Annotated in this window: 48 protein-coding genes and 1 tRNA gene (2 of these 49 running past the window's edge); 31 read left to right on the forward strand and 18 right to left on the reverse strand. The window is 54.0% G+C overall.

The genetic code is table 11. The annotated features are described in order from the left end of the window. Positions 1 to 28: the end of a glycerol-3-phosphate 1-O-acyltransferase PlsY gene (gene plsY, locus LBW88_RS19930; RefSeq protein WP_034828352.1), read on the forward strand. 572 nt of this gene lie to the left of the window's left edge; the window shows 28 of its 600 coding nt (coding positions 573-600); the start codon falls outside the window, past its left edge; its stop codon occupies positions 26 to 28. A gap of 30 nt (positions 29 to 58) precedes the next feature. Here the strand turns inward: plsY and tsaD are convergent, their stop codons facing one another. Beyond that, positions 59 to 1,072, reverse strand: a complete 1,014-nt coding sequence (gene tsaD, locus LBW88_RS19935; protein WP_224933916.1) for a tRNA (adenosine(37)-N6)-threonylcarbamoyltransferase complex transferase subunit TsaD — start codon at positions 1,070 to 1,072, stop codon at positions 59 to 61. A 278-nt stretch (positions 1,073 to 1,350) separates the two neighbouring features. Here tsaD and rpsU point away from each other — a divergent pair, with 278 nt between their 5' ends. The 3 genes from rpsU to rpoD all read left to right on the forward strand — a co-directional run bounded on the left by rpsU (position 1,351) and on the right by rpoD (position 5,631). Beyond that, a complete protein-coding gene (rpsU, locus tag LBW88_RS19940) occupies positions 1,351 to 1,566 on the forward strand; it encodes a 30S ribosomal protein S21 (RefSeq protein ID WP_001144069.1) in 216 nt (71 codons plus the stop codon). A 118-nt stretch (positions 1,567 to 1,684) separates the two neighbouring features. Next, complete coding sequence (gene dnaG / locus LBW88_RS19945; RefSeq protein WP_224933917.1) at positions 1,685 to 3,430, forward strand: DNA primase; 1,746 nt, start codon at positions 1,685 to 1,687, stop codon at positions 3,428 to 3,430. 356 nt (positions 3,431 to 3,786) lie between these two features. After that, the gene (rpoD, locus tag LBW88_RS19950) at positions 3,787 to 5,631 is read left to right on the forward strand and encodes an RNA polymerase sigma factor RpoD (protein WP_224933918.1); all 1,845 of its coding nucleotides are present in this window, start codon (positions 3,787 to 3,789) and stop codon (positions 5,629 to 5,631) included. A 50-nt stretch (positions 5,632 to 5,681) separates the two neighbouring features. Here rpoD and LBW88_RS19955 read toward each other — a convergent pair whose 3' ends face one another. From LBW88_RS19955 to LBW88_RS19965, 3 genes are all read right to left on the reverse strand, one after another. Next, a complete protein-coding gene (locus tag LBW88_RS19955) occupies positions 5,682 to 6,440 on the reverse strand; it encodes a substrate-binding domain-containing protein (protein ID WP_224933919.1) in 759 nt (252 codons plus the stop codon). A gap of 88 nt (positions 6,441 to 6,528) precedes the next feature. Beyond that, complete coding sequence (mug, locus tag LBW88_RS19960) at positions 6,529 to 7,044, reverse strand: G/U mismatch-specific DNA glycosylase (protein ID WP_224933920.1); 516 nt, start codon at positions 7,042 to 7,044, stop codon at positions 6,529 to 6,531. Continuing rightward, positions 7,041 to 7,628: a TetR/AcrR family transcriptional regulator gene (locus LBW88_RS19965; RefSeq protein ID WP_224933921.1), complete on the reverse strand. Its 588-nt coding sequence runs from the start codon at positions 7,626 to 7,628 to the stop codon at positions 7,041 to 7,043. The genes mug and LBW88_RS19965 overlap by 4 nt, the downstream gene beginning before the upstream one ends. A gap of 136 nt (positions 7,629 to 7,764) precedes the next feature. On the opposite strand from LBW88_RS19965, the gene LBW88_RS19970 reads away from it, so the two are divergent. Together LBW88_RS19970 and LBW88_RS19975 are read left to right on the forward strand one after the other, a co-directional pair. Then, on the forward strand, positions 7,765 to 8,547 hold the full coding sequence (locus tag LBW88_RS19970; protein WP_224933922.1) for an SDR family NAD(P)-dependent oxidoreductase: 783 nt from the start codon (positions 7,765 to 7,767) through the stop codon (positions 8,545 to 8,547). Between the two features lie 202 nt (positions 8,548 to 8,749). Continuing rightward, positions 8,750 to 8,825, forward strand: a tRNA-Ile gene (locus tag LBW88_RS19975). A gap of 910 nt (positions 8,826 to 9,735) precedes the next feature. On the opposite strand, the gene LBW88_RS19980 is transcribed toward LBW88_RS19975, so the two are convergent. Beyond that, positions 9,736 to 10,440, reverse strand: a complete 705-nt coding sequence (locus LBW88_RS19980; protein ID WP_034828565.1) for an MgtC/SapB family protein — start codon at positions 10,438 to 10,440, stop codon at positions 9,736 to 9,738. Positions 10,441 to 11,299: 859 nt separating this feature from the next. On the opposite strand from LBW88_RS19980, the gene LBW88_RS19985 reads away from it, so the two are divergent. The 13 genes from LBW88_RS19985 to ddlA all read left to right on the forward strand — a co-directional run bounded on the left by LBW88_RS19985 (position 11,300) and on the right by ddlA (position 29,313). Next, the gene (locus LBW88_RS19985) at positions 11,300 to 12,040 is read left to right on the forward strand and encodes a hypothetical protein (RefSeq protein WP_224933923.1); all 741 of its coding nucleotides are present in this window, start codon (positions 11,300 to 11,302) and stop codon (positions 12,038 to 12,040) included. A 91-nt stretch (positions 12,041 to 12,131) separates the two neighbouring features. Continuing rightward, entirely contained in the window at positions 12,132 to 12,614 is a 483-nt protein-coding gene (locus tag LBW88_RS19990) for a hypothetical protein (protein ID WP_224933924.1), read from the forward strand. Positions 12,615 to 12,634: 20 nt separating this feature from the next. Then, a complete protein-coding gene (locus tag LBW88_RS19995) occupies positions 12,635 to 13,837 on the forward strand; it encodes a tellurite resistance domain protein (protein WP_224933925.1) in 1,203 nt (400 codons plus the stop codon). Positions 13,838 to 13,886: 49 nt separating this feature from the next. Beyond that, positions 13,887 to 15,395 (forward strand): SrfA family protein, encoded by a 1,509-nt coding sequence (locus LBW88_RS20000; RefSeq protein ID WP_224933926.1) that lies wholly within the window; start codon positions 13,887 to 13,889, stop codon positions 15,393 to 15,395. 17 nt (positions 15,396 to 15,412) lie between these two features. Beyond that, positions 15,413 to 18,481: a virulence factor SrfB gene (locus tag LBW88_RS20005; RefSeq protein WP_224933927.1), complete on the forward strand. Its 3,069-nt coding sequence runs from the start codon at positions 15,413 to 15,415 to the stop codon at positions 18,479 to 18,481. Further along, a complete protein-coding gene (locus LBW88_RS20010; protein ID WP_224933928.1) occupies positions 18,481 to 21,174 on the forward strand; it encodes a putative virulence factor in 2,694 nt (897 codons plus the stop codon). Before LBW88_RS20005 ends, LBW88_RS20010 begins: the two co-directional genes overlap by 1 nt. Next, on the forward strand, positions 21,168 to 22,157 hold the full coding sequence (locus tag LBW88_RS20015; protein WP_224933929.1) for a hypothetical protein: 990 nt from the start codon (positions 21,168 to 21,170) through the stop codon (positions 22,155 to 22,157). The genes LBW88_RS20010 and LBW88_RS20015 overlap by 7 nt, the downstream gene beginning before the upstream one ends. Next, positions 22,154 to 24,115, forward strand: coding sequence for a vWA domain-containing protein (locus LBW88_RS20020; RefSeq protein ID WP_224933930.1), 1,962 nt, complete (start codon positions 22,154 to 22,156; stop codon positions 24,113 to 24,115). Before LBW88_RS20015 ends, LBW88_RS20020 begins: the two co-directional genes overlap by 4 nt. Continuing rightward, a complete protein-coding gene (locus tag LBW88_RS20025; RefSeq protein ID WP_224933931.1) occupies positions 24,115 to 24,843 on the forward strand; it encodes an ABC transporter ATP-binding protein in 729 nt (242 codons plus the stop codon). Before LBW88_RS20020 ends, LBW88_RS20025 begins: the two co-directional genes overlap by 1 nt. Beyond that, complete coding sequence (locus LBW88_RS20030) at positions 24,833 to 26,047, forward strand: ABC transporter permease (protein WP_224933932.1); 1,215 nt, start codon at positions 24,833 to 24,835, stop codon at positions 26,045 to 26,047. Before LBW88_RS20025 ends, LBW88_RS20030 begins: the two co-directional genes overlap by 11 nt. 35 nt (positions 26,048 to 26,082) lie before the next feature. After that, the gene (locus LBW88_RS20035) at positions 26,083 to 27,669 is read left to right on the forward strand and encodes an SUMF1/EgtB/PvdO family nonheme iron enzyme (protein WP_224933933.1); all 1,587 of its coding nucleotides are present in this window, start codon (positions 26,083 to 26,085) and stop codon (positions 27,667 to 27,669) included. Positions 27,670 to 27,677: 8 nt separating this feature from the next. After that, positions 27,678 to 28,121, forward strand: coding sequence for an IrmA family protein (locus LBW88_RS20040; protein ID WP_224933934.1), 444 nt, complete (start codon positions 27,678 to 27,680; stop codon positions 28,119 to 28,121). Between the two features lie 97 nt (positions 28,122 to 28,218). Further along, positions 28,219 to 29,313, forward strand: a complete 1,095-nt coding sequence (gene ddlA, locus LBW88_RS20045) for a D-alanine--D-alanine ligase (protein ID WP_224933935.1) — start codon at positions 28,219 to 28,221, stop codon at positions 29,311 to 29,313. A gap of 84 nt (positions 29,314 to 29,397) precedes the next feature. On the opposite strand, the gene LBW88_RS20050 is transcribed toward ddlA, so the two are convergent. From LBW88_RS20050 to LBW88_RS20070, 5 genes are all read right to left on the reverse strand, one after another. Then, entirely contained in the window at positions 29,398 to 29,550 is a 153-nt protein-coding gene (locus tag LBW88_RS20050; RefSeq protein ID WP_224933936.1) for a hypothetical protein, read from the reverse strand. After that, positions 29,537 to 30,961, reverse strand: a complete 1,425-nt coding sequence (locus tag LBW88_RS20055) for a GGDEF domain-containing protein (protein WP_224933937.1) — start codon at positions 30,959 to 30,961, stop codon at positions 29,537 to 29,539. Before LBW88_RS20055 ends, LBW88_RS20050 begins: the two co-directional genes overlap by 14 nt. 294 nt (positions 30,962 to 31,255) lie before the next feature. Further along, positions 31,256 to 32,731 (reverse strand): SulP family inorganic anion transporter, encoded by a 1,476-nt coding sequence (locus LBW88_RS20060; RefSeq protein ID WP_224933938.1) that lies wholly within the window; start codon positions 32,729 to 32,731, stop codon positions 31,256 to 31,258. Further along, a complete protein-coding gene (locus LBW88_RS20065; protein ID WP_224934023.1) occupies positions 32,728 to 33,366 on the reverse strand; it encodes a carbonic anhydrase in 639 nt (212 codons plus the stop codon). The genes LBW88_RS20060 and LBW88_RS20065 overlap by 4 nt, the downstream gene beginning before the upstream one ends. Before the next feature lie 580 nt (positions 33,367 to 33,946). Next, positions 33,947 to 34,756, reverse strand: coding sequence for a 5'-nucleotidase, lipoprotein e(P4) family (locus tag LBW88_RS20070; protein ID WP_224933939.1), 810 nt, complete (start codon positions 34,754 to 34,756; stop codon positions 33,947 to 33,949). Positions 34,757 to 34,865: 109 nt separating this feature from the next. Here LBW88_RS20070 and LBW88_RS20075 point away from each other — a divergent pair, with 109 nt between their 5' ends. Continuing rightward, complete coding sequence (locus LBW88_RS20075) at positions 34,866 to 35,576, forward strand: polyphenol oxidase family protein (protein WP_224933940.1); 711 nt, start codon at positions 34,866 to 34,868, stop codon at positions 35,574 to 35,576. 31 nt (positions 35,577 to 35,607) lie between these two features. On the opposite strand, the gene LBW88_RS20080 is transcribed toward LBW88_RS20075, so the two are convergent. The 3 genes from LBW88_RS20080 to idnD form a co-directional block, all read right to left on the reverse strand. Beyond that, entirely contained in the window at positions 35,608 to 36,927 is a 1,320-nt protein-coding gene (locus LBW88_RS20080; protein ID WP_045831845.1) for a gluconate:H+ symporter, read from the reverse strand. Between the two features lie 79 nt (positions 36,928 to 37,006). Further along, positions 37,007 to 37,771 carry a gluconate 5-dehydrogenase gene (gene idnO, locus LBW88_RS20085; RefSeq protein ID WP_038644549.1) on the reverse strand — a complete coding sequence of 255 codons (765 nt, stop codon included), beginning with the start codon at positions 37,769 to 37,771 and terminating at the stop codon, positions 37,007 to 37,009. Positions 37,772 to 37,780: 9 nt separating this feature from the next. After that, entirely contained in the window at positions 37,781 to 38,812 is a 1,032-nt protein-coding gene (gene idnD, locus LBW88_RS20090; protein WP_200576757.1) for an L-idonate 5-dehydrogenase, read from the reverse strand. 461 nt (positions 38,813 to 39,273) lie between these two features. On the opposite strand from idnD, the gene LBW88_RS20095 reads away from it, so the two are divergent. Beyond that, complete coding sequence (locus LBW88_RS20095) at positions 39,274 to 41,277, forward strand: NADPH-dependent 2,4-dienoyl-CoA reductase (RefSeq protein WP_224933941.1); 2,004 nt, start codon at positions 39,274 to 39,276, stop codon at positions 41,275 to 41,277. Here LBW88_RS20095 and rlmG read toward each other — a convergent pair whose 3' ends face one another. Further along, positions 41,278 to 42,396, reverse strand: coding sequence for a 23S rRNA (guanine(1835)-N(2))-methyltransferase RlmG (gene rlmG, locus LBW88_RS20100; protein ID WP_224933942.1), 1,119 nt, complete (start codon positions 42,394 to 42,396; stop codon positions 41,278 to 41,280). It lies immediately after the preceding gene. Between the two features lie 81 nt (positions 42,397 to 42,477). Between rlmG and LBW88_RS20105 the strand changes: the two genes are divergently transcribed. Then, positions 42,478 to 42,978, forward strand: a complete 501-nt coding sequence (locus LBW88_RS20105; RefSeq protein ID WP_100703337.1) for a M48 family metallopeptidase — start codon at positions 42,478 to 42,480, stop codon at positions 42,976 to 42,978. Here LBW88_RS20105 and LBW88_RS20110 read toward each other — a convergent pair. Next, the gene (locus LBW88_RS20110) at positions 42,975 to 44,654 is read right to left on the reverse strand and encodes a chloride channel protein (protein WP_224933943.1); all 1,680 of its coding nucleotides are present in this window, start codon (positions 44,652 to 44,654) and stop codon (positions 42,975 to 42,977) included. The genes LBW88_RS20105 and LBW88_RS20110 overlap by 4 nt on opposite strands. A 139-nt stretch (positions 44,655 to 44,793) precedes the next feature. Between LBW88_RS20110 and LBW88_RS20115 the strand changes: the two genes are divergently transcribed. From LBW88_RS20115 to sstT, 3 genes are all read left to right on the forward strand, one after another. Further along, positions 44,794 to 45,780 (forward strand): Gfo/Idh/MocA family protein, encoded by a 987-nt coding sequence (locus LBW88_RS20115; protein ID WP_224933944.1) that lies wholly within the window; start codon positions 44,794 to 44,796, stop codon positions 45,778 to 45,780. A gap of 256 nt (positions 45,781 to 46,036) precedes the next feature. Continuing rightward, a complete protein-coding gene (locus LBW88_RS20120; RefSeq protein ID WP_224933945.1) occupies positions 46,037 to 47,008 on the forward strand; it encodes a TerC family protein in 972 nt (323 codons plus the stop codon). A gap of 228 nt (positions 47,009 to 47,236) precedes the next feature. Further along, positions 47,237 to 48,481: a serine/threonine transporter SstT gene (sstT, locus tag LBW88_RS20125; RefSeq protein WP_224933946.1), complete on the forward strand. Its 1,245-nt coding sequence runs from the start codon at positions 47,237 to 47,239 to the stop codon at positions 48,479 to 48,481. A 133-nt stretch (positions 48,482 to 48,614) separates the two neighbouring features. Here sstT and LBW88_RS20130 read toward each other — a convergent pair whose 3' ends face one another. Genes LBW88_RS20130 through uxaC form a run of 3 tightly spaced genes read right to left on the reverse strand, consistent with a single transcriptional unit; the run spans position 48,615 to position 52,976 of the window. Then, complete coding sequence (locus tag LBW88_RS20130; RefSeq protein WP_224933947.1) at positions 48,615 to 50,105, reverse strand: UxaA family hydrolase; 1,491 nt, start codon at positions 50,103 to 50,105, stop codon at positions 48,615 to 48,617. Positions 50,106 to 50,109: 4 nt separating this feature from the next. Further along, on the reverse strand, positions 50,110 to 51,558 hold the full coding sequence (locus LBW88_RS20135) for a tagaturonate reductase (protein ID WP_224934024.1): 1,449 nt from the start codon (positions 51,556 to 51,558) through the stop codon (positions 50,110 to 50,112). 2 nt (positions 51,559 to 51,560) lie between these two features. Further along, positions 51,561 to 52,976: a glucuronate isomerase gene (uxaC, locus tag LBW88_RS20140; protein WP_224933948.1), complete on the reverse strand. Its 1,416-nt coding sequence runs from the start codon at positions 52,974 to 52,976 to the stop codon at positions 51,561 to 51,563. A gap of 389 nt (positions 52,977 to 53,365) precedes the next feature. Here uxaC and LBW88_RS20145 point away from each other — a divergent pair, with 389 nt between their 5' ends. From LBW88_RS20145 to LBW88_RS20170, 6 genes are all read left to right on the forward strand, one after another. Beyond that, entirely contained in the window at positions 53,366 to 54,667 is a 1,302-nt protein-coding gene (locus tag LBW88_RS20145; protein ID WP_224934025.1) for an MFS transporter, read from the forward strand. Positions 54,668 to 54,757: 90 nt separating this feature from the next. Beyond that, complete coding sequence (gene exuR, locus LBW88_RS20150) at positions 54,758 to 55,531, forward strand: transcriptional regulator ExuR (protein ID WP_224933949.1); 774 nt, start codon at positions 54,758 to 54,760, stop codon at positions 55,529 to 55,531. 321 nt (positions 55,532 to 55,852) lie between these two features. Beyond that, complete coding sequence (locus LBW88_RS20155) at positions 55,853 to 56,530, forward strand: DedA family protein (protein ID WP_224933950.1); 678 nt, start codon at positions 55,853 to 55,855, stop codon at positions 56,528 to 56,530. Beyond that, on the forward strand, positions 56,527 to 56,895 hold the full coding sequence (gene mzrA / locus LBW88_RS20160) for an EnvZ/OmpR regulon moderator MzrA (RefSeq protein WP_200576725.1): 369 nt from the start codon (positions 56,527 to 56,529) through the stop codon (positions 56,893 to 56,895). Before LBW88_RS20155 ends, mzrA begins: the two co-directional genes overlap by 4 nt. Positions 56,896 to 57,068: 173 nt before the next feature. Continuing rightward, positions 57,069 to 57,440 carry a DUF1090 domain-containing protein gene (locus LBW88_RS20165; RefSeq protein ID WP_224933951.1) on the forward strand — a complete coding sequence of 124 codons (372 nt, stop codon included), beginning with the start codon at positions 57,069 to 57,071 and terminating at the stop codon, positions 57,438 to 57,440. Between the two features lie 34 nt (positions 57,441 to 57,474). Beyond that, on the forward strand, positions 57,475 to 57,671 hold the 5' portion of the coding sequence (locus LBW88_RS20170) for a DUF883 family protein (protein ID WP_224933952.1). Its footprint extends 109 nt past the window's final position; 197 of the gene's 306 nt are visible here — the first part of the coding sequence; its start codon is at positions 57,475 to 57,477; its stop codon lies beyond the right edge, outside the window.

A 57,671-nucleotide genomic window follows, 5' to 3' on the forward strand; every position in this document is an offset into this window, starting at 1 on the left:
AATCTGGAAGCGGAAAAAGAAGAAATAAAAAAACCGGCGCGATGCCGGTTTTTTCGTTTTAGATGGCGGGCAATTCGGCCAGTGGCCAACGTGGCCGGACGCTGACGCCCAATCCACCGCGCGTACCGCCTTTCAGCCGCACCATGCCAGCATAGGCAATCATCGCGCCGTTATCGGTGCAGAACTCCGGGCGAGCGTAAAACACTTCACCACCGCGCTTTTGCATCATCTCCGCCATGCGCTCACGCAACGTGCGGTTGGCGCTCACACCGCCGGCAATCACCAGGCGTTTAAAGCCCGTTTGCTCCAGCGCGCGCTTGCACTTGATCATCAGCGTATCCACCACTGCATCTTCAAACGCACGTGCGATATCGGCACGCGCCTGCTCATCGCCGTTATGCTCACGAATGGTGTTGGCGGCGAAGGTTTTCAGACCTGAGAAGCTGAAATCCAGCCCGGGGCGATCGGTCATCGGGCGCGGGAATCTGAAACGGCCCGGCGTGCCCTGCTGCGCCATGCGCGCCAGCATCGGCCCACCGGGATAATCCAGACCGAGCAGTTTGGCCGTTTTATCGAAAGCTTCGCCAGCCGCATCGTCAATCGATTCGCCCAGCAAGGTGTATTCACCAATGCCGGTAACGCTGATTAACTGCGTGTGACCGCCGGAAACTAGCAGCGCCACAAACGGAAATTCTGGCGGATTGTCTTCCAGCATCGGCGCCAGCAGATGGCCTTCCATATGATGAACCGGCACGGCAGGGACGTTCCACGCGAACGCCAGCGCACGGCCGATAGTGGCGCCCACTAATAGCGCACCGACCAAACCTGGACCCGCGGTATAAGCCACTGCATCAATTTCTTTTGCTTCCAGCCCGGCTTCTTTCAGCGCGGCCTGAATCAGCGGAACGGTTTTGCGCACGTGGTCACGTGAGGCCAGTTCGGGCACCACACCACCGTAATCGGCGTGCAGTTTGACCTGGCTATATAATTGATTCGCCAACAGACCGGACGCATCGTCATAAATCGCGATGCCGGTTTCATCGCAGGACGTTTCAATACCCAGTACTCGCATAGCTTTTATCACCCTCTTCTTGCGGCGCGCAGTGTAGCACAGGCGAATCACACGCTGGACGACTTTGCCAGGAAAAAGTGTTTTTCTGTCGCACAAAGAGTGCGCTATACTCCACGGCCTGAAAAAACCGGCAGCCGCGATGGCAAATGCCTCTGTTGGTTCTAAATTGTTCATGGTGCTTTACAAGTCAGCTACGGCTGGAGTAAAATGCTGCACCATTTTAAAAGTGCTGGCGCCGCAGTCAGCAGCAAAACCGAATTTATCGAGGTAAGAGTTACATGCCGGTAATTAAAGTACGTGAAAACGAGCCTTTCGACGTAGCACTGCGTCGCTTCAAGCGTTCTTGCGAGAAAGCAGGTGTTCTGGCGGAAGTTCGTCGTCGTGAGTTTTATGAAAAACCAACGACTGAGCGTAAGCGCGCTAAAGCGTCTGCAGTTAAGCGTCATGCCAAGAAACTGGCTCGCGAAAACGCACGCCGCACTCGTCTGTACTAATTTCTTTCGGAAGTTCGCTTCCGCCGCGTGTTAAACGCAGACAGAGTCAAGTAAGAGGCCGTGCTTTCCGAAAGGAAGCGCGGCTTGTTGCCGTTTATGAGCGGAAAAACCGGGGCTTATGGCTGGACGAATTCCACGCGTATTTATCAATGATTTACTTGCCCGCACGGATATCGTGGATCTTATCGATGCCCGCGTTAAGCTGAAAAAGCAGGGTAAGAACTATCACGCGTGCTGTCCTTTTCATAACGAGAAAACCCCCTCTTTCACCGTAAGCGGTGAGAAGCAGTTCTATTACTGCTTCGGCTGTGGCGCCAAAGGTAACGCCATCGATTTCCTGATGAATCACGATCGTCTGGATTTCGTGGAAAGCGTTGAGGAGTTGGCCACGCAACACGGCTTAGAAGTGCCGTATGAAGCGGGCAACGGCCCCAGCCCGATGGAACGTCATCAGCGTCAAAGTCTGTATCAGCTGCTGGAAGGCCTCGACGGTTTCTATCAGCAAAGCCTGCGTAACCCGCAAGCGACATCTGCACAACATTATCTCGCCACGCGCGGTCTCAGCCAGCAAGTGATCGATCACTTTGCGATTGGTTATGCACCAGCAGGTTGGGATAACGCACTGAAGCGTTTTGGTCAGCAGAAAGAAGACCGCGAATCCTTGATGGAAGCGGGCATGCTGGTCAGTAACGATTCCGGCCGCACTTATGATCGTTTCCGCGATCGCGTGATGTTCCCGATCCGCGATAAACGTGGACGCGTGATTGGCTTTGGTGGACGTGTACTGGGCAACGATACGCCGAAGTACCTGAACTCCCCGGAAACACCGATTTTCCATAAAGGCCGTCAGTTATATGGCCTGTATGAAGCGCAAAAGAATCATCCGCAGCCAGCGCGTTTACTGGTTGTAGAAGGCTATATGGACGTGGTGGCGCTGGCGCAATTTGGCATCGATTATGCCGTTGCCTCGCTGGGCACCTCGACCACTGCTGAACACATTCAGCTGCTGTTTCGTTCCACCGATACGGTGATTTGCTGTTACGACGGCGACCGAGCGGGACGCGAAGCCGGTTGGCGTGCACTTGAAACTGCATTGCCTTACATGAATGACGGTCGTCAGCTACGCTTTATGTTTTTGCCGGATGGAGAAGACCCGGACACGCTGGTTCGAAAAGAGGGTAAAGAAGCCTTCGAAGCGCGGATGGAGCAGGCTTTACCGCTCTCCACGTTTTTATTCGACAGCCTGATGCCGCAGGTCGATCTGAGCACACGCGACGGTAAAACCAAGCTGGCAACGCTAGCTTTACCGTTGATAAGCCAGATCCCAGGCGAAACGTTACGTATTTATATGCGTCAAACGTTGGGTAATAAACTCGGCATTCTTGACGATAACCAGTTAGACAAGCTGATGCCGAAGCTGGCAGAGAGCGGCGCAGCGCCAACGGCTCCTCCGTTGAAGCGCACCACCATGCGCGTGTTGATTGCGTTGCTGGTGCAGAATCCGCAATTTGCCGCCATCGTTCCTACGCTGGACGGGCTTGAGCAGTCAAAAATGGCGGGTTTGCCGCTGTTTGTGGAGATAGTCAGTCGTTGTACGGAGAATCCTGGCCTGACGACCGGACAGCTACTAGAGTTATATCGCGGGACAGAATTTAGCCAGCCCCTTGAAACGCTGGCAACCTGGAACCACATGATAGTGGATGAAGAAGCAGAAGCCGTGTTCCAGGATTCACTGGCGAGTCTTTATGACTCAGCCCTTGAACAGCGCCTTGAAGCGCTCATCGCACGCGATCGTACCGAAGGCCTGAGCGCCGCCGAACGCCGCGAATTCTGGGCTTTAAGCCAGGCATTAGCGAAAAAATAAGATTATTACCAGACCAGAACGTTGAAGGCTGTTAAAGCCGCCGTTTTGGTTTGATCGTTCGGTTCGGTTTTAAGCGCACCGTACGAGGGCCGTCGGCGTCGAAGCCAGTTTCGTTACCGCCAGCGCGCAGCAACCGGAGCGTACTGAAGTACGTGAGGATTGCGAGCACTGCCGGGGACGGAAATGGCGAGTAAGCCAGGCCCGAACAGAATTCAAGCGGCTTAAGTGCCGATATATGAAGGGCTGAAGCCCTGGCCGCGTTGAAGGCAGCGGCAAAAACACAACGCCTTCACTGTTATAGTTGGCTCGCTGCCGACCGACACCAATCTAATTAACAGAAGTGTGGATACCGTCTTATGGAGCAAAACCCGCAGTCACAGCTTAAGCTGCTTGTCACCCGTGGTAAGGAGCAGGGCTATCTGACCTATGCTGAGGTCAATGACCATCTGCCGGAAGATATCGTCGACTCCGATCAGATCGAAGACATCATCCAGATGATTAATGACATGGGTATTCAGGTTGTTGAAGAAGCACCTGATGCCGATGATCTGATGCTGAATGAAAACAGCAGTGATACTGACGAAGATGCCGCTGAAGCTGCCGCGCAGGTACTCTCCAGCGTTGAATCTGAAATTGGTCGTACTACTGACCCCGTGCGTATGTATATGCGCGAAATGGGTACCGTTGAGCTGCTGACGCGCGAAGGCGAAATCGACATCGCCAAGCGTATCGAAGACGGTATCAATCAGGTTCAGTGCTCTGTTGCCGAATACCCGGAAGCCATCACCTATCTGCTCGATCAGTACGATCGCGTGGAAGCGGGCGATTCTCGCCTGTCTGATCTGATCACCGGCTTTGTTGATCCGAACGCGGAAGCAGATGTTGCCCCTACCGCGACCCACGTCGGTTCTGAACTGTCTGAAGAAGACCGTAACGACGACGAAGAAGAAGACGAAGATGGCGATGACGACAGCTCTGACGATGATAATTCCATCGATCCAGAACTGGCGCGTGAGAAATTCAACGACCTTCGCACTCAGTACGAAACCACCCGTACGGTGATTAAAGCGAAAGGCCGCAGTCACGCTGATGCCGTTGCAGAGATCAACAACCTGTCTGAAGTGTTTAAACAGTTCCGCCTGGTACCGAAGCAATTCGATTACCTGGTGAACAGTATGCGAGTGATGATGGATCGTGTGCGCACGCAAGAGCGCCTGATCATGAAGCTGTGTATTGAAATCTGTAAAATGCCGAAGAAAAACTTCATCACTCTGTTTACCGGCAATGAAACCAATCCAAGCTGGTTCAAAGCTGCGCTGGCCATGAATAAACCCTGGTCAGAAAAACTGTTGGAAGTTGAAGACGACGTAACGCGTTCACTGCAGAAATTGCAGCAGATCGAAGAAGAAACCGGCCTGACCATCGAGCAGGTTAAAGACATCAACCGTCGCATGTCGATCGGCGAAGCCAAAGCGCGTCGTGCGAAGAAAGAGATGGTTGAAGCGAACTTGCGTCTGGTTATTTCTATCGCGAAGAAATACACCAACCGTGGTTTGCAGTTCCTTGATCTGATTCAGGAAGGTAACATCGGCCTGATGAAAGCGGTTGATAAGTTTGAATACCGTCGTGGTTATAAGTTCTCAACTTATGCGACCTGGTGGATTCGTCAGGCTATCACCCGTTCTATCGCTGACCAGGCGCGTACCATCCGTATTCCGGTGCATATGATTGAGACCATTAACAAGCTCAACCGTATTTCGCGCCAGATGCTGCAAGAGATGGGCCGTGAGCCGACGCCGGAAGAATTGGCTGAGCGTATGCTGATGCCAGAAGATAAAATTCGCAAAGTGCTGAAAATCGCTAAAGAGCCGATCTCAATGGAGACGCCGATTGGTGATGATGAAGATTCGCATCTGGGCGATTTTATCGAAGACACCACGCTGGAGCTGCCGCTGGATTCTGCCACCTCAGAAAGCCTGCGTTCAGCCACCCACGACGTGCTGGCGGGTCTGACTGCGCGTGAAGCGAAAGTCCTGCGTATGCGTTTCGGTATCGATATGAACACCGACCACACGCTGGAAGAGGTTGGCAAACAGTTTGACGTTACGCGTGAGCGTATTCGTCAGATTGAAGCCAAGGCGCTGCGTAAGTTGCGTCACCCAAGCCGCTCCGAAGTACTGCGTAGCTTCCTTGACGATTAATCCTCGTTAAGACGAAAAAAACCCCGGCTTGCCGGGGTTTTTTATTGCCTTCAAAACGGCGTCAGCCCTTTTTCCTGCATCATTTTGCGCGCTTTGTCGCTCTGCAAATACTTCACAAACTGCGCCGCCGCCTGCTTCTGCTGTGTGCTGCGCGTAATCACCGCGCCGTATAGCGTATCCTGCTGCACCGTTGGCGGAATCAGTCCGACGATGGTAATCCCCTTCACTGCCTGCAGTTCACTGTTCTGCTGGAAGCCCAGCTCCGCTTTGCCCTGCGCCACCGCTTCACCCACCGGCGTGGCAGGGATCACGGACACTTTGCTGGCGGTCTTCGGCCCCAACTTCAGCTTACTCAGCATCTTGCCTTGAATATATTTGCCGCTGGCGCTGTCTGATATCGCGATGCTGGATGCTTCCGTGAGGACCTGCTTGAATTTCGCCACGGTGCTGATATCCGGCGGCGTCATGCCCTGCTTCACCGCCATCGCGATATAGGAGTGCGCCAACACCTGATGACTGCTGCTATCAACAAATTTAGCCTGCTCCAGCGGTTTAATGGCGTAATCGACCATCACCAGCACATCGGCATTATCCTGACGTTTCAGACGATTAGGGATGGCCTGCGGCGTATCGCCCATCGATGGCGCCGCTTCCAGCTGCAGGGTATTGCCGGTTTGCTGCTGATAATCCTGCTTCAGGCTCTCAATTACCGGATACATGCCACCGGAGCTAAACACTTTCAGCGTCTCCGCCTGTGCCGTTTGTTGCGCCATCACCAGCAGCGCCGCTAACGCGAGTGTGCGTTTCATCTTCCCTCTCTTTATTTGCCATAAAGATTTGGGTTTAGTCAGAAACTGCAAATTGAACAACTTCAGGGCCGCGTTAAGCGGAGCACGCTCACGCGTTATTCTGTAACCAATCATGAAGTTGGCGATAAGCCGCCGCCATCTCCTCAATCGTCGCGCGGTTCAACCCGCTGGGATTCGGCAGCACCCACAAACGGGTTTCGCCCAACGTTTGCGGCTGCTCGCCCCACTCCACTTTGCGCTGTCGAAATGCTTTCTGGAACGCATCCTTGCCCAGCACCGCCAGTGCGCGCGGCTGATAACGTAAGATTTTGTCCTGCAATCGTGCCCCACCATCGCGCAACTCATCACCCGCCAACTCGTTAGCCTGAATAGTGGGACGCTCAACCAGCATGGTAATGCCACAACCGGTTTCCAGCAGTCGCTGCTCCTGTTCTGGTTTCAGCAATTCGCGAGTAAAACCGGCCTGATGGATCACTTTCCAGAAGCGATTGCCGGGATGGGCGAAGTGAAAGCCGGTGTGCGCCGAAGATTTGCCCGGATTGATGCCGCAAAACAGCACCTGCAAACCCGGTGCAATGATGTCCTGAATATCGTGTTCGCTCATGCGTTCTCCAATCCTGCGCGCTGTTTCACCGATTGACGGCTGATCGCCAGCATAGTGCGCGCTTCCTCATCATCCGGACAGGCACGCGCCAGCGCTACCACACCGACCATTTCGGCCAGTATGCTGGCGGCGACGTCATCAGCCTGAGGATGATGCATTTCGTTGAGTGCCTGTGCCAGTCGCTGACGCACCGCATCGCGACGTTGCGAAAACAGCGTGCGTGTCTCAATCGGCAGATGGGCAATTTCACTCACCAGCGCAGGCATCGGGCAGCCTTCTCCCGGCGTGTTGCGATGGTGCTCAGAGAGGTAGTTGTCGATCAGTTGCGTCAATCGCTCGGCTGGATCTTCGAGTTGGGTGATGGCGGCAAAGCGCTGCGCTGAATCGGCAAACATCTCGGCAATCACCGCTTCAACCAGCGCTTCCCGCGAATCAAAGTGGGCGTAGAAACCGCCGTGTGTTAAGCCCGCGCGCTTCATCAGCGCCGCCACGCCAATGCCTTCGGTGCCGCATTCGCGCATCACCACTGCTGCCTCATCCAGTATGCGCTGCCGCGTGCGCGCCTTGTGGCTCAGCTTTTCCATCTCTCACCATCCTACTCATCGTTTATGGCAATCAGTGTAATTATTACGATCATCATATTCCAGCTTGACGAAAAATATGATGATCGTCATATTAAATTCCATCAGATATGACAACCATCATTTACAGGAACCGACCATGACACAACAACTGGCTTTGATTACCGGCGCATCCAGCGGAATTGGCGCAACCTATGCAAAACAGCTGGCCGCGCGCGGCAGCAATTTGATTCTGGTGGCACGTGATGCGTCACGTCTTAACCAGCTGGCGCAATCGCTGCGTGACGCTCACGGCGTGGAAGTGAGTGTGCTGGCGGCGGATCTGACGCGCACTGAAGATTTGCAGCGTGTGGCGCAGACCCTTGCGGACAATGAGCAGATTACGATGCTGGTGAACAATGCCGGGATGGCAGTCGAAGGCGAGTTCGTCGCGGGTGATATCTCGCAAATCCAAACCATGCTGACGTTAAACATCGTGGCGCTGACGCAACTTGCACACGCTGCCGCACAGGCATTTAGCCGCCGTGGCGAAGGCACGATTGTGAATATCGCCTCGGTGCTGGCACTGGTGAATGAAATGGCGAATGGTGCGTATAACGCCAGTAAAGCCTTTGTGCTCTCGCTGACGCGCAATATGCAGCGTGAGCTGGCGGAGAGTGGCGTGCGTATTCAGGCTGTGCTGCCAGGTTTAACCCGCACCGAGATCTTCGAACGCTCAGGGAAATCGGTTGATGACCTTCCGGCTGAGAGCGTAATGGAAGTGGAGGATTTAGTCGCTGCGGCGCTGCACGGGCTGGATAGCGGCGAGCTGATCACTATCCCTTCGGTGGAAGATGAGGGGCTATGGCAGAGCATGGAGAGCGCCCGCTTTGCCATTCTGCCGTTTATCTCGTTAAATAAGCCGGCTTCACGGTATTTGTGAGTTATGAGCCAGGTTGAGGCGAGGGGGATTGGTTGCCTTGTCTCAAAAACCTGCGGAGGTTGGGGGCTGATTGAGCGATCTTAGGGGGTGGAAAGAGATTTTTTCTTGGAGATCAAGGAGTCAGAGATTGTTCTAAATTTCACCAACCGATTGGCGAACGCTGGATCACCCCTCCGAGATACTTTATAATCCCCGCTCCGCTGGCCCCTTAGCTCAGTGGTTAGAGCAGGCGACTCATAATCGCTTGGTCGCTGGTTCAAACCCAGCAGGGGCCACCAAATTCTCCATTCCAATCAATAGCTCATAATAATTTATAATCTTTCAATTGATATAGTTGCTTAGCGACGTCCTAATCCCGCTCTCATAATATTTAGCTAGTTTTATAATCACCCAGCTTGAAATGAAATCAGCAACTCACGGGCGGGCATGGAATGTTTAAGCCGGACTTAATTTTCTGGAATAAATCAGCAAAGCAGTGAATCAGAGAGCTTAACAATGCGTAAAATCCTCCACTCCGAATACACGTTCCGGCGGTCACACGAAGGTGTGGCTGCCCCGACGGTTTTTTCGGGGGTTACCCATGCAATCAAGAACTCGAGCGTTTCGCCGCCATCATATGAAAAGGCTCAAAGCTAAACGCAGTCATTATAATAATGCTGCTTACAACTGGCCTAAAGGCGCGACTATCGTCAATATCGGTAAGGCTTACCATACGCCATGCCCCTGTTCATGCTGGATGTGCGGACATCCGCGTACACATCACGGAATGAACATGCAGGAAATGAGAGCAAGAGCCAAACACCAAGACTAAGCTGCTGAGCCCATCTCAATGGTGGGCTAACTCCCGACAAGTACCTTCTGATAAACCACCTTAATTACGTATGCTTTATACAAGATTTCTAAAAAATGAAAAAAGCTCTTTTATGGTTAATTCAGTCATTTATCTACCTCATACCCATCGCAGCTGTTGTTGCAGGGATCTACATTTTTGCCTGCTTTATGCCAAATTACGCAGCCTTCCTCAGCATATCCTTGGTGATCGTGGTTTCCTTCATCTACATCAAATACAACAGATGGTATTGAATGTTTCCAACACCATCTGTCAGCACTCTCTTTTAACATCCAAACCAAGTCATCGATGTTAGAGTTTCCCAACATGTTGATGGGACGAAGTCGAAACCCAAACAATCACTCCCCTTCCAACCCGCAAACCTGCCACCGCACCGAACTCACGCCCTTCTCCAGGCTAATCCGTCCCACCAGACTCTCCAGCTGATCCGTCATGCTCGGTTTCCCCAGCACTTCCGCATTCACTTCCATGCGATGCGGCGGATTCATATCTTCGCTGTGCAGTGATTGCAGGCGTAATCCGCTGCCGCCGAGGCTGTGCAGCATCAGGCTGCGCACCTGCACTTCATCCTGCGCCAGACAGATGATCTGCACTTTATAGTGCTGCACCACTTCTTCCGCAGGCACCAGGCTCTGACGATTAATCCCCTGTGCCAAATCGCGCAGCAGAATATTGGCGCAAAGAATCACCATGCAGCCAATCGCCGCTTCCAGCAGCAATCCCATGCTACACAGCACACCCACGGCGGCGGTGCACCACAGGGTTGCGGCAGTATTCAGGCCACGCACGTTCAGGCCGTCGCGCATGATCACCCCGCCGCCGAGAAAACCGATGCCAGAAACCACATAGGCCGCTACGCGTGAGGCATCAGTGGCGATGCCGGGTACGCTTTGCGTCATCAAAACAAATAAACAGGCGCCAGTGCTGACCAGCGCATTTGTGCGCAAACCGGTCATACGTTGGCGAAGCTGGCGCTCGCTGCCAATCAGCGCGCCTAAAACCAGCGCGACAGTGACGCGCAGTAAAAAGATTTTCCAATCCATCATAAACCTCACTCCGCTGCTTCAGGCAGGCGGAACTTCAGGGGGGGTAATAAATGGATTACAGCCGGTGCCGCTACCGCTGAAACTCAGCAGCATCACGCAAAAAAACAGGGGGAGATTCTGGAAGGAAATCCACTGTCTTAACGCACGGTTAAGACAGCGTTGAAGGCTATCTTACCGCAGGGACCTTTTGTAATCGTTCGGGACAGGTGTCCAATGCAGTTATCCTCTTGGGGTAAAATTCGGCGCGATTGTAAACCTCGCGCCGGTTAATTGCTATCCAACTGCGCTTCTGTTTATTGAAGGTTTATGCAGCTGCGCACATCGCCAGCAAGGTTAAACGCGCTGGTATGGCTCTATTCTGGCGTCGCTAAAACAGTTGCAAGATAGCTCCCACTCCTTCCGAAGGGACAAAACCTCGCTCAAAGTTAAGCAATATTAATGGTTTTGTAATTTATTAATTAAGGTTAATCGGATAGCTTAAGGCGCGGAATAATGGATGTGGCACTCAACGCTTAAAAGAGTTCCACATTGAACTTAGGATTGCGTGATGAAAGACGGTCCTGTTGGGTGAATTTTCGTTCTATACCCATAAATTTTACTCTTCAGCACTAAATATTTGATTTGGTCTGCCGATGTCTATTAAGCGTCGTTAAGACCTGAGACTTTCACACCTGCTTTTAAGATTTAAAGGTAAGAACAGGTTCAACGATCTACTGCTATTTATAGTAGTAGTTTTTTAATAAGACTTATGCTGGGAAGCAATAACCAGTCAAACGTTAAATCAATAACAGCAATAGTGTCGATGGACAGCACACTTTTTTCGCTCTGATCCATTCGATATTTTAAGGATAAAATAATGGCGAATACGTTTAAACGCAGCACATCCTGTCTGCTTGTCTCTCTCACCCTGCTGCTTGGTGGCTGTGCTAATACCGGTAGCTCCCTTTTGTCAGGCACCAAACCTGATCCGCGTCTGACCAGTGGTGAACAATCCCAATTATTTAGCAGCTCAGCTGCGCAGGGTTGTGGTGTAGGGGCTCTGGCGGGTGCAGGCTTGGGTGCTTTGACCGGTGCTCTGGCTGGAAATGGTAAAAAAGCCCTCGTGGGCGCTGCTGTTGGCGGTGCTGCCGGATGTGCTGCCGGTGTAGCGGCAAACTACTACCTTGATAGTCTGAAAAAAGATTACGCCACCACTGCTGACCGCTTGCAAGCAATGGACAAAGACATCAACAAAGATACCGCAGATATAGCGAAAACAACCGCTGCAATGAAAGCGGTAATCCATGACAACAGTGCAACACTGACCAAAATTAGCGTGCAGAAAGACAAAGCTGGCTTTGATAAAGCCGGTGCCAAAAAAGAACTGGCCCAGATTGACGCAAACGTCAGCGTGATGAAAGACAAAATTAAAGTTATGAAAGAGAAGAGCGATGGTTATAAATTCGCTATCAGTGGCCAGACCACCAGCAATGCCAAAGACAAAGCCCAACTGACCAAACTTAAGACCGAGTATAACGAACTCAATAATCAGATTACCGTGCTGGAATCTGAGACGGATGGTTTATACAGCCAACGCCAGGCTATTTCACTGGGTTGATAATGACGGGCCGATACTATTATCGGCCCTGTTTAGCACTCTTCGCTGTGTACGACATTTTGTTCAGCTTTCTGAATACATGGACGCCTTCATGAGAATTTACGTTTTACTCGCTTCAATACTCCTTGCTGGATGTGCCACATCTCCTCAAGACTGTGATTTGCATGCTCAAGACCCGAGCTTTCTTACCAAATTGAGTTGCACCTCCTCGGGTGGTTACAGACAAAAAGTCGACGATCAAGAGCGCCATGTTCTGCAAAGCCAGCGTGACAATAAAATTGCACAACAAAACCTCGCTGATACCCAAACCAGGGAACAAGCATCCAGTCAGAAGCTGGCAGATGAGCAAACGCGATTAAAAGCAGCACGTTCTGATCTGGCACAGACATTGAAAAAGCTTAAATCCGGCAAATCCAATAGTCAGCAGCGCCAGCAAGAAATTAATGAACTGGTGAAGCTACAGCAACAGTCCCAACAGGCTAACAGTGCCAGCGACGTTGCCGACATCGAGCAGAAAATCGCTGCCGCCAAAAGCAGGATTAAAGTGCTAGAGCAGGCTAACTCAATTCAATAACCGTCACCTGAGTGGCGGGATTGTTTTCTCGCCCCATAGCCAATCGGCATTTACAGCTAATAAAACCAAAACGAATCTGGGCTATGCAACGACTAACTAGATCAGCGCCAATTGATGAGGCAACGCTCACCACCTACGAGGAAACGGTCGCCATTATCCACCGTTATCTTCCCCCTGCTCTCGCGCTGTTGTATGCAACAGCGCGTCGCAGCGCAGAAGGGAATCTGGAGTGGTGGACCGCGCGGCAGGGTCTCGCTACGCCGTTGTCAGCGCTGAGCGACGCTGAACAAGCCCAGATTCAGTCTAAGCGGCAGGAATACCAAGATACGGTTGCCAGCTTGATTGAACAGCTTACCGCGCGCGGAGAAACTCATCCGGCCCATGCACTGCAAACCTTGCTCACTCATTCTCAGGCTTTGGCGTGCTATGGCGTTGGGGGTGAACCGGTTTTAATCAACTGGGCCATTCCAGTTCAACAAACGCCAGCAGAGATAACACCTGCGCCACAAAGGCGAAAATTACTGCCATGGATGCTCTTGCTGCCCTTATTGCTGTTGCTGGCACTCGCGTGGTGGTGGTATCACAACCGTTCACCAGCCGCCCTCCCCGTGCAACGCGAAATGCCTGCTGCAGTGACCGATATCTCGCCGAAAAAGACCCAGTTAACGCCGGAAAATCCCAGCGTTAATCTTGCCAAAACCAAGGACTTTGGCCGAATCAAAGTCAATTTGACCTGGCAGCAGGGCCCAAATAAACAGCCAGTAGATCTGGATGTTGCCGCCTTCGTTCGATTGAAAAATGGCAAAAACGGTGGCGTGGAAGCACTCAGTAAATTCCTGGGTGACTACGACAAACCGCCTTTCATGCTATTGCAAAAAGATCTGCGCGACGGCGGAAATCAAGATGGCGAATGGCTCTTCATCAACGGCAGCCAATGGCAGGAGATTGATGAAGTGCTGATTTACAGCTTCATCTATGGTGGCGCGAATAACTGGCAGGGGCTTGATGCCACTATCACCCTCTCTGTTCCAAACCAGCCGCCGATCACCTCCACCTTAGTGAATGGGGATGAACGTCATGAAGTGGCAGCAATTGCACGTTTAAAGAACGTTGAGGGTGACCTCCATGTTGAGCGGCTCAACAGCTTCTTCCCCGATCGTGAGTCATTGGCTAAGCATTACGGCTGGAACTTTGAATGGACGCCGGGTGCCAGCAAAAATTAATCACCGCCATGTGACTTGCGTTAATTAGCAGCCCTAAAAGGTTTAGACAATGCGAAATTCGATTCAGGGACCACTGTTACGTACCGGGAACAACTCTTCATTCAAAGCGCTGGGTGAAACCGGCTACCCCGTATTTAAAATGGCTTTTCAATTGCGAGAGGCCATCTACCGCCTTGATGCTGGGCGCGATTTGGCCCGGCATCTTGCCGTTCCACAAAATGAGCAGGGCGGCGATCGCACTGACTGGTACAGCAGTTTTTCCGGTGATGTCATTCCCTGGAGTGGCGCCACGGAAAGCGAACGCGCTTCGGCGCGTCAGCAATTCACCGAATTCCAGATGGCAGTCCAGGCGTTAAGTGAAAAGATGTTGAATACCGAAAGCAGTCACGCGGGCGGCGACCGGCGGGTATTTGCGCAGTTATTAACATCGGCGGTTAGCTTTCCAGATGATGAGTTTCTTTATTTGGTGAATGGGACGTTGGTGATCACGTTCTGGGGATTTGTTCATCCCACTGGCGAGCAGCGCAACCCGATGCACTGGTTGCAGCCCGGCTCAGTGCCTGCGCCAGTGCAAACGCACATGGCTCCGGTCACACCATCCATCAACCAACCTTTAGCACAACCGCTGTCAACGGCGACCCACACCATTGAAACAGTGACACACACCCAACGCAGGAGATGGAGTTGGCGCTGGTTACTATGGCTGTTAGTCGCCCTGCTCTCTCTTGCGCTGATTCTGGGATTGTTGCGTGGCTGTGTTCCCTCACTTTCACTACCCGGTTTGCCCAAATTATCTGGTGATAGGCATCACAGCCTTCCTGTTAGCGATACAGGGAATAGAGGAGTTGAGGCCAATCCTTATAACGACTCATCCGTTGATATCCCTGTGAAAAGTGTTCAAGCCAACGCGACCAACAAGGCGCCCATAACAGGTTCTGCTGAGGCACCTCCGGCTCTGGATGGTACAGGCTCGCAGATTGAAAAAGAGCCAACGGCGAATGAAACCGCGACGCCAGCGGAAGCCGCCAAAACGCAGCCAGAAGCGCCAGCCAACCCTGAGATGCCTGCAACTGAACCCGCAGCGGACACCACGGCAGCAAGCGTGCCAGAGGCACCCAATAGTGAATCGAAAAACCCTGCGGTAACCACTGATCCCCTCCCACCGGTCAAGGCCGCACAGGGCGATCCGCTGACACTGCCCACCGCGTTACCTGATGGCCCAGCGCAGTTTCTTAATGGGAAATGGCGGGTCAACGGCGGCATCCAGGACAAATTCACCGGCAAGCCTCTGCAGTTGCAATACAACTTTGATCAGGGCAAAGGGACCGTCAGTGTTCGCCAGTCCAATGGCGTAGTCTGCACCGGTCCGGCTTCAGGGAGAGTGCAAAAAGGCGCGCTCAGCATTACCAATCCTGAGCAGATGAAATGTAGCGATGACTCAAACTTTATCGGCCCGACCATAGCGTGCAAATCCCCCGCTTCTGGTCACACCGACTGTGTCGGTAGCAATGATGGGGATAAGACCTTCCCTATTCGTATGCTGCAACCTCATTCTTAAACAGGGACGAATAACTTATGTTACCTGAGATTATTTCTTTTGATCGCCAGATCACGCTGGTCGGCGACTCCGGAATTCAGTTTATGGATTTCGGTCTAAGCCCTAAACGTCAGCCTGCTGGGGAATTTGTTAAACTCGCCAATGGCGTTCTCACGCGTTTGATTTATAACGAGCCGCGCGATTACTACTTCTATCAGCCGACGCCTGACAACATTGAGAAGGCTAAAAGCCAATACGATATTCCCGTTGAGCAGAGCCTTAAAATGCTGGACAGCGTTTGGTTGCCGCTCCCGCTGTTCCGTTTCAGCCTGCCCAATATTTATCAGGAAGGCCCTCTGAATTGGGCGCGTTTTCGCATCGTTAAGCTGCCAGAGCCTGATATGGATGGCCATAGCCACCGTATGACAGTAGCGATTGATACCCGCATCATGGCCAAACAACAGTCAGCCGCTGACCTCAGCCCCAATCAAGAGGATGTGAATGCTGGCGCGACCTTTGCGGTGGCCACCGCCACTTACGCACTCAACTGGTATTTAACCCAGGATTGGGTCAAAGATTGGCTGGTTGATGTGTTTAAAGAAGCCAGCAAGGGCAGAGATATTGACGAACGTGAGGATGAAATTGCCCAGCAATATCCGCTGGCGCACTATCTTAACCTGCTGTCCTTGATGGCCGTTCCGCTGGAAGGTTTGCAGACCGAAACCGAACCTGTCATTGCCATACCGCAGATAAAGGTGATTGCCAATCGGGAGGTGAACGCCATCAAACCTATCCCTGTCGATCTGATCCTTGATGTAGGTAATTCACGTACCTGCGGCATCTTGATTGAAGATCACGGCCAATCAGGATCGGGCCTGATGCACAACTATGTGCTTAAACTTCGCGATCTCAGCACGCCTGAACATATTTATACCGAACCCTTTGAAAGTAAGGTCGAATTTGCGCAGGCGTTTTTTGGCAAAGATCTCTACTCGGTGCGTAGCGGCCGTCATGACGCGTTTCAGTGGCCGACCATCGCCCGTGTTGGCGGAGAAGCCAACCGTTTAGCCTCACGCCGTCGTGGAAGTGAGGGCTCTACCGGCTTGTCCAGCCCAAAACGTTATCTGTGGGACGAGAAGTTTTATGGGCAGGGCTGGCGTTTTAATAACAGCTCTGCGCAGGAGAGCAACCCGCTTGCCACTGCCGCTCCGTTTGCGAATCTGATTGATGAGAAAGGCGAGGCGCTCCACACCATTGAAGATGAGATGGATCGCATTCCAGTCTTTACTCCACGCTACTCACGCAGTTCTCTGATGACTTTCATGTTAGCGGAGGTGCTGACTCAGGCCATCAGCCAGATCAACAGCCCCGAGCAGCGTATTCGTGAAGGCCATGCCGGTCTTCCTCGTCAGCTTCGTCATATCATTCTGACGGTTCCACCAGGTATGCCGATGGCAGAACGCTGCATTCTTGATAGCAGAATGCGACAGGCGGTGGGCTTAGTGTGGAAATCTCTGCGCTGGCACACGGGTGAGAATGATCCTTATGAAGATGAGCAAGTTGAGCAAAACAAAAGCAACATCAAGATCCCGCTGCCTAAAATCCGCGTTGAGTGGGATGAAGCGTCCTGCGCTCAGCTGGTTTATCTCTACACGGAGATCAATCAGAACTTCGCCGGCCATCCTGAGGTGTTTTTCAATACGCTAGGACGTCCAGATCGTCAGGATCGCGAGACACTCACCATTGCGTCGATTGATATTGGTGGCGGCACAACCGATCTGGTCATCACCGATTATCGTTTGGATCGTAATGGCGTGTCCGGCGGTGGCGCAAACGTGCATATCATTCCTCAGCAGCGTTTCCGCGACAGCTTCAAAATCGCTGGGGATGACATTCTGCTTGATGTCATTCAGTCTTACGTACTCCCGGCTTTTGAGCTGTCGCTGCGTGAAACCGGTGTTCGCTCGGTCGAAACATTGATGTCTCAGCTATGCGGTTCACAAAATATCAGTGCCGCGGAATCCGTGTTGCGCCAGCAACTGAGTCTGCAGCTGTTTGTGCCGTTAGCACTACACATACTGGCTCGCTATGAGCAATACGATCCTCAGAATGAAAACACCCATCTGCTGATCAATCAGCGTGTCAGTGAGTTACTGCCAGCAGGCAGTATCAGTGACGAAGTTGAAAACTTTGTGGTGCGTGAAGTCAAAAAGGCGGGAGGCTCAGAGGGCTTCAAGCTGGCTGACATCAGCCTCAACATTGCGCTGGCGAAAATGCACAACGATGTGTGCTCAGGTAAGTTCAACATCGATAAAGTGCTGACCGCACTATGCGAAGTTTTATCCTGCTATCACTGCGATCTCCTGCTGCTCACGGGACGTCCGTCGCAGCTACCGGGCATCCAGGCCATTATTCGCCGCAATCTGCCGTTACCGCCGGGACGCATTCTGGCGCTGCATGGCTACCAGACCGGAACCTGGTATCCATTCCACAAAAACGGCCATATTCACGATCCCAAAAGTACCGCATCGGTTGGCGCGATGCTGTCACAGCTGTGCGCAAACCATAGCATTCCTAATTTCCATTTCCGCATCGCTGCATTGAAGCCTTATTCCACCATCCGCCATATCGGCACCATTGATATGGATAGCCTGATTCACGATGCGGACATTATCTATCGCCATATCAAATCGGAAGAGGGGCAGATCATCCTGCCGGTGTTAATTAATGAGGATGGAGACGCCACAACCGCTAGCATCGTGATGCGTGGTGACCTGCGCCTGGGTTACCGCCAACTGGATGCGGAGCGTTGGTCTGCTTCACCTCTTTACACGCTGCGTTTCAGTGAGTCAGGACGTGAGAAATTCTCAAAAGCGACCTCCTCAGACAGCGGTTCCCCGTACCTCAAGGTCCGGCTGACCATTGATAAAGGTAAAGCGGCGCGCAAATTGGGGCTCATTAGCGATCGTCTGACCATCGCTGAGGTGAGCAGCAATACCGATAAATCCTTTGGTAAGAATGATGTAGAGCTGGAGCTCAATACCATGCCCGACACGGGTCTGATTGATAGCCGTCATTGGCTCGATAGCGGGAGTGTAAAAAAATAATGAACAACGAACAAACGACACTGCAACAAGGTTGGGCGGCTATCGCTCAGGGCAGCCTGGATGCGCTGGGTTGGGTGAAAGATGTGCGCAGCGGTTCTCGCCGCCTGGATAACGAGGCCGACCAGCTTAACCTGAGTCTGCTGCGCACCCGTAATTTGGCAAACAGTCTTTCTCAGGTCTCAACCACGCCAATGACCGTGGGCTTCTTTGGCATCTCGCAAGCAGGTAAGTCCTACCTTATCTCGGCGTTAGCGGCGGGCAGCAATGGCGAGCTGGAAGCACGTTATGGCACCCGAGTGGTGGATTTTATTAAGGAGGTTAACCCGGTCGGCGGCGGTAAAGAGGCGACCGGTCTGGTGACGCGCTTTACCCGACATGCGCCCGAAGCGCCACAGGGTTTTCCAATTCCTTTACGCCTGTTCAGTGAAATTGATCTGGCAAAGATCCTCGCTAACACCTGGTTTAATGACTTTAACCATGAGCATCTCAATTATCAGCTCGATGAAAACCGCATTGAAGCATCGCTGCGTCCTTTCTTGCAGCGTGCTGTCCAGTCTGATGTCAACAATGGCGTCAGCAGTGAGGACGTGGTTGCGCTGTGGGATTATCTCAATGCATCCTTCAAAAAGTCGGTAGAAAAGCTTGAACACGCCTGGTGGCCGCAGGTGCTGAAGATTGCACCTGCGCTCAACCCGCACGAGCGTGCAGACCTCTTTTCTCTACTGTGGGGGGAGCAGCCAGAGCTGACGGAGACATACCGTTCATTGGCCCATGTGCTGACAAAACTCAACCACGCAAAAATGGTGTTCGCTCCGTTAGAAACGCTGATTGATCACAGCAACGGCAGCATTATGAATGTCGACAGTTTGAATCGTCTTGGTTCAAGCCAGGATCGCCAGGTTGAAATACGTTTCTGGAACGAAAGTAAACAAACCGGCAGCGCGCATTTGTCACAAGCAGAACTCGCAGCACTGACTTCTGAACTCATCTTCCCACTGGCGGAAGTCACCCCAAACAGCGTGATGGAGCAGGTCGATTTACTCGACTTCCCCGGCTATCGCGGCCGTCTCAAACTTCTCGCCTTAAAAGATGCGGCTCAGGCTGGTCAGAATCCGGTATCGCAACTTTTGCTGCGTGGCAAAGTCGCCTATCTCTTTGAGCGTTACACCGACAACCAGGAGATGAATGCACTGGTGGTGTGCGCCAGCTCGTTTAAACAGAGTGACGTGTCCGATGTCGGTCCGGTTCTCACGCGTTGGGTAGAGAAGACACAGGGCAAAACCGCCGAAGAGCGTGGCAAGAGCAAAACCGGCCTCTTCTGGGCGATTACCATGTGTGATATGCGCATCAATGACAATCTTAAGAAAACAGAGAGCCAGTTAAACGAAGCCTGGGAAGGCATGATGCATATGACGCTGCTGGAGCGTTTTGCTCAATATGACTGGTTAAAAGAGTGGTCGCCTGGCAAGCCCTTTGATAACTGTTTCCTGGTGCGTAAACCCGGCATGGATACGCCGTTCCTGATGCTCGACACTGTGCCTGGACAAGAAACTCTTAAAGAAGTGGCGATCACTGAGCGTTATCGTGATGTGATCGATACCATGGGCCGTGCCTTTGTCACCCGTAATAATGTGCATCTTCACGTTGCCGCGCCTAACGAAGCATGGCAAGAGATGCTTAAGCTCAATGATGGCGGAATCTCTCGTTTGACCGGAGCGCTACGTGGCGTGGCCCATCTTGAGTTCAAACTGGAACGCCTGCGTGAGCAGTTAAAGCAGTGTCGCATCGAAACGGCGGAAAAACGCCTCGGTCGCTGGTACCAGCATGATGGCGACGGCCAGCTCAGTAAAAAACAAGCCATTGCCAAAGATCTGTGGCAAGGCCTATCCGCCAGCCCTCAGAATTTAGGAGAGCTGGTTAGCCGTTTAGATCTGCCGTCCCATGAACTTCATAATATCTATCTGAGTATTCGCGATCAGGAACAAGAGCCGCAAACAGGGGCTGAATCACGCCCGCAGAATGCTTTTTCGAACAATCCTTTTGGCAGCAATCCCTTTGCCAGTAATCCCTTTGGTGATGCCACGATTGAGGAGTCGCCCGCCGCCGTTGCGCCTGTAGCGGAACGCATTGGTCGGGACGACGAATTCGCCCATGAGGCATTTAAAGCCTGGGTAGCCCATCTGAGGGAGTTATCACAGCAAACTGCTTACTGGCAACAACTGGCGATCAACCCTGAGACAATCAATCAGTTGTGTGAAGAATTAGTGACCGCTGCCACGCGTCTGGATCTGGAAGGCAAGCTCAAACGCGCACTGGCCGGTCAGGAGCAGGCGGGAACGCTCCGCCAGCAGCTACTGGCGCGCCAAACACAGCGTGCACAACTGACGATACGTGACTTTATTGCCTGGTTTGGCTACCTCGCACTGCCTGAAGCGCAAATCCCCAATAGCTATGTCGGCGAGAAGAAAAAAGTCTTTGCCCGCCAGGTCTCTCTTGCCAGCGATGAACTGCCGCAACTGGCGGCTGTTGCCCCGCAGCCGGGTGTTGCCTATATGGGTGACTGGCTATCGGCACTGATGAGTATCACCCTGGATAATGCCGGCCACAGTGCCACTCGCGATATCTCCATTGAACAAAACCAGCAACTTGGCCAGATCATCGGTCAAATGAAACAAGAGAATTTGCCATGCTAGCTAAAATTTTCCCCTGCGACCCTGCGGAACCGGGCTACGCGCAATTGATGGTTCGCCTGCGTGGTCAGGATGCCCTGCTGCCAACTCTCAACTTTACGCTGTGCAACAACGAGCAGAACTATTTGCAGCCCAACGGCAGCTGGAGCCCAGCACCGCACATGTTTACCGTCACGGGTGGTTATCCATTCGAAAAGGGCAGCGCTTTCCGTATTGGCCCGGACTTACTTGATCCCTTATTGGCCAGCGCCAGTCAGGTACAAATTCAGGGCCAGTTAGCCTCCGGTGAATCCCGTAGCACCACCCTGCAACTGGTGCGCGATGCACTATTTTCATCTGATGCACGCGGCCAGACTGCCCATTACGGCGGTAGCAGTGTGGTGGACGCCCCGACTGCTACACCTGAACCTGCTGTGGTTACTGAACCTGAACCCGCGCCCCCAGAACCGATTCATGCCCCCACCACATCGCGTCCCAAACGCAACAACTCTTTAGTACCGATCATCGTTGCCATCCTTTTGGTGCTACTGATCGCCGCCGGTGCGCTCTGGTGGTTTATGGGCCGAGGCAATGCCACCCCGCCAGCCGCTGAGAAGCAGCCAGAACCTCAGGCAACGACGGCGAATGCCCAGACCAGTGCCAGCGAGTGTTCGCCTGCAAACCTGGCGAGCCAGAATGAGCTCGATTTTGTGCAGAACTGCGTGCAACAGAAACTCGATAGTGACAAGTTGCTGACCATCATTCAGGCGGCCAAAGACGCGAAGAAATGCGGCGTGGCTCAACGCCTTTACGCGCACAGTGCTCAGGCCGGTGATACCAAAATCGCTCTCGCTTATGCCGGCGAATATGATCCACAGGATTACAAATCCAGCGAGTGCTTCAAAACCCCAGACGCAGATACCGCCGCTTACTGGTACGACACCGTGCTGCAAACCGATCCCGAAAACCAGAAAGCGAAACAACGCCTGGCGGAGTTGAGAAAATGATGACAAAGCATCTGCTTCGGCTCTTATTACCGCTATGTAGTCTGCTCTTGGCCAGTCAGGCTCTTGCTGCGGAGGGAGATAAGCCCCTGTTGCAAGAAGGGAAGAAAACGTTATTCCAACGCGTGTTGACTACACCAGGCTGCCAACTGGGCACCGAAGCGGGCGATGATAAAGGTCCCTTGCAACCCGCCTTTAGCAGCTTTTATGTTTATCAAAAAGCGGATGTGAATGGGAAAAGCTGGGTCAAAGTAGGACCGGATAGCTATGGCAAAACCATTGGCTGGCTCCCGCAGTCCTGCACCGTTGACTGGAAGATGCAGCTGACACTGGCGTTTACCAACCCGGCGAACCGTGACCGATTAGTGTTCTTCAAAGACAAAAAAAGCCTTGATGATATTCTTAACGCACCCGACCCGGTCTCGGTCGTTGCACCGCTGCGCGCTCACCTAAAACGCGATGGCCATGCAGATGGCGTGCTGGCACAAGAACCGGAATATTTTGTCGATCTTCAAAAGCAGTTCTATCTGTTGCCGATCCTCAGCGGTGAAGAGGTGATGACGGAGAGCGGCTTTTATACTCGCTTACTGAACGTCGCATCGGTGAGCAAGGCGGATCCTAATGAGAAATCGGCCGATGATGTTAAGCAGCTGAAAGGCTTCAATGCTTCGGTGGTTTTTGTTATCGACTCGACCATTTCAATGGGCCCGTATATCGATCGCACCAAAGAGGCGGTCAACAAAATTTATGACAAGATTAAGCAGGAACATCTGCAAGACCAGGTGAAATTTGGTCTGGTTTCCTTCCGATCCAGTACCAAAGCGGTGCCGGGTCTGGAGTTCACCTCGAAAATCTTCGCCGATCCTAACCAGGTTAAGGATGGAGAGGATTTCCTCAAGAAAGTTGCGGGTCTGAAAGAGGCCAAAGTCTCTAGCTCGTTATACGACGAAGATGCTTACTCCGGTGTCATGTCAGCGATTGATAATATCGACTGGAGTCCATTCGGTGCGCGTTACATCGTCTTAATTACCGATGCCGGCGCCATTGATGGCAGCAACAAACTTTCTGCCACGGGGCTTGATGCCAAACAGCTGCGACTGGAGGCAGGTAACAAAGGGATTGCGATTTATACCCTGCATCTCAAAACGCCTTCGGGCAAAGAGGATCATGCGAAAGCAGAAGGCCAGTACCGGGATCTCTCCAATTTCGACAGTACGCAGTCCAATCTTTACCAGTCCGTTGATGCCGGTAACTTGAAAACCTTTGGGCAACAGGTGGATACGCTGGCAGGCGCGATAACCGAACAGGTCAAAGCGGCCTACATGGGTGATGCGGCTATCGGCAGCGCACTCTATTCGAAAGATGAGGGTAAGAAGCCAACGCCAGAAGATAAATTGCTGGAAGATACCGCGCTAATTGGCCACGCCATGCAGTTGGCCTGGCTGGGTAAAAAGAATGACACTCAGGCACCACTGGTGTTCACGGCCTGGATCAGCGACCGCGATCTCATTAAGCAAAATATCCCGACCACCGACGTGCGTGTGCTGCTGACCAAAAGGCAATTGAGCGATTTAAGCGATGTCGTCAGCCAGATCCTGCAAGCGGCCAACGAAGGTATGATCTCACCCAACAAGATGTTTGAACGCCTGCGCACCGTTGCCGCCACCATGGGGGCCGACCCTAACCAGCTGAAGCAACAGGACAACGCCAAAATCAACGATCTTGGTGTATTAGGGGAGTATCTTGCTGATCTCCCGTACAAAAGCGACGTCCTGAATCTCGATGAAGAGACATGGAAAAGCTGGGATGGTTTGTCACAAGAGAAATTCATTCGCACGTTGTCGACCAAGCTGCGTTATTACCAGAAATACAATGCGGACGTCGATCGCTGGGTTGAGCTCGCCAAAGGGAGCGATCCGCGCGATCGTGTCTACCCGGTGCCACTGGAAATGATGCCCTGATGTTAGACATAGACGACTTGTGTGTTGTCCGTGGCGAGGGCGAGAGCGCTCATCCTGTTTACCTGCCGCAGCTGAGCCTGCGGCCAGGCCAGGTGGTGGCGGTAACCGGTGAAAGTGGTTGCGGCAAAAGCACGCTGCTTGAAGCAATTGGCTTAGTGCTTCGCCCTGCCAGCGTGGGACGCTTTACGCTGCAAGGTGAAACGTTGCTGGATGTTGCCTCTCTGCTTGCTCAAAATCAGCAAGCGAAACTGGCGGAGATACGCGCACGCCATCTCGGTTTTGTGCTGCAAAATGGCGGCCTACTTCCTTTCCTGAGCGTGCAGGACAACATAACACTGCCGTGCCAGCTGCTTGGCATGACGCCGGATATGGCCATGCTGAGCAGAGTGATTGATGCGCTAAAACTGGGCCCTCTATTGGATAAGTACCCGGCGCAATTGTCCTTTGGTGAAAGACAGCGAACCGCATTTGCCCGCGCCATTTTACATCGCCCCGCATTGGTGCTGGCCGATGAACCCACCGCCGCACTCGATCCACATAATGCGCAGCAACTGTTTAGCCTGTTTATTGATTTGGTTGCTCAGGAAAACATGATGGCACTGGTGGTTTGCCACGACTGGCCACTGGTGCAACGTTTCAAATTGCCCTGTTTGATTGCACATCCTGGTTCAGGTGCATCTGATTTGTCAGATGAACAAGCCCAGCGAGGAACCCACTTTGTCCTTTAACCGTACCCTGCTGCTGGGACGCCTGGCACTCAAGGATCTGTGGCACGATCACATCATCTCTTTTTGTATTGCTTCATCTCTGGTGGCGGTGATCGCTCCACTCCTGCTGCTATTCGGCTTGCGCTTTGGCATCGTCAGCCAATTACAAGATGAGCTCGCCAACGATCCCCGCAACCTTGAAATCAGGATGTTAAGCAGCGGCAATTATGATCCAGAGTGGATAGCACAGCTGCGCCAACGCCCCGACGTGGGCTTTGCCATTGGGCAGACGCGTTCGCTTAACACCCTTGCCGATCTGCAAGTAGACAGCAGCCATTTCATCGAAAATGCCGAAGTGATCCCGACTGATGTCGGCGATCCGCTGTTGGGCAATCTGAAGATTCAGCAGGAAAATGAGGTGGTGTTGACCCAGGAAGCCGCACGTAAATTGGCGGCTAAAGATGGTGATACCGTGACGCTACGCGTCAGCCGCCAGCTCGATGGCCGCCAGGAATGGGGTCGTAAAAGCCTGGTGGTCGCTGGCATCTTGCCTGCCACTTATTTCAATCGGGCGGCTTTCTTCACGCAATCTTCCTTACTCCTGCTGCTGGAAAATTTTAGAGACGGTTATGCCACCCCGGCACTCGGTGCCACTAGTGGGCAGCCATTGAGTGCCAAACCTCCTCGCTATGCGCGCGCCCGGTTATATGCCAAAAGCATTGATCATGTTGCCAGTCTGGAGCGCGATCTGCGCGCGCAACGCATCGAAACCTCCAGCCGACTGGCCGATATTGAAAATGTCAAAAGCATCAACCGGGTGCTGGGGCTGATTTTTAATATTATTGCCGGCACCGCGCTGATTGGCTGTATTGCCTCTCTCGTCGGATCGTTTATCGCCAACGTCGATCGCAAACGCAAACACATTGCCGTACTACGGCTTCTGGGCTTCACCGGCCCGGCTGTCGGCGGCTATGTCATTGTGCAGGGTTGCCTACTTAGCCTGCTGGCTTATATAGGCGGCTACGGCATCTATCTAATCGCCAGCCAAATATTTAACCGTGCCTTAGCCGGCAGCCAGGCGACTGACCAGATGCTGTGCAAAATAACCCTGACCCATAGCTTGCTGGCCATGCTGATGACCGTGGTCGTCGCGCTGGTGGTTGCCAGTATTGGGGCTTATAGGGCCATTAACATAGAACCTGCGCAAAGCCTGCGCGAAGTGTGATTATTTAATTCATCGATGATTAGCGGAGACTTTTCGTGACCTTAACGCCTGCTTCACTGCCCTACTGGTTAGTTTTTGGCCTGCTCGCCAATGTCTCTTCTGCTCTGGCAGAGCCGTGGACAGAAAATACCTGGAATCCCAAACCGGATGGCGAAGATATCGTCTTGCCGATGCCCTGCGAAGGCTCGATGGTGTTCCGTCGGGTAGAAATTCCGATGGCGGGTCCGCTTGATGACCTGCCGATTACCCTCGGCCAGGACAGTGGTGATTGGGGCGTGATTGAACACAGCTATCCCACCTTCATTGCTGGTAGCTTCACGGAGAAGAAAGCGAAAGGCCGCTATTACCTGATGGCGAAATATGAACTGACGACGTTGCAATATCAGGCGTTAACAGAAGGCACTTGCCCTACCCCTTCACGCAAACTCAGTTTACCCGTCACGGGAATCAGTTGGTTCGATGCCGTCAGTACCGCCGATAAATACAATCAGTGGTTGCGTACTCATGCGATGGATAAGCTACCCCAAGAGGATGGTGATGCCGGATTCTTGCGTCTGCCAACTGAAGTTGAGTGGGAGTTTGCGGCACGCGGTGGCCTGAAAGTGAATAGCGCCGAATTCCGCGATCAGCACTACCCGATGGACGACATGAAGAACTATGAGTGGTATTCCGGTGCGCAGTCTTCGAATGGCAGAGCACAGCTCATTGGATTATTGCAGCCCAATCCGCTGGGTTTATATGACATGTTGGGCAACGTGTCAGAGATGATGTTCAATCCGTTTTATCTCAACAAGCTCAATCGCCTGCATGGCCAGGCCGGGGGCTTCGTGGTGCGGGGTGGAAACTTCCTCTCAGGGCCGACAGAAATTCGCAGCGCCACCCGTAAAGAAGTGAATTACTACGATCAGGCGACGCCTTCCATCAGCAAAACGACCGGTATGCGTCTGGTTCTGGTGGCGCCTACCATCACCTCACCAGATAAAGTTAAGCTGCTGGAAAAAAGCTGGGAAACCCTTGGCGCGGAAAATCAGGCTAACAATAAGAAAGACGATGAAGCTAAAGACACAGTGAAAGCGCTGGGCAGCCTTGCGTCGAATGTTGACGACGCGGCGTTAAAACAGAAATTAAAAGACCTGGAAAATCAGCTACGCGCCAGCAATCAAAAACAACAGGAAGAGCGGGATCAGTCTATCCGTGCCAGCCTGAATTTAGGCTCTTTCCTCTGCACCAAGCTACAGGATGATGGCCGCTTCCTCGATTTCCTAAACCATAACTACGAACTGCTGTGCAAAAACAAAGACGCCAGCGATGCCAATTGCGCCATTCGCAAAACCAAGCTGGGCGAGCAATCTGACCGACTACAACAGCTCACTGGATATTACGCCAGTAGCCTCGTCGATGCGGCTACTCTTTATGGAAAAGACGGTCTGCAACACGAAGTCACGGTATTTGATCAAATGCTCACCTTAAACAAACGTCTTTCAGGACTAAAGCCTTTCCTCGCAACCCATTGGCAGAATCAGCAGAAGTATCTGGAGAACGGCAAGATTGATACCGCAGGCTGGTTGGATAGCTGCAAAAAGATTAATGCAGCCCCTCAGGCTATTGCTAAGGAAAAATAGGTAAGAACATGAAACGGTCAAAGAAGCCTGTTTGGGCAACGCTGCTATTCGTACTGGGCTGGCAGACGACCAGTCTTGCCGAAGAGCATCGCTATATCAGTATTCGCAATACCGATAGCGTGTGGGTTCAAGGCGTCTGTTCACTGGTATTCAGGCTAGATAATGGAGGGGCTGGAGAATTTGGCCCACTGGAAGTGAATATTGAGCTCAATGACAAAACGGGAAATGTTCTCGAAAAAGGCACATTAAATGTGGCGCCTTTTGGTGACAGTGATGCAACTCGCTCAATAGATGCCGCAACAGAATTTGATTGTGAGGCGGTGGAAAAGGCCAGCAATATTCGTATCGTGGAAGTCACGGAAGTTCGCGGCAATAGCACCAAAGTCGCTTTGCCAGTTACAACCTTTGATCCGCAGTATTATAAGCCATTGAAGATTTCAATCAGTCCGTAGCGTATAGCGAGTTAGTGGGGACAAATTGCTGCCTGTTGATGCCTTTTATCACCGTGCTATCTTACCCACTCGCTATACCGCAATCGGATCAAGACCAATGGCAAAACAACGTGTAGGAATCGTGTTTGGTGGCAAATCGGCCGAGCATGAAGTGTCGTTACAATCAGCGAAAAACATCCTCGAAGCCATCGATAAGAGCAAATACGAGGTGGTGCTGCTGGGCATCGATAAACAGGGTGAATGGCATCTGAATGATGCTTCCGGCTTCCTGCTGAATGCCGATAACCCGGCGCTGATTGCCCTGAATCGCTCAGGTGAAAACGTCGCGCTGGTGCCGGGCAGTGCTTCACAGCAGCTGATCACTCGCCAGCAGGCGCAGCCGCTGTCACAGCTGGATGTGATCTTCCCGATCGTGCACGGTACCCTGGGTGAAGATGGATCGCTGCAGGGCTTGTTGCGCATGGCGAATCTGCCGTTTGTGGGATCGGATGTGCTGGGCTCAGCGGTGAGCATGGACAAAGATTTCACCAAGCGCTTGCTGCGCGATGCGGGCTTAAAAGTCGCGCCGTGGATCAGCGTGACGCAGGCACAGCGTGCGCGTCTGGATGCGCAAGCCGTTGTCGAACAGTTCGGTCTGCCACTGTTTATCAAACCGGCTAATCAGGGATCGTCTGTCGGTGTCAGCAAAGTGGATCATATCGACGATCTGGCGGCGGCGCTGGATCTGGCCTTTACCTTTGATCGCAAAGTACTGATCGAGCAAGGCATCAAAGGCCGCGAAATTGAGTGTGCGGTGCTGGGTAATGATGAACCCGAAGCCAGCCCGTGTGGCGAAGTGGTGGTGCATGATGCCTTCTATTCGTACGACACCAAATACATCAGCGCCGATGGTGCACAAGTGGTGGTGCCCGCTTCTATCAGCGAAGAACACAGCGAAGCGATTCGTGCCGTGGCGATTCGCGCATTTCAGGCGCTGGAGTGCTTCGGTATGGCGCGCGTTGATGTGTTCCTGACCGAAAGCGGCGAGATCGTGGTGAACGAGGTGAATACTCTGCCGGGCTTTACCAATATCAGTATGTATCCGAAGTTGTGGCAGGCAGCAGGATTGAGCTACAGCGATTTGATTACGCGCTTGATTGAGCTGGCACAGCAGCGCCATCAGCAGAGCAGTCAGCTGAAAAGCAGCGTTTAATCATCGATTTCCTGGTGCGCATAAATGCGCACCCTACGATGGATAAACTGGTTGGTCATTGATGGTTGTCGAAACAAATTAGCGTCAGGCAGTTGTGAGGTTGTCATCAATGGCGACCGAAAAAATCAGTACCAAGCTATCGTAAGGTCGCCATTCACGGCGACCAAAACAACCCAGCACCAAGCCATCATGAGGTCGCCACTCATGGCGACCATCACGCACTTCACGCCACGTCATTCACCACGCTGCGCGGTTCCATCGCCGGAGAGGTTTGGTTACGGCCATTGCGTTTCGAGAGGTAGAGATTTTTATCCGCTGCCGACACCAGACGGTTAATCACGCCTGGCCATTCCCGCTCACTCTGCGCACTGCCGCGCGCCAGGCCTAAACTGGCGGTTACCGTCACCGTGTTGCCCTGAATCCAGAACTTCTCTTTGACCATTGCCTGACGTATCGCTTCGGCCAGCTGGTAAAGTTGCAGATGGCTGTAGTCGAACACCACCACCACAAACTCTTCGCCACCAAAGCGACACACCATGCCGCGATTGCCCACCACGCGTTGCATGCGGCGTGCAATTTCTTCCAGCACGCCATCACCGGCATCGTGGCCAAAGTTATCGTTGATGGCTTTGAAATAGTCGACATCCAGCATCACCACACCCGCTTCGCGCTGTAAGGAGAACGGCTCCTGTTTCAAACTTTCATACAGGCCGGAACGCGACAGCAGTTGGGTGAGGAAATCAAAGTTAGCGCGTAACGCCAGGCGATGATTGAGCTGACGAATCGCATCCATACTCACCGCCACCAGCAGCGGGCTGAGGGCCACTGTTGCCACGCCCAGTCGCGCCGAGGTGAGATGGCTGATCGGCAGCAGTGCGTCATCGCCCTGAATATTCATTACGCCGTGGGAAACGAGAACGATCTCAGTGATACCGGTAATCAGGATCACCAGGCTTGTAACAGGAATCGGTAACACGATGGCGCACCAGATCAGCGCTGGCACCGGGAAGGTCAGGCTACCTGCCCCGCCAATCAGTGCACCTACGGTTAACGACAGCACCACCGCCGCCAGGGGCAGCAGCTTGCCAGGGTGCAGCAGAGTACGCGGCGATACGCTGCGCAGCGGTCGCGCCAGCATCACCGGCAGCAGCATCAGGGAGGTCGAGAACTGCTCGCTAAACCAGTCGCCCCACGCCACCACAAAGCGCGCATTGAAATCGATATCCTGCGCCCATGCGCCCCAGGTAGCACAGGCTGCGGCGCCAAGGAAACAGGCCGGGAAGATGCGCATGGCATTGAACACCTGGCTGTTGGCCGAAGGCGGCTGCAGGTGTTTGATCAGCATGCTGACCGTTATCAGGGTAAACAGAATATTGGCGAAGTTCACGGTCACCGCAGGCAATGCCCAGCCGGAAAACACCGTGTCGTTAAATATCATCGCAGCAAAGCACACCAGATAGCTCGAAGTGGTATGCAGGAAAGGATTTCGTACCATTAAACCGGCAATCAGTGCATTCACCGGCCAAAACAGTGAGAACTCCTCGGGAATGCGCAGATGACTGCCAATAAAGCAGAAGAAAAGCGTAATCAGGAACAGCGAGAGTGCATTCTTTTTTAAATTATTCTCAGCAAACAGCTTAACGCGCATACGTCTGAACCCTGTAACCTGGAAATCGCTGCCTCTTGCCCACGGGCATCAGCAAGCATTTAACCTGAAATAACTGTGCGATGATTCGGCAATTAAGCGAGTGTTCGTCATCCTACTCTGCGGCTGGGCAGCACTCAATGAGCCGGATCGGCGAGATGTGAGCGCGCTGGCAGGGTTGAAACCCGAGAAACAAGGATGAGAGCTGCTGCAATTATGCCCTGTAAATAAAAAAATCGGATATCCGAGATATCCGATTTTTACGCTAAAAACCAGTTTTTAAGCAAAGTGTTATTGCTAATTAACCGCAACCGGCCACTGACTCAGACGAATACCACGATCGCGCGCGTTTTCCCCGAAATCCTGCAGCACCGCTTTGACGTCGGGATCCAGATACTCGGCATTATCATGATCGACAATCACCGTGCTGTTTTCCGGGATCTCCGCCAGCAAGCCCTGCAGTTTAGGATTATGCATAAAGGTGAGGTTTTGCTGGAAGCGCAACACATAGTGATCGTCATAGCGGGTAAGCTGCAGCGCATTGCGGTGGCTTTTGTAGATGCTGTAGATAATCTGCGTAGCGATACCGATACCAATCCCCGCCAGCATGCCAAACACCAGGATGCCACCGATGGTCGCCAGGAACGGCACATACTGCTGAGCCCCCATGCGGAACTGCTCGATGAACAGACGCGGCGTTGCCAGCTTATAACCGGTATACAGCAAAACGGCGGCCAGGCTGGCCAGCGGGATGGCGTTGAGCAGATCGCTGAACCACAAGCCGCAAATCAGTAACAGCGCGCCGTGGATGAGAATCGAGAGTTTGGTCTGAGCCCCGACGCTGACGTTCACCGAGCTGCGCACAATCACCGCCGTGATCGGCATCGCACCGAGGAAACCGGCGGTCAGGTTGCCGATGCCCTGCGCGAACATCTCTTTATTCGGCGAGGGTGCCGGATGCTGCGGACGCAGTTTTTTCAGCGCTTCCTGACTGAGCAGCGTTTCCAGGCTCGCCACCAGCGCCAGCGTCACGGCAACGACCCAGACAGAAGGATTTTGCCATGCCAGCCAGTCCGGGGTTTCCAGTTCAGCCGCCAGCGCCGACAGGCTATCAAAGGCCGGTAACGCAATACGCGGCAGCCCTTGCGCCAGGCTCGGGAACAGGCGGTCGCCAAATACCGTCGCCATACAGCCGAGCAGCACCGCCACCAGCGGCCCCGGTATCCAGCTGAGCAGCTTGACTGATTTCACCATTGGCGTGGTCCACAGCCACAAAATTACCAGGCCGATGCCTGCCACCCACATCGCACTGGTTGAAAACTGAAACTCACCGTTCACCAGCGATATTAATTCGGCATCGCCTGCGGCACCGAAGGCCACCGGGATCTGCTGCATAATCAGCAAAATACCAATCGCCGCCAGCATCCCTTTAATCACGCTCCCCGGCACCAGCGAGATAAAGCGACCGGCACGCAGCAAGCCAAGCAGGCATTGCAACACGCCCGCCAGAATCAGTGCGGTGAGGAAAGCGGAGAAGCTGCCGAGCGTCTGTATCGAGGCCACCACAATGGTCACCAGACCCGCAGCCGGGCCGCTGACGGCAAAGCGTGATGGGCTGAGCGATGTGACCAGCAGGCCACCGATCACCCCGGTCAGCAGTCCGGCAAACGGCGGTAAACCGCTGGCCTGCGCGATGCCAAGGCACAGCGGCAGTGCCACCAAAAACACCACCAGACCGGCGGGAATATCCTGACGCAGCGTGTTCAGATTCATGGCACCGATTCCTCTGCTGATTGCTGAATGAGTTCTTTCAGATGACCAGACTGCAAGTCATACACGCAGCCAAACACTTCCAGCGCTTGCCCCGCCTGCCAGGCCTGTTGCACCGGTTCGCACACCACCAGTTGGGCAAACTGCGCGATCACGTTGGCCTCCACTAAGCGGTTGAGCTTGCTGCTCTCCTCTTCCTCAGCACTGGCGTGATATTCCACCAATCCTTGTTGCAGGCCACTGCGCAACGCGGCGATGCGTCTTGCCAGCGCCGAATCCTCTTTTGCCAGCGGGCTGGCGGGCAACCCCAGCGCGGCCTGCACCCCGCCGCAGCCATAATGGCCGCACAGAACAATGCGCTCCACGCCCAGGTAGAAAATCGCGTATTGCAGCACGCTCATCAGGTTATCGTCATCGGGCACCACCATATTGGCGATGTTGCGATGCACGAACAGTTCGCCAGGATGCGAGCCGGTCAGCACTTCGGCAGGTACGCGGCTATCGGAACAGCCAATCCACAGCGAATGCGGTTTTTGTTGATGCAGATATTGTTCGAAATAATCTGGATTACGCTCGCGGCGCTGTAATGCCCAACTGCGATTTTTCGCTAATAAGGGTTTAAGTGTCGTCACAATTATCTTCTCTCTACGTCCAGAAATATCGCTTTCAGGCAAAGTCACAGGGTATTAAACGCCGCTAAGACGATCGATGGAGGGTGAAAGCAGAGCTTCCTCACATAAATTGTTTATAGCTGCTAATGCTTGTGGTTGCACAATCATTATTTCCGCGCACGACAAAATCCTCCGCCCTGTAAAATAAATGTCAGGAAATGTCGATAATAAGTAATTTAATGCAAGCCGATGGAATTGATTGAAAAATAAGATTTAATATATAAATCATGAAATTAAATTTAATATTAAATTATGCATCTGGAATGAATCGACAAAAATATACACACAGTCTTTTCATGCCTTTGCACTAGTATGGTGAATTAAACGATTTGAGCTGAGAAAAATCTTAATTATAAAATTTATGAATGGAGTTATTCACTGGGTGAATAGCAGAATGGCGATATTTTTCGCCAATCACTGACTGACAATTAAGCAAGAGATCAGGAAAATAATAAGGAGAATAATAATGACGATCAAAAGTAAATATGACTGGCCCTGAATTAAATTCAAAGCGCCTGCCGCAACAGGCGCTAATTCGCTTGACGAATTATTTACCGTTCCACGCTTTCATACGCGCTTCACGCACCTGAAGCTGCTGTTCCGGCGTCAGTTTGTTGTAGTTCTCCGCCATGCCGCTTTCCCAGTCGCCGTACAGCGGATTAGGCAGCACGATAAATTGCGTACCAAAATGCTGATGATTGAGGCTGACAAACTGCTGGCGCTGCGCATTGCCCTGATGCCAGGTCGCGCCACCAAAGTCATTCAGGTTATCGCCCACGTACAGCACCACGTTGTATCCGGCGTTTTTAATCGCATCGAAGCGCTCCTGTTTATTGGAATTGCCGGTGCTAAGACGCACGGTTTTATCGCTTACGCCGCTGAAGCCCAGCTTATTAAGGTTATCCACCGTCGCGGCGTAATCCTTCTGATCGCGGTTCGAGACGTAGAACATCGTGCCGCCGTGGCTGTTGACGTAGTTCGCGAACTCCACCGCGCCCGGCACGGCGATGGCCTGACGCGCCTGAGTCCAGGCTGACCAGGTTTTGCCGGAGAACGGCTGGCCGTTTTTCGCCTGCCATGCGCTGTAGGCGCTGTTATCGATCATGGTTTCATCAAGATCGACGATTACCGCTTTCGGTTTGCCCACCAGCGATGGCGCAGCATTAAATGCCATGCGTGCACTGTTAAACGCCTGCCAGCTCAGCGCCTGATACTCACCGGACTGCTGGAACCAGTTCACTGCCAATACCGATTGCTGGCCGAGCTGCTGCTGCGCCTGCTGTTTGGCCGGTTGTGCGCACCCGGTCAGCAACAGCGCAAGAATGCCGGACGCCGCCAGCAAAGAGGTGTTTTTCATCAGATCATCCTTAAGTGATTATGGTCAGTTTGTGTAAAGCTTTAAAAATGTAGCAGTTAACGTAAGCTGTGGGCAGAAGAAAGCTGCCGCCCTGTCAAAGGAGACACTTATGTCGTATTCCGGACCGCGTTCAACCCTGCTTGATGCCCTGCCGTGGCTCGATTATGCCTTCCAGCCTGCGGGTCAACCGGTGCCAGCAGATGCCGCTTATGGTCAGCAGCGCCATAGCGCCCATGTGGTGCTGGCGACACAAAATCTGCCACCGAAGAGCTGCGAATCCGATGGTGTGATCGGGGAAAACCAACTGCCGGTTGCGGTGTATACCGCAGATTGTTTGCCGGTACTGTTCGCCGATAGCGAGCAGCATCAGGTGGCGGCAGTGCACGCCGGATTAAAAGGCACGCTGAGTGGAGTGCTGAACAGTGCCATTGATGGATTGCTTAATCGAGGCGCCCGCACTGAGACGCTGCATGTCGCCATCGGCCCGGCAATCGGTCCGTGCTGTTATGAGTTGGGCAAAGATTTGGTGACACAGATGCAGCAACGCGCAGATTTGCCTGCTCTGCAGTGGGCGAGCGAGCAACCACACAATAGCTCGGCGATTCGTCCGCAGGCGCGGGCGCATCATCAGGGCGTGTGGTTTGATTTGCCGCATCTGGCGCGAGGGTTACTGTTACAGCGCGGCATTCCAGCCGAACAGATTGAGGTGTTGAACGTCTGCACCTACTGCATGGCGGAGTCGGGATCGAGCTATCGCTACAACACCCATTTTGACAGCGGTTACCAGTCCCGTTTTTCGTGGATTCGTAGCCGCGATTGATTAGCTGCACATCCTTGTGCAGCTTGTTGCATCAGTGAATGATGGCGTTGAGTGCCAGCACACCCGCCAGGCCAAGAATCGAGATCAGCGTCTCCATCACCGTCCAGGTTTTCAGGGTTTCCACCACGCTGAGGTTGAAGTAACCCTTAAACAGCCAGAAGCCCGGATCGTTGACGTGTGAGGCGATCACGCTGCCCGAACCTACCGCCAGCACCATCAATGCTGGATCGGCATGCGTCACTGCGATAATTGGCGTGACGATCCCGGCGGTGGTGATCGCCGCAACCGTGGCCGACCCCAGCGCGATACGCAGCATCGCTGCCACCGTCCAGCACATCAGCAGTGGAGAGAGCGACGATCCCTTCATCATGTCAGCGATATAGTTGCCCACGCCGCTGTCCACCAGCACCTGCTTGAACGCGCCACCACCGGCAATAATGAAGACGATCATGGCGATGGCGGCAATCGACTCGCCGCACATATCCATCACTTCTTCCATCTTGCGGCCGTTGCGCAGACCCAGCGTCAACACCGCGATCACCACGGCAATAAACAGCGCCACCGCCGGGTTACCGATAAACTCGAAGAACTGACGCAGCGGGTTCTCTTTTGGCGTAGTCAGCTCAAACACCGCAGCAATCGCCATCAGCACCACCGGGATGATGGCGGCAAAGATACTGATACCGAAGCCCGGCATCTCTTCTTCGGTGAAGATTTTCGGGTTGTACAAGCCTTCCGGCGGTGACTTCTCAAAGCTTTTAAGGAATTTCGAGAAGATCGGACCGGCCACGATCACCGTCGGGATGGTGATGATCATGCCGTACAGCAGCGTGGTCCCGAGGTTCGCACCAAAGATAGTGGCGATCGCGGTTGGGCCAGGATGCGGTGGCAGGAAGCAGTGCGTGACCGAGAGTGCAGCCACCATCGGCACGCCGACATACAGCAGCGGCAAACCGGCAGCAGCAACGATGGTGAACACCAGCGGCAGCAACAGCACAAAGCCCACTTCATAGAACATCGCCAGACCAACGATCAGTCCAGTGACCACCAGCGCCCATTGCAGCCGCTCTTTACCAAAGGCGGCAATCAGGGTGGTGGCGACGCGTTGTGCCGCACCGGTGTCCGAGACTAATCGCCCGAGCATGGCACCGAAGCCGAGGATCATCGCTAATCCACCGAGCGTCGAACCGATACCTTTCTGGATCGAGGCCATCACGTTGAGCGGCGTCATCCCTTCGGCAATACCGACCACCGCCGAGACAAACACCAACGCAATAAAGCCGTTGACCTTAAATACAATCATCAATACCAGCAGCAGTATCACACCCAGCACAATAATGGTTATTGGCATTTTTTATTATCCTTAGGAATACAGAGGGGTGATTAAGGTTTAGGCGCGGCCCGGCGAAAATGCCAGCCGCGCCATGGCATTACACGGCGACGCGCATACCGCCATCAACGAACAGCAAGTGACCATTCACGAAATCAGAAGCGCCCGAGGCGAGGAATACCGCGGCGCCAATCAGCTCTTCTGGTTTACCCCAACGCGCCGCTGGCGTGCGTTTGGTGAGCCAGCCGGTGAAGGCCGGATCGTCCGCCAGCGCCTGGGTCATCTCCGTGACGAAGTAGCCCGGTGCGATGGCGTTCACCTGGATGTTATGGCGCGCCAGCTCGACGCACATCCCGCGCGTCAGCATGGTGACGGCCCCTTTGGAAGCCGCGTAAGGCGTGATGGTGTCGCGGCCCAGCTCACTCTGCATCGAACCGATATTGATGATTTTACCGCGCTGGCGATCGACCATTTTTTTCGCCACGGTTTGAGAGACCAGGAATACCGCGGTCTGGTTAACGGCAATCACGTCATTCCAGTCCTGCTCCGGGAATTCGAGGAACGGACGGCGGCGCTGGATCCCGGCGTTGTTCACCAGAATATCAATCGGGCCCCATTCGGCTTCAATCTCATCCACCGCCTGCTGCACCTGCGCAGACTGCGTCACATCAAAGGCTTTGGCATGGGCGCGTAAGCCCAGCTCACGCAGTTTCGCCGCGCCCTGCTCTGCACCCTGCTCCGTGGTGGCGTTGACGATCACTTCCGCACCGGCTTCACCTAAACCACGCGCCAGCAGAAAACCAATGCCGCGCGCCGAACCGGTAAGTAATACACGCTTGCCTTCGAGGGAAAATAACTGACTCATCACTGCTCCTTAAAAGGTTAACTGGACTTTCGCCGCACGGGTTTTATCGCCGGCAAACTGCAAGGCCGCGTCGATGTCCTGTAAATCGTATTCACCGCTAAACAGCGGCAGCGGATTGACCACACCGTTTGCCAGCCACTCGACGGCGGTATTGAATTCATGAGTAAAGCGGAAGGAACCGACCAGCTGAATCTCTTTGGCGATCAGCGCCATGATTGGGAAGTTTGGGATGGTGCCGCCCATGCCAACCTGGACCAGCGTGCCTTTGGCGCACACCACATCGAGACAGCGTTGCAGTGAGGAAGGATGGCCAGAGGCCTCAAACGCCACATCGAAAAAGCCTTTATCAGCCAGATATGGCGTGAAATCGCCTTCAGCGGCGTGGATCACATCGGTCGCACCCATCTGCTGCGCCATCTCCAGCGAACGTTCGCTGATATCGCTGCACACTACAGAAGCGGCACCGCGCGCTTTCGCCGCCGCCGCAATCAAGCAGCCAATCGGACCGACACCGGAAATGAACACGTGCTTGCCGGTAAGGTCGCCCGCCTGATGCGTGGCGTGAATGCACACCGCCAGCGGCTCGGCGAACACCATCACGGTTTCATCGGCATCCTGTGGGAATGGCACACACTGTTTGCTGTCCACCACTTTGTATTGGGTGAAGCCGCCATCAACATGTGGCACATACATGGCGCTGCCGAAGAAGCGCATGGAAGTGCACTGGTTTTCCTGATCGCGCTGGCAGTATTTGCACTCGCCGCACGGTTTGGACGGATTGACCGCCACTTTCTGATTTGGCTTCAGGTCAGGATTGTCGCTCTCCACCACATGGCCAATCACTTCATGGCCGAGGATCATCGGCATTTTGACCTCGAAGCTACCGACTTTGCCTTCCTGATAGTAATGCAGGTCAGATCCACAAATGCCGCCGCGCGTAATACGCACCAGCGTGCCTGTGCCGTCCCATTTCACCTGTTGCGGTGCGACGCTGACCTGTTTTTTCCCGGTAATCACGCAGGATTGCGTTTCGATATTCATGGTTTCCCCATTTGTTGCTGTTGCAATGGGGGCTATCAAAGCGGGATCGGGCGCTGAAAACTGTGAACCAGATCACTCTAAATCATGTTACGAAATAGCTGTTACCTGGAACGTGAACTGCTCGTACAGAAGATGGAAGCGGGATCACTGTTTGCCGGAAAAAACCAAGACCAGTCTTGGGGAAAAGCGGGATCGAGCTATGCCATTATCGCCGCACCCTCACCCGGGATTGAGTCTGACAGGAGTCATAACTAAAGAGCTAATCCATTAGCCCTCATCTTCAAACTGTTTCAGGGTGTACAGGTCTCTTCCCGTGCCAGACGAAAGCGTTCCGAACCTTTCGCCTGCGACCTGTCGCCCTGCTTTTTTTGAGGTTTCTCACAGCCTGAACACCGCGAATTTCCATCCAAACCAATTCCCGCTAAAGTTAACTCATCCGACCACTTTCCGAGACTGTGTTCATGACTGAGCATTACGCCCACCTGTTTGCCCCGCTGGATCTGGGATTTACCCAAATAAAGAACCGTTTTCTGATGGGCTCGATGCACACCGGACTGGAAGAACACACTGACGGCGCTGCACGATTAGCGGCGTTTTATGCGGAACGCGCGCGGGAGGGCGTGGCGCTGATTGTCACCGGCGGCATCGCGCCGAACGCACAAGGCGTGGTGGCGCACGGTGGCGCAATCCTCAATCAGGAAAGCCAATGTGAATGGCATCGCACCCTCACTGATGCGGTGCATGCGGAAGGCGGCAAAATTGCGCTGCAGATTCTGCATGCCGGACGCTACAGCTATCAGCGCGATCTGGTGGCGCCTTCGGCGTTGCAGGCTCCGATTAACCCACTCACACCGCGCGAACTCAGCGATGCCGAGATTCGCCAGACCATTGCTGACTTCGCCCAGTGCGCTAAATTAGCCCAGCAGGCTGGTTATGATGGCGTTGAGATCATGGGATCTGAAGGCTATTTGATTAATCAGTTTCTGGTGGCGCACACCAATCACCGTGATGATGAATGGGGCGGGGATGTGGATCGCCGTCGGCGCTTTGCACTGGAGGTTACGCAGGCGGTGCGCGAGGCTGTCGGCCCAGCGTTTATTATCATCTTCCGCCTGTCGATGCTCGATCTGGTGAACAACGGCAGTTCGCTGGAAGAGACGCTGACGCTGGCAAAGGCGCTGGAGCAGCGTGGTGTGACGCTATTCAACAGCGGCATTGGCTGGCACGAAGCGCGCATTCCCACCATCGCCACCTGCGTGCCGCGTGCCGGGTTTGCGTGGGTGACAAAGCATCTGCGCGAGGCGGTGTCGGTACCGGTGATCGCCACCAACCGTATCAACCATCCGCAGGTGGCGGATTCACTGCTGCACGATGGCATCGCCGATATGGTGTCGATGGCGCGACCGTTTCTTGCCGATGCGGCCTTTGTGCGCAAAGCCCAGGCCGGACAGCCGGATGCCATCAACACCTGCATCGCCTGTAATCAGGCCTGTCTCGATCAGATCTTTGTCGGCAAAGTCACTTCCTGTCTGGTGAATCCACGTGCCTGCCACGAAACCCTGATGCCAGTGATTGCCACTGAACAGCCTAAACAGATTGCGGTGGTCGGTGCCGGTCCGGCGGGCATGGCGTTCGCGCTACAGGCGGCCGAGCGCGGCCATCAGGTGACATTGTATGAAGCGGACGCGCAGATTGGCGGCCAGTTTAATATTGCCCGCCAAATCCCCGGTAAAGAGGAGTTTAGCGAGACGCTGCGCTACTTTCGCCATCAGCTGGCAGCGGCTGGCGTCGCGATTCGCACCCAGCATCGTGTGACGGCTGATGAACTGGAAAGCGTGGATGAAGTGGTGATCGCCACTGGGATTTCGCCGCGTCAGCTCTCGATTCCCGGCATCGATCATTCCAGCGTACTCAATTATCTCGATGTGATCCGCGATAAAAAACCGGTCGGCCAGCGCGTGGCAATCATTGGTGCGGGCGGCATTGGCTTTGATACTGCCGAGTTTTTGCTGCATCGCGGTGAACATGAAGACTTCTATCAAAGCTGGGGCATCGATCACAGCTTGCAGGCGCGCGGCGGATTGGTGCGTCCACAGCCTGTGGCGGCGGATCGGCAAATCTGGCTGTTACAGCGTAAATCGGGCAAACCCGGCGCCGGACTGGCTAAAACCACCGGCTGGATCCACCGCGCCAGTTTGCAGGCACACGGCGTGCAGATGTGGGGCGACGTTGAGTATCTGAATATTGATGATCACGGGTTACACCTGCGCCATCAGGGCGAAGCGGTCACGCTGACAGTGGATAACGTGGTGATTTGCGCCGGACAGGAACCGATGCGTCAGCTGGCGGATGAGCTGGCCGCACGCGGCAAAGCAGTAAGGCTGATTGGTGGAGCCGACGTGGCGCAGGAGCTGGATGCTCGCCGCGCCATCGCACAGGCCACTGAGCTGGCGCTCAGCGTGTGATTAACGCAGTTTGACCGAGCGCAACACCACGAACTTGGCGTTGGATGCCACCAGCTCACAGTTGCCAAACAGCTTTTTCATTTTGACGTGATAACCGAGGTGGCGGTTGCCAACAATGCGCAACTCGCCGCCATACTGCAGGCAACGTTTTGCATCGCGCAGCATTTGCCAGGCCAGATGATCGGTCACCGCGTGCTGCTGATGGAACGGCGGGTTGCACAGCACCGCATGCAGACGATCCGACGGGAAGCCACTCAGCACGTTATTAACGCGGAACTGGCAGCGCGCCAAATCCTGCGGACGGTTCACTTCAATATTTAGCTGGCTGGATGCCACGGCCATGTAAGATTCGTCATAGAACAGCACGTCCGCATTCGGGTTCTGCTCCAGCGCCAGCAAACCAACCACACCGTTGCCGCAGCCGAGATCGAGGATCTCACCTTCGATATCAAACGGCAGATGATCTAAAAAGAAGCGCGCGCCCACATCCAGCGATCCGCGTGAGAACACGTTGGCATGGTTGTGGATCTGGTAATCCGTGGTGTCCAACGGCCACACGGTGGTTTCGGGCGCATCGGGCAGTGCTGGTGCCGTGAAGTTGCAGTAAATCAGGCGAGCTTTTTTCCACGCCAGTGAGGTTTTGCTCTCACCGAGAATGCGATCAAACAGCTGCTGCGTGGAGTTATGAATGTCTTTGGCTTTGGCCGCGCCGAGAATCAGCGTATCTGCCGTCACCACTTTGCGCAGCGCGCGCAGCTGGTGCTCCAGCAGGGCCAGCGCTTTTGGGATCTTAATCAGCACAACAGCGGGCGCAGCAGGCAGCGGTGCCAGGCTGTCGATAAAGTGCACCTGATCCTCATCCATCTCATTGAGACGCAGGTTCTGCTTTGCCGCCTGCTCGCTAAGCAGCGAGTCGCTGACGTGCCACACTTCACGGCCGTTCAGTCCGCAGGTCAACGCACCAAAGCTGTCGTTGAACACCAGCACCGGTCCTTCTGGCAGTTCTTGCTGCAGCAGATATTCATCGGCGGAATCCCACGCCTGTAACGGGCTTTCTTCACGCATAGGCGGGAAGCGCTGCAATGTCAGCGTGCGATTGGTTAGTTCAAGTTGGCTCATGGAATCTCCGGCGTGGTACACTTTGCGCGATTTTCGCCCTAAAAAGGGGGCGCAGTATACTGTCTTTCGTCGGGAATCCCAATGTCATTAATCTATTTGCAGGGTTACCCTGAAAACATCCTCGAACAGGTGCAGTTGCTGATTGATAATCAGCGATTAGGCAGTTTTTTGCAGGAACGCTATCCCGACACGCACGATGTTGTCAGTGACCGCGCACTTTACGACTACACCCAGGCGATGAAAAGCCGTTACATGCGCAGCGCGCCGCCGGTGAGCAAAGTCATCTGGGATAACAAAATCAAGGTGATGAAACATGCGCTTGGCCTGCACACCGCCATCTCACGCGTGCAGGGTGGCAATCTCAAAGCCAAAGCCGAGATTCGCATTTCCACCTTCTTCCGTCTGGCACCGGAACCTTTCCTGCGCATGATCGTGGTGCACGAACTGGCGCACCTGAAAGAGAAGGATCACGACAAAGCGTTTTACCAGCTTTGCTGCCATATGGAGCCGGATTACCACCAGCTGGAGTTCGATGCGCGCCTGTGGATGACGGATCAGGCGATGCGCGGTAACGCAGCTTAAAGAAATTCCTGCGCCTTCTGAATCAAACTGGTTTTGGTCAAGGCGCCCATAAAGCGGCGCTCTTGTGGATTATTCAGCACCGGCAAACGCTCCAGCGTCACGCGGGCAAAGGCTTCCCAGCCTTCTCGCATGCTCTGATTCTGATAAATGCACGGAAAGTTATCGTCCATCACGCTGCTGACCGGTGAATCGAGGGTTATCTCCTGTGACAGCACCTTGCGCGAGATATCGTGAATCGATACCACGCCCAGAAACTGCCCCGCCTCGTTAATCACATACACATAGCGTTCGCGCTTCAGCGAACTCACTGCCAGCGCCTGCCCCACCGACTCCTCGGGTTGTAACGCCGCACCGGGAATGATTAGCTGATCAACGCGCATGTTATCGAAATCGAATTTGGCTTCCGAGCGGCTAAAGTGGTTACTCACCACCGGATAGGTACTGGTGGATTGAAGCCGATACACCACCATTGAGGCCAGCACAGAAGCGATCATAATCGGGAATAGCAGGCTGCTGTTGAGTGTCATCTCCAGCACCATTAGCATCGCCATTAAGGGCGCCTGACTTACAGCGGCCAGCACTGCCGCCATGCCAATCGCGGCATACAGCAAGGTATCACCGACTGGCAAATGCAGCGCTGCCCCGATGTGTGCCAGCGCCACACCGAGCAATGCGCCTATCAATAATGATGGCGTGAATAAGCCACCTACCGCGTTAGAACCGACCGACAGCGTGGTGGCCAGGGTTTTGAGCACCAGCAGGCCAATCAATCCCATCAGCACATAGTGGCCATCGATGATTTTCACGATCACTTCATAGCCGTTACCCAGAATATCGGTGGATATCAACGCCAGAAAGCCGACGGCCAGGCCACCGAGACCCAGTCGCGCAGGCAGTGACTTAACACGGCCAAATAGCGTTTTGCTGCGGGCGATCAGTTTGATCAGCAACCAACCGGCAAAACCGGCCACCACCCCAATCAGAATGGTCATTAATAAGCTGCTGATATCCATCTGGAACAAGGCTTCGGAGAGCGGATAGAGCGCGCTGCGAAAACCGAGAGACCACATGGTCATCACCGCCACCGCAGAGGAAACGATCAGCGGGATTAAGCGTTGCAGCGCCGAGATACCAAAGGCAATTTCAGCGACAAATATCGCTGAGGCCAGCGGCGCGTGGTACACCGATGAGAGGCCAGCTGCTGCGGCCATGGCGACAATATCGCTGTTACGCATCTGCGGGAACCAGCGGCCCATCAGGCTGCCACTCAGGGCGGAGAGTTGCACCATCGGCCCCTCTTTACCAATCGAGGCACCGCTGCCGATACTGGCAATCGAGGAGAGCGCGCGGAACAGCGAGGTTTTGGTCGGCACCGCATCCAGGCGCGCGTTGATCACTTCGAGATAGTCGGTTTTGATCGTTTCCTGTTTCTCAATCGCCACCGCATAGCGCAGGAAGAAACCCGCCAGCACACCGCCCGCGCCCACCAGCAGCGGCCAGAAAATCCACGGCCAGACGTGCATTGCCACAGTGATTTCACTGTCGCTGTTAAACAGCAGGCGGTTAATCAAATCAATGACACCGCGAAACGCTAAGGTCACCAGCGACGCGACGAATCCCACGGGAATAGCAATCAGCAGTGTGGTCCAGTTCAATGCATGTTTACTTCCACTCACCCGCGCGTCCCCGCTAGCTGGTTAAAAAAATGTGCTGCATCATCATATTGGAATGCGGATCGCATGATCAAATTTCGTCTGAGGAACGCTCCGCTGAACATGCTACTCTGCCTTTTTACTGTTGCAGGAGAAAAAAGCCGTGATTCGTTTTGCCATTGTGGGAACCAACTGGATAACCCGCCAGTTTATCGACGCCGCGCATGAGACCGGCAAAATGACCTTAAGCGGTGTCTATTCGCGCCAGCAGTCACAGGCGGATGCCTTTATCGCTGACTATCCCTGCAAACTCACCTTCACTTCCCTCGACGATTTAGCAGCCAGTCCGGACATTGATGCGGTGTATATCGCCAGCCCGAATGCGCTGCATGCCGAGCAGGCTATGCTGTTTATGTCGCACCGCAAACATGTGATTTGCGAAAAGCCGATGGCGTCGAATCTGCGTGAAGCCGAAGCGATGATCGCCTGCGCGCGCCAGCATCAGGTTGTACTGTTCGAGGCGTTTAAAACTGCCAGTCTGCCGACCTTCCTGCAACTGCAGAACACCCTGCCGCAACTTGGCAAGCTGCGTAAAGCGTTGATTAACTACTGCCAGTATTCATCACGTTACCAGCGTTATCTCGACGGCGAAAATCCCAATACCTTTAATCCGCGCTGGTCGAACGGCTCGATAATGGATATTGGCTTTTACTGCCTGGCCGCTGCCGTGACATTGTGGGGCGAACCGCAGCAGGTGAAAGCGCAGGCTTCGCTGCTGGAGAGTGGCGTCGATGCGCACGGTGTGGTGGTGCTGAGCTACGGCGATTTTGATGTCACGCTGCTGCACTCCAAGGTGAGCGATTCACTTATACCGAGTGAAATTCAGGGCGAAGCCGGCTCACTGGTGATTGAGAAAATCTCGGAATGTCAGCAACTGCGCTTTATCCCACGCGGTGGCGAGAGCAAAAATCTGACGCAGCCGCAGCATATCAACACTATGCTGTATGAAGCCGAGACCTTTGCCCAATTGGTCGAAAAACGTCAGGTCGAGCATCCTGCGCTGGAAGCCTCGCGCATCACGGCAAAATTGCTGACGGAGATCCGCCGCCAGACTGGCGTGGTATTCCCGGCAGACCAGGCTCAAGTGTAAATATTGCAGAATATTTCAAACTCCCCATTGAATACCTCAGCCGTTGGACGTATCTTGACCGCTGCAAAGGGGAGTAACTTGTAAGCTGATTGATCGTCATTACGATGCTAAACGCATCCGGTCGTCAGGCAACCCGGAATCTATTCTGAGTTGTAAGTGAGACCTTGCCGGAAGGCGAGGTTTGCTTGCAGCTTAATCAAAGCGGCTAACGTCTTCTGACTTAGCCGTTTTTTTATTTTCCGGACAGGATACGACTATGCACTCTGTAGGCACACCGTTACTCTGGGGCAGCTTCGCTGTCGTTGTGCTCATCATGCTGGCGATTGATCTCTTCTTACAGGGACGTCGTGGCGCACAAACCATGTCATTCAAGCAGGCCGCCGTTTGGTCGCTGGTATGGATCTCCGTTTCTCTGCTGTTCAGCGCCGCGTTCTGGTGGTACCTCGAAGGCACCGCAGGCCGTGAAGTGGCGACCGCGCAAACCCTTGCCTTCCTTACCGGCTACGTGCTGGAAAAAGCACTGGCGGTGGATAACGTCTTCGTCTGGCTGATGCTGTTCAGCTACTTCGCTATTCCGGCTAACCTGCAACGCCGCGTGCTGGTGTATGGCGTGCTGGGCGCGATCGTCTTGCGTACCATCATGATCTTCGCAGGCAGCTATCTGGTCACACAGTTCAGCTGGATCCTCTACGTGTTCGGCGCCTTCCTGCTTTTCACTGGCCTGAAAATGGCGTTTGCCAAAGAAGGCGATGATGCGGCAGTAGGCGATAAACCGGTGGTGCGCTGGCTACGTAAACATCTGCGTATGACCGATAACCTGGAAGGCGAGAAGTTCTTCACCCGCAAAAACGGCGTATTGTTTGCCACCCCATTACTGCTGGTGCTGATCATGGTGGAGTTGAGCGATGTGATCTTCGCCGTCGACAGTATTCCGGCGATCTTCGCGGTGACCACCGATCCCTTTATCGTCCTGACCTCGAACCTGTTCGCGATTCTCGGTCTGCGTGCGATGTACTTCCTGTTGGCGAACGTGGCTGAGCGCTTCTCGATGCTGAAATATGGTCTGGCGATTGTGCTGGTATTTATCGGTATCAAGATGCTGATCGTCGAGTTCTACCATATCCCGGTGGGCATCTCGCTGACGGTGGTAGGGGTAATTTTGGGCGGTACATTGCTGATTAACGCCTGGGTTAACCACAGAAACGACCAGAAAGGCATCTCACAATAATCTGCTGCAGGGGCGATAGTCGCCCCTGCTTTATTTTGCCAGCTGAAACTTTCACCTTTTATCGCTCTGTCACACTTCCCATCGTTAGCAGATCAAATAACCGATCCAGCCCATACAAACAGAATTATCTCTTTCTTCACTAAGACTTTTCCTTATACTCCGCCGGGCAAACCGTTAGGCGCGGAGTAACCGCGCACAACACTCATACCGCTATAAAAAGACCGAACTATGCAAAACAACTTTATTGGACGTCTGGGCGCGCTGTTCGCAGGAAGCCTGGTAAAACAAATCATGATTGGCCTGATTGCCGGTGTGGCGCTGGCGTGGTTCTCACATGATGCGGCAATCGCCGTTGGCCTGCTGGGTGAACTCTTTGTTCGCGCGCTGAAGGCGGTGGCACCGCTGCTGGTGCTGGTATTGGTGATCTCATCGATTGCCAATCATCAGCAGGGGCAGAAAACCAACATTCGTCCCATCATCATGCTCTATCTGCTGAGCACCTTCTTTGCGGCCGTCGTCGCGGTGACCTTAAGCCATCTGTTCCCGCAAACGCTGTCAATGAAAGTGGGCGCAACCGAAATTTCACCGCCGTCGGGCATCACTGAAGTGCTGCATGGTTTGTTGATGAGCATGGTGGCCAACCCGATTGAAGCGTTACTCAACGCCAACTACATCGGCATTCTGGTGTGGGCCATTGGGCTTGGTTTAGCGTTTCGCCATGCCAGCCCGAGCAGCAAAGCGTTTCTTACCGACGCTTCGCATGCGGCGACATGGGTGGTGCGCTGCGTGATTCGTTGTGCACCGCTGGGAATCTTTGGTCTGGTGGCCTCGATTCTGGCCTCAACCGGTTTTGGCGCGCTTGAGGAATACGCGACGCTGCTGGCGCTGTTGCTGGGATGTATGGCCATCATGGCGTTGATTGTGAATCCGATTCTGGTGTTCCAAAAGATTCGCCGTAACCCTTATCCGCTGGTGTTTACCTGCATCCGTGAAAGTGGCGTGACCGCGTTCTTTACCCGCAGTTCTGCGGCAAACATTCCGGTAAACATGGCGATCGCCAAACGCCTGAATCTTGACGAAGACACCTACTCCGTTTCTATTCCGCTGGGCGCCACCATCAGCATGGCAGGCGCGTCCACCACCATTACGGTGCTGACGCTGGCGGCGGTGCATACGCTGGGCATTTCCGTGGATGTGCCAACCGCGATTCTGCTGAGTTTCGTGGCCTCGATTTGTGCCTGTGGTGCTTCCGGTGTGGCGGGCGGCTCGCTGCTGTTGATTCCGGTTGCCTGTAACATGTTTGGAATTCCGAATGACCTCGCGATGCAGGTGGTGGCGATCGGTTTTATCATCAGCGTATTGCAGGATTCCGCCGAAACGGCGTTGAATTCGTCGACCGATATTCTGTTTACGGCAGCAGTGTGCCAGGCAGAAGCCGAGCGCGAAATGCGTACGGTGTCGGAAGCAGAATAAATTGGCATTGCCAGGGCGGCATAAATGCCGCCCCTACGACAATCTGGCACTGTTTTCGTAGGGTGCGCATTCGCCGCCCCCAAGAGAATCTGGCACGGTTTTCGTAGGGTGCGCATTTATGCGCACCTGGTGTTTACAGCGTGACACCACTCTTAAAGATTGCTAACTCGCGGAAATCATTGGCTTCATTACGCGCTGGTTTACCGTTGGCAATCGCCACAATCATATCGACGAAATCCTCCAGCATTTCCGGCATGCTCATGCCATCAATCAAACGACCCGCGTTAAAATCAATCCAGTGCGGCTTCTTCTCTGCCAGCTGCGTATTGGTGGCAATCTTCACGGTAGGCACGAATCCGCCGTACGGCGTGCCGCGCCCGGTGGTGAACAGCACCATATGACAACCCGCACCCGCCAGCGCGCTGGTGGCAACCGCATCATTACCCGGCGCGCTCAACAGGTTCAGTCCCGGCGTATTCAATCGTTCGCCATATTTCAGCACATCCACCACCTGGCTCTGCCCGGCCTTCTGCGTGCAGCCAAGGGATTTCTCCTCCAGCGTGGTGATACCGCCCGCCTTGTTACCCGGTGAGGGGTTTTCATAAATCGGCTGCTGATGGTCGATAAAGTAACGCTTGAAGTCGTTGATCATCGCCACGGTTTTATCGAAAGTGGCTTCGTCACGGCAGCGGCTCATCAGAATGCGCTCTGCGCCAAACATTTCGGGCACTTCTGTCAGCACTGTAGTGCCGCCGTTGGCAATCATCTGATCGGAGAAGCAGCCCAGCATCGGATTGGCAGTAATACCTGAGAAACCGTCAGAACCGCCGCACTCCAGTCCGAATTTCAGTTCACTGAGCTTGCCCGGCTGGCGCTGATCGCCACGCATCACGTTGTACAGCGCATGCAGCCGCTCCAACCCCGCTTCGACTTCATCGTCCTGCTTCTGGCACTCAATAAAGTGCACGCGGTCGCTGTCGAAGCTGCCCAGCGTTTCACGAAACACATCCACCTGATTGTTCTCACAACCGAGGCCGATCACCAACACCGCACCGGCATTGGGATGACGCACCATATTCTGCAGCATGGTGCGGGTGTTTTCATGATCCTGACCAAGCTGAGAACAGCCAAAGGGGTGGCTGAACAAATGCACCCCATCGATCCCTTCCGCCTCGTTGGTCTCCTTGAGGAAGCGCGACAGAATCTGCCGGGCGATGCCGTTCACACAGCCTACCGTCGGCAAAATCCACAGCTCATTACGAATACCGACTTCACCGCTGGCGCGACGGTAAATTTGTACCTCGCGATCGCCCGCCTGAGCGGGAATATCGAGAAATTCCGGCTGATAGTCATACTCGTCCACATCGCTCAGATTGGTGCGGGCGTTGCTGGAGTGAATGATTTCGCCAATAGCGATCGGCCGGGTGGCATGGGCAATCGGCAAGCCGTATTTGACTACCAGCGCATCGGTTGCCAGCGGCGTCAGTGCGAACTTATGCCCGCGTCCGACCTCTTGTTGCAAGGTTACGAACTGGCGATCAATTTCCACTTTGGCATCAGCAGGTAAATCGCGCAGGGCCACCGCCACGTTGTCGCGCGAATGAATTCTTATCGCATCTTGCATAGCGTTATCTCAGTTGTGTCAGCGCCGTCCGCATCCCGTGGACAACGATGTTTTGCAGGTGTTGGCTTACTGCGGCCACTAATCCGGGCCGCTGAGTGAGATCTTCGCCCCAGTGTGAGCGGTTGCTGAGTACGGCTTGCACCAGCTGCTCCGGGGTCAATGTGTCCTGGTTTACCGCTGGCCACAGCGCGGCGAATTGCTGCAACCAGTGGTCATCATCCTGTAAGGGCCAGTGCTGATCGCCCTGCTCGCCGCGATAGAACGCCAGCAGCGCAGCAAATGCGAAGGTCAATCGCGGCGGCCATTGGCCAGTTTGCTGCTGCGCCAGCAACAGCTGTGGCAACAAGCGGGTACGGAATTTGGTCATGCCGTTCAATGCAATGGAGAGCAGCGCATGGCGGATAAACGGATTACGGAAGCGACGCTGCACCGCATCGGCAAAGGCGTGAAGTTCATCGCGAGGCAGATCCAGCGTGGGGATCACTTCCTCACGCAGCAGCGCATCGACATAACCCGCGATGGCAGGGTCATCCATCGCTTCGCCGACGCTTTCCAGTCCAGCCTGAAACGCCACCGGCACCATCGCAGTATGCGCGCCGTTGAGGATCGCCACCTTCTGGGCTTTATACGGCGTGATATCGTCGACGAACTTCACTTCCGGCGCCAGCGCGCCAAGTTTCAGCTCCTGTGCCAGCGCATCCGGCCCCTGAATCACAAACTGGTAATAGACTTCGCCTGCCACCAGATAGCGATCTTCATAGCCAAGCTGTGCAGCGATGTCGGTGCCATCGGCGGGATAGCCGGTGACGATGCGATCCACCAGCGTGTTATAAAACGCGCAGTGATCCAGCACCCAGCGGGCAAATTCCGGCGGCAGCTGCCAGTGCTTGATGTAACGCAGCACTAACTCACGTAACGCATCACCGTTATGGTCGATCAACTCGCACGGCACGATCAGCCAGCCCTTGTCAGTGGCTCCCGCAAAGTGGCTGAAGCGCGTCCACAGCAGCTGAGTCAACTTACCCGGGAAGGAAGAGGCAGGCGCATCCTCCAGTCGATCCTGCTCAGCAAAGGCAATGCCCGCTTCGGTAGTATTGGAAAACACAAAGCGCATCTGCGGCGCACGGGCCAGTGCGAGGAAATCCTCAAACTGCTGATACGGCTGGATCTCGCGATTCAGACTGCGGATCAGTCGGGTTTCACTCACCTGATCGCCCTGCGCGTCCAATCCACGGATCAGCGTGGTGTACAAACCGCCCTGCTGATTCAGAGAGTCATCCACCACGCGGTTGCGCGGCCGCACCACCACCACGCCCGCATCGATGCCCTGATGTTCATTGAGCCAGTCGAGCTGCCAGTCAATAAACGCCCGCAGGAAGTTGCCTTCTCCAAACTGGATCACGCGCTCGCTATAGCCTGCGCCGGGAAAATCGTGACGGTTCAGCCGCTGCATCATCAGGCTCCTAACTCAATGCCGAAGTAGTCGCGCGCGTTGTTGAAGCAGATGTTTTGCACCATCTGCCCCAACAGCGCTTCGTCGGCTGGCGCTTCACCGCGCTCGACCCAATTGCCGATCATCTGGCACAGCAGGCGACGGAAGTATTCGTGGCGGGTATACGAAAGGAAACTGCGGCTGTCGGTGAGCATACCGACAAAGCGGCTCAACAGGCCGATCTGCGCCAGCTGCGTCATTTGACGGTGCATGCCATCAAGCTGATCGTTGAACCACCATGCGGAACCAAACTGCATCTTGCCTGGCTCACCTTCGCCCTGGAAATTGCCTGCCATGGTCGCCAGCACTTCGTTATCACGTGGGTTAACGCAGTAAAGGATGGTTTTCGGCAGTGCGTTGTTGCGGTTCTGCGCATCCAGCAAACGGCCCAGCGGAATAGCCAGGGGCGCATCATTAATGGAGTCAAAACCCACATCCGGGCCGAGAATATCGAACTGGCGGCGATTGGCGTTACGCAACGCACCAATGTGATATTGCTGCGCCCAGCCGCGACGCGCATATTCGCTGCCCAACCACACCAGCACCGCCGTTTTAAACTGCGCCACTTCTTCTTGCGTCGGTGCAGCCCCTTGCAGACGGCGCGCCAGAATGCCATCCAGTGTGCTTTCGTCGGCTTCGGCAAACAGCACCACGTCCAGCGCATGGTCCGAAATTTTGCAGCCGTGTACGGCAAAATGGTCAAGTCGCAGGCTCAGGGCACGGCGCAGGTCATCAAAACGTTGCACGCTGACATCGGCGACCTGTTCCAGACGCTGGATCCACGGCAGGAAGGTATCCAGTTCGATGTTGAAGGCTTTATCCGGACGCCAGCTTGGCAGCACTTTGACGCTGAAGCTGGCATCGTCCGCCAGCGTGCGGTGATGCTGCAGATCGTCAAGCGGATCGTCGGTGGTGCCGACCATTTTCACCTTCATCTGCTGCATGATGCCGCGTGCGCTAAAGGCATCCTGCGCCAGCAACTCGTTGCACTGCTGCCAGATGCGGTCAGCACTCTGCTCATTCAGCAGCACATCGGTGATGCCAAACGGGCGGCGCAATTCAAGGTGCGTCCAGTGATAAAGCGGATTGCCAATGGTGTGCGGCACGGTGCGCGCCCAGGCGTTGAATTTATCGCGATCGCTGGCGTCGCCGGTGCACAGCGCTTCGGGCACGCCGTTGGCACGCATCGCACGCCATTTGTAGTGATCGCCTTTCAGCCAGATGTCATAAAGATTGGTGAAGCGGTAATTTTCGGCAATCTGCTGCGGCGGTAAATGGCAGTGATAGTCGAAAATCGGCTGGTCTTTGGCGTAGTCATGGTACAGACGACGGGCGAACTCGCTATCGAGTAGAAAATCCTCACTCATAAAACGCGACATACCTGCTTCCTCATGTTTGGTGCCCATTGGCTTCTGACTCAAAGTTATCATACCAATTTTACCGATCGGCAAAATTGTTTGCGATACACCTCACAATAATGACAGTTTCACTGTGGGTATATGGACAAAACTGTCAGCCATATTGCACTAACTGGCTGTTATAACGCTTGTTTAGTGGATCACACAGTGCATGCAGGGTTTTTGTGATGGCATTCAACTTTTAAAGTTGTATAACAAGTTAACCTCTCGCCTCGTTGATGCCCAATTCAAGGGCACGACTAATAACAATAAGGCGGCAGGTCTGGATCGTCATGGCCGCCAGCGGGGGTACCCAAGTGCTCCCCTACCCTTTAATGGCAAGTGTTACGACAGACTGGAAGAGGTTAATGATGCGTAAGATCAAAGGGCTACGCTGGTACATGATTGGACTGGTGACGCTGGGCACGGTGCTTGGTTACCTGACGCGAAATACCATTGCCGTGGCCGCTCCGACGCTGGAAACCCAGCTGGGCATTACCACACAACAATATTCCTATATCGTCGCCGCCTATTCGGCGTGCTACACCCTGATGCAACCTGTGGCCGGTTATGTCCTGGATTTGCTCGGCACCAAAATCGGCTATGCCGTATTTGCCGTGTTGTGGGCCATCTTCTGTGCCGCCACCGCCATGGCAGGCAGCTGGGGCGGTTTTGCGCTGGCACGTGGCGCGGTGGGCGCCGCCGAAGCGGCGATGATCCCAGCCGGTTTGAAAGCCAGCAGCGAGTGGTTCCCAGCCAAAGAGCGCTCCGTGGCGGTCGGCTACTTCAACGTCGGCTCATCGATTGGTGCGATGCTGGCTCCGCCGCTGGTGGTGTGGGCTATTCTGGCGCACAGCTGGCAGCTGGCCTTTATCATCACCGGCGTGCTCAGCATGGCATGGGCGATGTGCTGGTTAATCTTTTATAAACATCCTAAGCAGCAAACCAAACTGAGCGATGAAGAGCGTCATTACATTATTTCCGGTCAGGAAGTGCAGCATCAGACCGGTAATAACAGCAAAATGTCGGCGCGTCAGATCCTGCGTAATCGCCAGTTCTGGGGCATCGCCCTGCCGCGTTTCCTCGCTGAACCGGCCTGGGGCACCTTTAATGCGTGGATCCCGCTGTTTATGTTCAAGGTCTACGGCTTCAATCTGAAAGAGATCGCTATGTTCGCCTGGATGCCGATGCTGTTCGCCGATCTCGGCTGCATCGTCGGCGGCTATTTACCGCCGCTGTTTCAGCGCTGGTTTGGCGTGAATCTTATTGTGTCGCGCAAACTGGTGGTGACCATGGGTGCGGTGTTAATGATTGCACCGGGCACCATCGGCTTGTTCACCAGCCCTTATGTGGCGATTGGTTTGCTGTGCGTCGGCGGCTTTGCCCATCAGGCACTGTCCGGTGCCCTGATCACTCTCTCCTCGGATGTCTTTGGCCGTAATGAAGTGGCCACGGCGAATGGCTTGACCGGCATGGCTGCCTGGACCGCCAGCACCATGTTTGCGCTGGTGGTAGGCGCATTAGCTGATACGCTCGGCTTCAGCCCGCTGTTTGCCGCGCTGGCGGTGTTTGATCTGCTCGGTGCTTGTGTGATTTGGACCGTGCTGAAAAACCAGCCGGTGTCTGAGCTGGGAGAATCTGGCGTAGCACAGCCCGCTCCTGCACGGAGCTAATCTCTGCGGGCTGGCACATGCCAGCCCATTTCTTCCCTCTCGCCAAAGTGGTATAACAACTCAACCTCTGCCACTACAGCGAACCGCGCAATGGATCTGAACGAATCCCGTCGTCTTTATCAACAACTCGCCAGTGAACTCAAACGTCGCATTGAGTCGGCTGATTATCGCGTGGGCGATAAATTGCCGGCCGAACGCCTGATCGCTGAAGAGATGGAAGTGAGCCGCACGGTGGTACGTGAAGCGATCATCATGCTGGAAGTGGAAGGCTACGTTGAAGTGCGCAAGGGTTCTGGCATCCACGTGATCAGCAGTCAGCAGCAAAATCGTGAGACCACACCCAGCCAGCTGGAGTTCGCCAGCTTTGGCCCGTTTGAGCTATTGCAGGCGCGCCAGTTGATAGAGAGCAACGTGGCCGAGTTTGCCGCTACACAGGTCACGCGCCAGGACATTATGGCGCTGATGGCGATTCAGGAAAAAGCCCGCCAGGAAGACCATTCACGTGATTCCGAATGGGATATGCACTTTCACGTTCGTATCGCTCAATCCACGCAAAACAGCGCCCTCGCCGCGATAGTCGAGAAGATGTGGCTGCACCGTCTGCACAACCCCTATTGGCTGAAACTGCACGAACATATTGATGCGCGCAATATCACCAGCTGGTGCGACGATCATGACCAGATTCTGAAAGCACTTATGCGCAAAGATCCCGCCGCCAGTAAGCTGGCAATGTGGCAGCACCTGGAAAATACTAAACAGATGCTGTTTAACGCCACCGCCGACGATTTTGAATTTAATGTCGACCGTTACATGTTTGCGGAAAATCCCGTCATCCTGCCGGAAGGTAGTGACAATTCACATTGATTCTGCTGCATTTCCAGGCGAATAAGTCAGTTAATCTGCAATAGTGTCAGCTCATGTAAAGCTCCTTTTGACCATCTGCGTCAAAAGGTAAAACTCCTGTGCGAGAGCCACTTTACACTGTCTGACCTGCGTGATTTTTGTTACAGTTATCGCCCTTTTCTTACCCTTTGCGACAGGGCTTTAAAAAGTCGCTGATTTAACAATCAATTCTGGATGGATCCGGAAATCCCGCAACGGCTGCATACCAAAAATGTATAACCAAACCAGCCTGCGCCTCAGCCCCTCACGGGCACGTTTAACAATGATGTTCAGGAATGATTGATGGATATTTTGAAAGCATTGCTGCACGCCTTATGGCAGCAAGATTACGAAATGCTCTCCGACCCGACTCTGGTTTGGGCCATTTATGGCGTGCTGTTCTTGATTCTGTTTCTTGAAAATGGCCTGCTGCCCGCCGCGTTTCTTCCCGGCGATAGCTTGTTGATTTTAGTCGGTGTTTTGATTGCCAAAGGCACCATGGGTTTCCCGCTTACCATCCTGATTCTGACCACCGGCGCCAGCCTGGGCTGCTGGGTGAGTTACATCCAGGGCCGATGGCTCGGGAATACGCCCACCGTACAAAAATGGCTGTCGCACCTTCCCGCTCAATATCATCAGCGCGCGCATAGCCTGTTCCATCGTCATGGCCTGTCGGCCCTGTTGATTGGCCGCTTTATTGCCTTTGTTCGTACCCTGTTGCCGACCATTGCCGGGCTTTCCGGTCTGAGCAATGCGCGCTTTCAGTTTTTCAACTGGGTGAGCGGTTTACTGTGGGTAGTGATTCTGACGGTGCTGGGTTTCGCACTGGGCAAAACGCCGATTTTCCGCCGCTATGAAGATGAGCTGATGTTCTGCCTGATGCTACTGCCATTGGTGCTGCTGGTCATTGGGCTGGTGGGTTCGCTGGTGGTGTTGTGGCGTAAACGTCAGTCTTCGCGCAACGGGAATTCACAACCATGATCGCATTCCGTGGATTTCCCAGGCGCTTAGTGCCCTGGGCGCTGGGCGCTGCTTTGGCGCTGCTGGCGGTGATTTTTGTGCCTTCGATGTTGCAGCACGATACCGTGGTACAAATCCGTGTTGCCCATAACGGCACCAATTTGCCGGATGGCTTTTATCTGTATCAGCAGCTCAGTGCGCAAGGCGTGCGTATCAAAAGCATTACACCTGCAGGTGATGCGCTGGTGATTCATTTCGAGAATGAAGAGCAGAGTCTGGCCGCGCAGAAAGTGCTGCGACGCCTGCTGCCACAGGGGTTTGTGGTGGCAAGCGGACCGCAAGCTTCACAGCAAGTGCCTGACGCCAATCGCCCCACTTACAGCTGATTTTAGCCGTCTGGTGATAAGCCAGACGGTGAATCAATCCTCGCTATCCCCGCGTCTTCGTTGAATTTTTTCGTCTGCTGTCTATGCTTAAAGGTAGCGCGAGTTAAGACAAGCTGGGACGCTTCTCCTGCCCGGTTTGCGGCAGGTCATCAACAATGGAAGGTAAAAACCTGATGAAACATCAATTACTGCTGGGTGCTATTCTGTTTTCTCTATCGGGATCTCTTATGGCGGCTCAATCACTGTGCCAACAGAAAGAACACGATATTCAGCGCGAAATCGACATGGCTAAACAGCATGATAACCAGCGCCGTGTGACCGGGCTGGAGCGCGCGCTGACTGAAGTGCGTGCTAACTGTACCGATGAAAGACTGAAGTCGGCCCACAGCGAACGCATCGCAGAGCAAAAGCACAAAATTGCTGAACGTGAGCGTGAGTTGAAGGAAGAGCGTCAGGATGGCGACAAAGATAAGATTGAGAAGCGCGAACGTAAGCTGGAAGAGGCACAGCACGAGCTGAAAAAGCTTGAGGCTGAGCCCTACTAATCGGACTTAAATAAATGATGTAATGGAGAACTTCATGTCTAAAGACACCACATCTGAACATCTGCGTGCGGAACTGAAAAACCTTGCTGACACCCTGGAAGAAGTGCTGAGCAGCTCGGCGGATAAATCGAAAACCGAGCTTGATAAGCTGCGCCACAAAGCGCGTGGCGCTATCGACAGTTCGCGTGAGCGCCTGGGCGATTCCGGTGAGCGCATCGCGCAGAGCACCCG

Source organism: Pantoea sp. alder81, assembly GCF_020179835.1.
In the GTDB taxonomy this organism is placed as follows: domain Bacteria; phylum Pseudomonadota; class Gammaproteobacteria; order Enterobacterales; family Enterobacteriaceae; genus Pantoea.

Bases quoted from the DNA above. Each gene is read 5' to 3' on its own strand.
- tsaD (WP_224933916.1), bottom strand. From the start codon at position 1,072: ATGCGAGTACTGGGTATTGAAACGTCCTGCGATGAAACCGGCATCGCG.
- rpsU (WP_001144069.1), top strand. From the start codon at position 1,351: ATGCCGGTAATTAAAGTACGTGAAAACGAGCCTTTCGACGTAGCACTG.
- dnaG (WP_224933917.1), top strand. From the start codon at position 1,685: ATGGCTGGACGAATTCCACGCGTATTTATCAATGATTTACTTGCCCGC.
- rpoD (WP_224933918.1), top strand. From the start codon at position 3,787: ATGGAGCAAAACCCGCAGTCACAGCTTAAGCTGCTTGTCACCCGTGGT.
- LBW88_RS19955 (WP_224933919.1), bottom strand. From the start codon at position 6,440: ATGAAACGCACACTCGCGTTAGCGGCGCTGCTGGTGATGGCGCAACAA.
- mug (WP_224933920.1), bottom strand. From the start codon at position 7,044: ATGAGCGAACACGATATTCAGGACATCATTGCACCGGGTTTGCAGGTG.
- LBW88_RS19965 (WP_224933921.1), bottom strand. From the start codon at position 7,628: ATGGAAAAGCTGAGCCACAAGGCGCGCACGCGGCAGCGCATACTGGAT.
- LBW88_RS19970 (WP_224933922.1), top strand. From the start codon at position 7,765: ATGACACAACAACTGGCTTTGATTACCGGCGCATCCAGCGGAATTGGC.
- LBW88_RS19980 (WP_034828565.1), bottom strand. From the start codon at position 10,440: ATGGATTGGAAAATCTTTTTACTGCGCGTCACTGTCGCGCTGGTTTTA.
- LBW88_RS19985 (WP_224933923.1), top strand. From the start codon at position 11,300: ATGGCGAATACGTTTAAACGCAGCACATCCTGTCTGCTTGTCTCTCTC.
- LBW88_RS19990 (WP_224933924.1), top strand. From the start codon at position 12,132: ATGAGAATTTACGTTTTACTCGCTTCAATACTCCTTGCTGGATGTGCC.
- LBW88_RS20000 (WP_224933926.1), top strand. From the start codon at position 13,887: ATGCGAAATTCGATTCAGGGACCACTGTTACGTACCGGGAACAACTCT.
- LBW88_RS20005 (WP_224933927.1), top strand. From the start codon at position 15,413: ATGTTACCTGAGATTATTTCTTTTGATCGCCAGATCACGCTGGTCGGC.
- LBW88_RS20010 (WP_224933928.1), top strand. From the start codon at position 18,481: ATGAACAACGAACAAACGACACTGCAACAAGGTTGGGCGGCTATCGCT.
- LBW88_RS20015 (WP_224933929.1), top strand. From the start codon at position 21,168: ATGCTAGCTAAAATTTTCCCCTGCGACCCTGCGGAACCGGGCTACGCG.
- LBW88_RS20020 (WP_224933930.1), top strand. From the start codon at position 22,154: ATGATGACAAAGCATCTGCTTCGGCTCTTATTACCGCTATGTAGTCTG.
- LBW88_RS20025 (WP_224933931.1), top strand. From the start codon at position 24,115: ATGTTAGACATAGACGACTTGTGTGTTGTCCGTGGCGAGGGCGAGAGC.
- LBW88_RS20040 (WP_224933934.1), top strand. From the start codon at position 27,678: ATGAAACGGTCAAAGAAGCCTGTTTGGGCAACGCTGCTATTCGTACTG.
- ddlA (WP_224933935.1), top strand. From the start codon at position 28,219: ATGGCAAAACAACGTGTAGGAATCGTGTTTGGTGGCAAATCGGCCGAG.
- LBW88_RS20050 (WP_224933936.1), bottom strand. From the start codon at position 29,550: ATGACGTGGCGTGAAGTGCGTGATGGTCGCCATGAGTGGCGACCTCAT.
- LBW88_RS20055 (WP_224933937.1), bottom strand. From the start codon at position 30,961: ATGCGCGTTAAGCTGTTTGCTGAGAATAATTTAAAAAAGAATGCACTC.
- LBW88_RS20060 (WP_224933938.1), bottom strand. From the start codon at position 32,731: ATGAATCTGAACACGCTGCGTCAGGATATTCCCGCCGGTCTGGTGGTG.
- LBW88_RS20070 (WP_224933939.1), bottom strand. From the start codon at position 34,756: ATGAAAAACACCTCTTTGCTGGCGGCGTCCGGCATTCTTGCGCTGTTG.
- LBW88_RS20075 (WP_224933940.1), top strand. From the start codon at position 34,866: ATGTCGTATTCCGGACCGCGTTCAACCCTGCTTGATGCCCTGCCGTGG.
- LBW88_RS20080 (WP_045831845.1), bottom strand. From the start codon at position 36,927: ATGCCAATAACCATTATTGTGCTGGGTGTGATACTGCTGCTGGTATTG.
- idnO (WP_038644549.1), bottom strand. From the start codon at position 37,771: ATGAGTCAGTTATTTTCCCTCGAAGGCAAGCGTGTATTACTTACCGGT.
- idnD (WP_200576757.1), bottom strand. From the start codon at position 38,812: ATGAATATCGAAACGCAATCCTGCGTGATTACCGGGAAAAAACAGGTC.
- LBW88_RS20095 (WP_224933941.1), top strand. From the start codon at position 39,274: ATGACTGAGCATTACGCCCACCTGTTTGCCCCGCTGGATCTGGGATTT.
- rlmG (WP_224933942.1), bottom strand. From the start codon at position 42,396: ATGAGCCAACTTGAACTAACCAATCGCACGCTGACATTGCAGCGCTTC.
- LBW88_RS20105 (WP_100703337.1), top strand. From the start codon at position 42,478: ATGTCATTAATCTATTTGCAGGGTTACCCTGAAAACATCCTCGAACAG.
- LBW88_RS20120 (WP_224933945.1), top strand. From the start codon at position 46,037: ATGCACTCTGTAGGCACACCGTTACTCTGGGGCAGCTTCGCTGTCGTT.
- sstT (WP_224933946.1), top strand. From the start codon at position 47,237: ATGCAAAACAACTTTATTGGACGTCTGGGCGCGCTGTTCGCAGGAAGC.
- LBW88_RS20130 (WP_224933947.1), bottom strand. From the start codon at position 50,105: ATGCAAGATGCGATAAGAATTCATTCGCGCGACAACGTGGCGGTGGCC.
- LBW88_RS20135 (WP_224934024.1), bottom strand. From the start codon at position 51,558: ATGCAGCGGCTGAACCGTCACGATTTTCCCGGCGCAGGCTATAGCGAG.
- uxaC (WP_224933948.1), bottom strand. From the start codon at position 52,976: ATGTCGCGTTTTATGAGTGAGGATTTTCTACTCGATAGCGAGTTCGCC.
- LBW88_RS20145 (WP_224934025.1), top strand. From the start codon at position 53,366: ATGCGTAAGATCAAAGGGCTACGCTGGTACATGATTGGACTGGTGACG.
- exuR (WP_224933949.1), top strand. From the start codon at position 54,758: ATGGATCTGAACGAATCCCGTCGTCTTTATCAACAACTCGCCAGTGAA.
- LBW88_RS20155 (WP_224933950.1), top strand. From the start codon at position 55,853: ATGGATATTTTGAAAGCATTGCTGCACGCCTTATGGCAGCAAGATTAC.
- mzrA (WP_200576725.1), top strand. From the start codon at position 56,527: ATGATCGCATTCCGTGGATTTCCCAGGCGCTTAGTGCCCTGGGCGCTG.
- LBW88_RS20165 (WP_224933951.1), top strand. From the start codon at position 57,069: ATGAAACATCAATTACTGCTGGGTGCTATTCTGTTTTCTCTATCGGGA.